Annotated in this window: 49 protein-coding genes; 23 read left to right on the top strand and 26 right to left on the bottom strand. The window is 35.8% G+C overall.

Annotated features, from left to right (window positions below; genetic code table 11):
• Positions 1-94: 94 nt before the first annotated feature.
• The 3 genes from ATE47_RS06495 to ATE47_RS06485 form a co-directional block, all read right to left on the bottom strand.
• Positions 95-994, bottom strand: coding sequence for a leucine-rich repeat domain-containing protein (locus ATE47_RS06495; protein ID WP_062161196.1), 900 nt, complete (start codon positions 992-994; stop codon positions 95-97).
• A gap of 58 nt (positions 995-1052) precedes the next feature.
• Positions 1053-3197: an alkaline phosphatase PhoX gene (locus tag ATE47_RS06490; protein ID WP_062161195.1), complete on the bottom strand. Its 2145-nt coding sequence runs from the start codon at positions 3195-3197 to the stop codon at positions 1053-1055.
• Positions 3198-3438: 241 nt separating this feature from the next.
• The gene (locus ATE47_RS06485; protein ID WP_062161194.1) at positions 3439-5268 is read right to left on the bottom strand and encodes a cytochrome-c peroxidase; all 1830 of its coding nucleotides are present in this window, start codon (positions 5266-5268) and stop codon (positions 3439-3441) included.
• A gap of 188 nt (positions 5269-5456) precedes the next feature.
• Between ATE47_RS06485 and ATE47_RS06480 the strand changes: the two genes are divergently transcribed.
• Positions 5457-6311, top strand: a complete 855-nt coding sequence (locus tag ATE47_RS06480) for a nucleoside phosphorylase (protein ID WP_062161193.1) — start codon at positions 5457-5459, stop codon at positions 6309-6311.
• A gap of 131 nt (positions 6312-6442) precedes the next feature.
• Here the strand turns inward: ATE47_RS06480 and ATE47_RS06475 are convergent, their stop codons facing one another.
• Together ATE47_RS06475 and ATE47_RS06470 are read right to left on the bottom strand one after the other, a co-directional pair.
• Entirely contained in the window at positions 6443-7819 is a 1377-nt protein-coding gene (locus ATE47_RS06475; protein WP_062161192.1) for a hypothetical protein, read from the bottom strand.
• A 271-nt stretch (positions 7820-8090) separates the two neighbouring features.
• Positions 8091-8645 carry a DNA-3-methyladenine glycosylase I gene (locus ATE47_RS06470; RefSeq protein WP_062161191.1) on the bottom strand — a complete coding sequence of 185 codons (555 nt, stop codon included), beginning with the start codon at positions 8643-8645 and terminating at the stop codon, positions 8091-8093.
• 289 nt (positions 8646-8934) lie between these two features.
• Here ATE47_RS06470 and ATE47_RS06465 point away from each other — a divergent pair, with 289 nt between their 5' ends.
• A complete protein-coding gene (locus ATE47_RS06465) occupies positions 8935-9234 on the top strand; it encodes a hypothetical protein (RefSeq protein ID WP_062161190.1) in 300 nt (99 codons plus the stop codon).
• Positions 9235-9353: 119 nt separating this feature from the next.
• A complete protein-coding gene (locus ATE47_RS06460) occupies positions 9354-10169 on the top strand; it encodes an enoyl-ACP reductase FabI (RefSeq protein WP_062161189.1) in 816 nt (271 codons plus the stop codon).
• Between the two features lie 158 nt (positions 10170-10327).
• Here ATE47_RS06460 and ATE47_RS06455 read toward each other — a convergent pair whose 3' ends face one another.
• The 7 genes from ATE47_RS06455 to ATE47_RS06425 form a co-directional block, all read right to left on the bottom strand.
• Entirely contained in the window at positions 10328-11767 is a 1440-nt protein-coding gene (locus ATE47_RS06455) for a glycoside hydrolase family 30 protein (RefSeq protein WP_062161188.1), read from the bottom strand.
• A gap of 71 nt (positions 11768-11838) precedes the next feature.
• Complete coding sequence (locus ATE47_RS06450) at positions 11839-12642, bottom strand: glycoside hydrolase family 16 protein (RefSeq protein ID WP_228376330.1); 804 nt, start codon at positions 12640-12642, stop codon at positions 11839-11841.
• A 304-nt stretch (positions 12643-12946) separates the two neighbouring features.
• The gene (locus ATE47_RS06445; protein ID WP_062161186.1) at positions 12947-15169 is read right to left on the bottom strand and encodes a glycoside hydrolase family 3 N-terminal domain-containing protein; all 2223 of its coding nucleotides are present in this window, start codon (positions 15167-15169) and stop codon (positions 12947-12949) included.
• Positions 15170-15178: 9 nt separating this feature from the next.
• A complete protein-coding gene (locus ATE47_RS06440; RefSeq protein ID WP_062161185.1) occupies positions 15179-16636 on the bottom strand; it encodes a glycoside hydrolase family 30 protein in 1458 nt (485 codons plus the stop codon).
• A gap of 23 nt (positions 16637-16659) precedes the next feature.
• A complete protein-coding gene (locus ATE47_RS06435) occupies positions 16660-17514 on the bottom strand; it encodes a hypothetical protein (protein WP_062161184.1) in 855 nt (284 codons plus the stop codon).
• Positions 17515-17523: 9 nt separating this feature from the next.
• Complete coding sequence (locus tag ATE47_RS06430; RefSeq protein WP_062161183.1) at positions 17524-19044, bottom strand: RagB/SusD family nutrient uptake outer membrane protein; 1521 nt, start codon at positions 19042-19044, stop codon at positions 17524-17526.
• 11 nt (positions 19045-19055) lie between these two features.
• Positions 19056-21956, bottom strand: coding sequence for a SusC/RagA family TonB-linked outer membrane protein (locus ATE47_RS06425; RefSeq protein ID WP_062161182.1), 2901 nt, complete (start codon positions 21954-21956; stop codon positions 19056-19058).
• 177 nt (positions 21957-22133) lie between these two features.
• Here ATE47_RS06425 and ATE47_RS06420 point away from each other — a divergent pair, with 177 nt between their 5' ends.
• The 4 genes from ATE47_RS06420 (at position 22134) to ATE47_RS06405 (ending at position 27541) form a co-directional block, all read left to right on the top strand.
• On the top strand, positions 22134-23327 hold the full coding sequence (locus tag ATE47_RS06420; RefSeq protein WP_062161181.1) for an MFS transporter: 1194 nt from the start codon (positions 22134-22136) through the stop codon (positions 23325-23327).
• A gap of 16 nt (positions 23328-23343) precedes the next feature.
• Positions 23344-24132 carry an NUDIX hydrolase gene (locus ATE47_RS06415; RefSeq protein WP_062163473.1) on the top strand — a complete coding sequence of 263 codons (789 nt, stop codon included), beginning with the start codon at positions 23344-23346 and terminating at the stop codon, positions 24130-24132.
• Between the two features lie 120 nt (positions 24133-24252).
• Entirely contained in the window at positions 24253-25431 is a 1179-nt protein-coding gene (locus ATE47_RS06410; RefSeq protein WP_062161180.1) for an acyl-CoA dehydrogenase family protein, read from the top strand.
• A 163-nt stretch (positions 25432-25594) separates the two neighbouring features.
• The gene (locus ATE47_RS06405) at positions 25595-27541 is read left to right on the top strand and encodes a T9SS type A sorting domain-containing protein (RefSeq protein ID WP_062161179.1); all 1947 of its coding nucleotides are present in this window, start codon (positions 25595-25597) and stop codon (positions 27539-27541) included.
• Between the two features lie 56 nt (positions 27542-27597).
• Here ATE47_RS06405 and ATE47_RS06400 read toward each other — a convergent pair whose 3' ends face one another.
• The 4 genes from ATE47_RS06400 to rsmG form a co-directional block, all read right to left on the bottom strand.
• Positions 27598-30291, bottom strand: coding sequence for a PD-(D/E)XK nuclease family protein (locus tag ATE47_RS06400; protein ID WP_062161178.1), 2694 nt, complete (start codon positions 30289-30291; stop codon positions 27598-27600).
• On the bottom strand, positions 30288-30824 hold the full coding sequence (locus ATE47_RS06395) for a DUF922 domain-containing protein (RefSeq protein WP_062161177.1): 537 nt from the start codon (positions 30822-30824) through the stop codon (positions 30288-30290). The genes ATE47_RS06400 and ATE47_RS06395 overlap by 4 nt, the downstream gene beginning before the upstream one ends.
• A 4-nt stretch (positions 30825-30828) precedes the next feature.
• On the bottom strand, positions 30829-31236 hold the full coding sequence (locus ATE47_RS06390) for a hypothetical protein (RefSeq protein ID WP_062161176.1): 408 nt from the start codon (positions 31234-31236) through the stop codon (positions 30829-30831).
• 61 nt (positions 31237-31297) lie between these two features.
• Positions 31298-31933: a 16S rRNA (guanine(527)-N(7))-methyltransferase RsmG gene (rsmG, locus tag ATE47_RS06385; protein WP_062161175.1), complete on the bottom strand. Its 636-nt coding sequence runs from the start codon at positions 31931-31933 to the stop codon at positions 31298-31300.
• Between the two features lie 199 nt (positions 31934-32132).
• Between rsmG and ATE47_RS06380 the strand changes: the two genes are divergently transcribed.
• The 5 genes from ATE47_RS06380 to ATE47_RS06360 all read left to right on the top strand — a co-directional run bounded on the left by ATE47_RS06380 (position 32133) and on the right by ATE47_RS06360 (position 37797).
• Positions 32133-33326, top strand: coding sequence for a pyridoxal phosphate-dependent aminotransferase (locus ATE47_RS06380; protein WP_062161174.1), 1194 nt, complete (start codon positions 32133-32135; stop codon positions 33324-33326).
• 40 nt (positions 33327-33366) lie between these two features.
• Entirely contained in the window at positions 33367-36306 is a 2940-nt protein-coding gene (locus ATE47_RS06375) for a M16 family metallopeptidase (protein ID WP_062161173.1), read from the top strand.
• Between the two features lie 146 nt (positions 36307-36452).
• Positions 36453-37085 (top strand): peroxiredoxin, encoded by a 633-nt coding sequence (locus tag ATE47_RS06370; protein WP_062161172.1) that lies wholly within the window; start codon positions 36453-36455, stop codon positions 37083-37085.
• A 155-nt stretch (positions 37086-37240) separates the two neighbouring features.
• Entirely contained in the window at positions 37241-37546 is a 306-nt protein-coding gene (locus ATE47_RS06365) for a thioredoxin family protein (protein ID WP_062161171.1), read from the top strand.
• Between the two features lie 2 nt (positions 37547-37548).
• Entirely contained in the window at positions 37549-37797 is a 249-nt protein-coding gene (locus ATE47_RS06360; RefSeq protein ID WP_062161170.1) for a DUF6952 family protein, read from the top strand.
• A 186-nt stretch (positions 37798-37983) separates the two neighbouring features.
• On the opposite strand, the gene ATE47_RS06355 is transcribed toward ATE47_RS06360, so the two are convergent.
• The 3 genes from ATE47_RS06355 to ATE47_RS06345 form a co-directional block, all read right to left on the bottom strand.
• Positions 37984-38670, bottom strand: coding sequence for a Bax inhibitor-1/YccA family protein (locus ATE47_RS06355; RefSeq protein ID WP_062161169.1), 687 nt, complete (start codon positions 38668-38670; stop codon positions 37984-37986).
• A gap of 78 nt (positions 38671-38748) precedes the next feature.
• A complete protein-coding gene (locus ATE47_RS06350; protein WP_062161168.1) occupies positions 38749-39195 on the bottom strand; it encodes a hypothetical protein in 447 nt (148 codons plus the stop codon).
• 38 nt (positions 39196-39233) lie between these two features.
• Positions 39234-40268, bottom strand: coding sequence for an acyl-CoA reductase (locus tag ATE47_RS06345; protein WP_062161167.1), 1035 nt, complete (start codon positions 40266-40268; stop codon positions 39234-39236).
• Between the two features lie 59 nt (positions 40269-40327).
• Here ATE47_RS06345 and ATE47_RS06340 point away from each other — a divergent pair, with 59 nt between their 5' ends.
• The 8 genes from ATE47_RS06340 (at position 40328) to ATE47_RS06305 (ending at position 48170) form a co-directional block, all read left to right on the top strand.
• Complete coding sequence (locus tag ATE47_RS06340) at positions 40328-40678, top strand: 4Fe-4S binding protein (protein ID WP_029292947.1); 351 nt, start codon at positions 40328-40330, stop codon at positions 40676-40678.
• A 122-nt stretch (positions 40679-40800) separates the two neighbouring features.
• Positions 40801-41865 (top strand): 3-phosphoserine/phosphohydroxythreonine transaminase, encoded by a 1065-nt coding sequence (gene serC / locus ATE47_RS06335; protein WP_062161166.1) that lies wholly within the window; start codon positions 40801-40803, stop codon positions 41863-41865.
• Positions 41866-41986: 121 nt separating this feature from the next.
• Positions 41987-42949 carry a D-2-hydroxyacid dehydrogenase gene (locus tag ATE47_RS06330; RefSeq protein WP_062161165.1) on the top strand — a complete coding sequence of 321 codons (963 nt, stop codon included), beginning with the start codon at positions 41987-41989 and terminating at the stop codon, positions 42947-42949.
• A gap of 3 nt (positions 42950-42952) precedes the next feature.
• Positions 42953-44197, top strand: a complete 1245-nt coding sequence (locus tag ATE47_RS06325) for a DUF1015 domain-containing protein (protein WP_062161164.1) — start codon at positions 42953-42955, stop codon at positions 44195-44197.
• 55 nt (positions 44198-44252) lie between these two features.
• Positions 44253-45659, top strand: coding sequence for a M28 family peptidase (locus ATE47_RS06320; protein WP_062161163.1), 1407 nt, complete (start codon positions 44253-44255; stop codon positions 45657-45659).
• 1 nt (position 45660) lies between these two features.
• The gene (locus tag ATE47_RS06315; RefSeq protein WP_062161162.1) at positions 45661-47016 is read left to right on the top strand and encodes a M20/M25/M40 family metallo-hydrolase; all 1356 of its coding nucleotides are present in this window, start codon (positions 45661-45663) and stop codon (positions 47014-47016) included.
• Between the two features lie 150 nt (positions 47017-47166).
• Positions 47167-47904, top strand: coding sequence for a DUF6261 family protein (locus ATE47_RS06310; RefSeq protein WP_062161161.1), 738 nt, complete (start codon positions 47167-47169; stop codon positions 47902-47904).
• Between the two features lie 8 nt (positions 47905-47912).
• Positions 47913-48170: a hypothetical protein gene (locus ATE47_RS06305; RefSeq protein WP_147297002.1), complete on the top strand. Its 258-nt coding sequence runs from the start codon at positions 47913-47915 to the stop codon at positions 48168-48170.
• A 69-nt stretch (positions 48171-48239) separates the two neighbouring features.
• Here the strand turns inward: ATE47_RS06305 and ATE47_RS06300 are convergent, their stop codons facing one another.
• The 6 genes from ATE47_RS06300 to ATE47_RS06275 all read right to left on the bottom strand — a co-directional run bounded on the left by ATE47_RS06300 (position 48240) and on the right by ATE47_RS06275 (position 54438).
• Positions 48240-49400, bottom strand: coding sequence for an aspartyl protease family protein (locus tag ATE47_RS06300; RefSeq protein ID WP_062161159.1), 1161 nt, complete (start codon positions 49398-49400; stop codon positions 48240-48242).
• Positions 49401-49492: 92 nt separating this feature from the next.
• Positions 49493-50269, bottom strand: a complete 777-nt coding sequence (locus ATE47_RS06295) for a hypothetical protein (protein ID WP_062161158.1) — start codon at positions 50267-50269, stop codon at positions 49493-49495.
• 278 nt (positions 50270-50547) lie between these two features.
• Complete coding sequence (locus ATE47_RS06290; RefSeq protein WP_062161157.1) at positions 50548-51123, bottom strand: hypothetical protein; 576 nt, start codon at positions 51121-51123, stop codon at positions 50548-50550.
• A 70-nt stretch (positions 51124-51193) separates the two neighbouring features.
• The gene (locus ATE47_RS06285) at positions 51194-52258 is read right to left on the bottom strand and encodes a peptidylprolyl isomerase (protein WP_150114858.1); all 1065 of its coding nucleotides are present in this window, start codon (positions 52256-52258) and stop codon (positions 51194-51196) included.
• Positions 52259-52312: 54 nt separating this feature from the next.
• Positions 52313-52822 carry an FKBP-type peptidyl-prolyl cis-trans isomerase gene (locus ATE47_RS06280; RefSeq protein WP_062161155.1) on the bottom strand — a complete coding sequence of 170 codons (510 nt, stop codon included), beginning with the start codon at positions 52820-52822 and terminating at the stop codon, positions 52313-52315.
• Positions 52823-53367: 545 nt separating this feature from the next.
• Entirely contained in the window at positions 53368-54438 is a 1071-nt protein-coding gene (locus ATE47_RS06275; RefSeq protein WP_062161154.1) for a branched-chain amino acid aminotransferase, read from the bottom strand.
• Between the two features lie 84 nt (positions 54439-54522).
• On the opposite strand from ATE47_RS06275, the gene mnmD reads away from it, so the two are divergent.
• Together mnmD and ATE47_RS06265 are read left to right on the top strand one after the other, a co-directional pair.
• On the top strand, positions 54523-55197 hold the full coding sequence (gene mnmD, locus ATE47_RS06270; protein WP_062161153.1) for a tRNA (5-methylaminomethyl-2-thiouridine)(34)-methyltransferase MnmD: 675 nt from the start codon (positions 54523-54525) through the stop codon (positions 55195-55197).
• 136 nt (positions 55198-55333) lie between these two features.
• Positions 55334-55750 carry an NUDIX domain-containing protein gene (locus ATE47_RS06265; RefSeq protein WP_062161152.1) on the top strand — a complete coding sequence of 139 codons (417 nt, stop codon included), beginning with the start codon at positions 55334-55336 and terminating at the stop codon, positions 55748-55750.
• A 31-nt stretch (positions 55751-55781) separates the two neighbouring features.
• On the opposite strand, the gene ATE47_RS06260 is transcribed toward ATE47_RS06265, so the two are convergent.
• Complete coding sequence (locus tag ATE47_RS06260; RefSeq protein ID WP_062161151.1) at positions 55782-56486, bottom strand: DUF4294 domain-containing protein; 705 nt, start codon at positions 56484-56486, stop codon at positions 55782-55784.
• Positions 56487-56537: 51 nt separating this feature from the next.
• Here ATE47_RS06260 and chrP point away from each other — a divergent pair, with 51 nt between their 5' ends.
• Complete coding sequence (gene chrP, locus ATE47_RS06255; protein ID WP_062161150.1) at positions 56538-57611, top strand: chryseobasin maturation metalloprotease ChrP; 1074 nt, start codon at positions 56538-56540, stop codon at positions 57609-57611.
• Positions 57612-57671: the final 60 nt, after the last annotated feature.

Raw genomic sequence — 57671 nt, 5'->3', positions numbered from 1 at the left:
TTGAATTCTTTTACAAAAAACTTTTGCTTTCCACAAAAACTAATTTAAAAATCCAATAAGGTCTTTTGTATCTTTGTGGTTGATTAAAAAGCTTTTAAAAATAAATTTGAGTTTCCGGCATCAGCGCTTTCAGTTTTTCAATGGTTGATTTTTCCATTGGATTGCCCGTTAATATTAATGTTTTAAGATTTTTCAATTGTGAAAATTCGGTTGGAAGATCTTTTAAATTGTTGTTCGCCAAATTCATGCTGACAACATTCTTCAAACCTTTTACTTTAGGTGAAATTTCCTTAATATTGTTCTGACTTACATTTAAAAATTCCAGATTTTTTGATTGAAATAATTTTTCAGGAAGTTTTAAGATTGAGTTTTGCTGTAATTCAAGATATTTTAATTGTTTTGGAAATGATAAGTTTCCTAAATCGTTGATCTGATTTGCGGAAAGGTTTAATGATCTTAAATTTTTAATCTCATCCAAATCTTCGGCAATAAAACTGATCTGATTTCCCTGTAAATTAATCTCTTTCAGACTCGGAATCTGTAATAAGGCTTCCGGAAAAACGTTCAGATTATTGGCATCCAGATGGATTACTTTTAACTTTTGAAGTTTTGCCAGGTTTGGATTTATACTTGTTAAACTATTCAGATTAATAGAAAAGCTTTCCAGTTTTTGAAGTTCTCCAATTTCATCTGGGATAAATTTGATGCTATTTACATTTAAGTTTAAAATCGTCAATTCCTTTAATGCAAAAATTGACTCATCCATTTTCTCAAAATTGTTCCCCATTAAATTCAGGAAAAATATTGAGTTTAATTGTGTGATTTGTGGCGGAATATTAAATAACCCCTTATCCCTAAAACTCATGCTGTATATTGTTTGTCGGCTTTTCAGAGCTTCATCAATATTGGTGTAAGTAGGGTATTTCACGGGATCAATCTGAGCTTTAGCCAGAGAAAGAAATACTATAAAAATAGAAAAGAATAGCTTTTTCATAAACAGAAAAAACTACCGGTAATAAAATACTACCGGCAGTAATGTAAATATTAATAGTTTATTTTTTCAATAATTTTACCGTCTGCTGGAATCCACCTTCCGCTTCGATATTTAAAACCAATACTCTTGAAGCCTCAAGCTGTTTTGTGAAATCTAAATCCAAAGATTTGTTCGTTCCTGAGAATTTCTGAGTGAAAACGATTTTACCATCGATGCTGTAAGCCGTTACCATGATGTTTTTCAATCCTTTTGGAGAATTGATCTTCACAATTCCTGAAGTAGGGTTTGGAGCAACTGTCACCGTATTTTCTGTGTGAGTATCAATTGTTCCCAATGAACCTGCAGTTCCTAAGTTATTTTTAAGAGCCATTACAATTGTCGCAGATTTTCCTCTGTAATCAATCGTATTTCCTGTGGCATCAATATCAGTAGAAATCGTAGAATCCGGGTGTTGGATGGAGAAAAACCCGAATTTGTGATCCGGTGTAAAGGTAAGACCAGTTGGCTCAGAACCTGCAGGCATAGAAGCGAACAATCTCACTTTAGGATTGGCCTGAGTATGATCCGGAGCTATTACCCAGATATAGTTTTTACCACCGTCCTGAAGAACCCAAAGGTTACCCAGTTCGTCAAAAGTAAGGTTGTCATTTCCGTCTCCCCAAGCTTCAGTTTTTGTTCCCTGGGCGGTATCGAAAGAATAAGTTGTTGAAGCTCCTCCCACGAAAGTTTCAACCTGAGAAGCTGTAGTTCCGTTGTCCTGAAGTCTGTAGACTTTATTTAAACCTTTTGCTGTAAAGTAAACTTTACCATCAAGCGGGCTGATTTCCACGTCTTCAACCCCATTGAAAGACGTTCCTCCCAATGATTGAGCCAAAGCAGGTGTATTATTTTGATCAGGTTTAGTTTTATTAGGAACCTGAATCCATGTTGCCGTGGTAGCAACCGGATCACCATTACTTAATCCTTGATCCAGTTTTAAAACATATAGATTTCCTGAAGAAAGGTTGTTCGGAGTATCCATCACATATTTGTACATCATGTGAGTTCCGCCGTCTTCACCGTAATAAGCAACTGTTCCTGCATTATTTACCACTACGTTTTCGTGGTTCATGATACCCATCTGCCAAAGTTTTCCTTTAGATCCGTCAGCATTTAAAGAACTAACCTGAGCTGTTGCGGGGTTAATTTCTACAAACCAGCCGTAATCTTTCATTCCGTCGGCGTTCACATCATTGGATGTTACAGATTCTTCGGCTGTAACGATCGTTCCCCAAGGTGTAATACCTCCTGAACAATTTCTAATCGTCTGAACTAAGCTCGGAGCCGAGAAGCTTACCGCTCTTGATTTTGTTAACTGCCAAAGTTTTGTAGTCGCGTTATAGTTGATTTCCGCCATTGTAACGCCTCCAGGATTCGTTTCGTGGTTTACAGAAAGATAACCGTCAACAGCGCTTCCGTTTTTCGGCACATACCCTGTAAAGTCATTCAAACCGCCTACTAATCCTCCTCCTTCTGTATAGCTGTCTCCTTCTTTTAATATTAATTGATATTTGTGTTCAGCAGGAATAATCAGCTTATTCGTCTGAGCTGTCGGTACAATGGATGTAAAACAGCTGATATGGGTTGAGTTACAAGTAACCGGAGTTGTAGGAGTTGTCGTTTTAAGGTAAGCATCAATTCTTAAATCTGAGCTTGAAGCACCTCTGTTGTGCAATTCGATGGAAATTCTGTTGTTTCCGTTTACAAATTTAGATTTTGGAATAGAAAAAACATTATAAACACTTTCTGCTCCGCCATCAATCGTTGTGCTGGATAATGTGCTGAAAGTAATAGTACCGGTCGGCATATTGTCTCTTACCACTTCTTCACCGTTCAGATAAACCACAATTCCGTCATCTCTCATCACTCCCAATTCCATTGTAGTGGAAAGATCATTCAAATTAACTGTAAAATCTTTCGCAAAATAAGCTGTTACAAGACCCGTAGCCGTAGTTGTTGTTACAGGATCACCGTATCCAAGAGGTCCGTTCCCCTGAGACCATGCTGAAACATCATAGGTAGTACTCTTCCATTGATCGGCCAAAGCAGTATTGCTATCATTGTATTTCCATGCGGAATTTTTGTTGAAAATAAAAGTCTGAGCGTTTAAAAACGAACTCGAGATCATTGCAAGAGCTGCAACTGTAAGTAGTTTTCTTTTCATAATTAATTTCGATTTATTAGACACTGCAAAGCTATTTTATTGCTATGAACCCTCTATTAATAAGACTTTAAATAAATCTCCGTCAATATTAATTTATCGGAAACCGAATGTTAAGAAATGAACTGTATGTTAATTGAGTGAATGGTGAATCTTGCTTCGCTTGTCAATTTTTAATGCCGCAAATCGTTGCAAGGATTGTTAGTAATAATCTACATTCACTTGCGAAGCAATTGACAATTCACTATTTACTCCTGCTCACGTCTGTCAGGGAATTCAGGAAGGCGATGATTTGCTTGATTTCCGTTTGTGTTAAATCCAACTTATCAGGAGCCAGTGTCTGGTTTTTCATTTTTAAGCCTAATCCTTCTCCTCCACCTTCGTTGTAGAAATCAAGGACTTCTTCCAATGTATTGAAAGCTCCGTTGTGGAAATAAGGTTTCGTTAAAGCAATATTTCTCACCGTCACCGTTTTGAAAGAATTTTCATAAATCCATGAATTTTCCTTTTTTACCGGGCTGTTTATTCTTCCTTTATCAGAGTCAAGAACAAGAGGTTTTTGATTGATCGGTTTTGTAGTGATTCCTAAGACCTCAGATTCATTTTCGTTAAAAAATGGCGGAACCAGTCCTGAAAAATTAGGGGCAAAATGGCATGTTGCACAATTAGCTTTTCCCATGAATAAATTAAATCCTTTTTTAGCATCAGAAGAAATTTCTTTTTCATTTCTCATGAATTTATCAAAATCACTTTCGAAAGAATATAAAGATGCAACGTAAGAACTTAAGGCTTTGGAAAAGTTTTCCTTACTGATATTTCCGTTTTTGAAAGCTGTTTTAAACGCTTTTCTGTACTCAGGCTTTGTTTTTAATTTTTTAATGATGCTTTCATAGCTTGTATTGAACTCATCTTCGTTATAAATCACGTGTTCCGCCTGTTGTTCAAGGTAAAAAGCTCTTAAATCATAGAAAAATCTTTTCGCAAAAACTGCATTATATAAAGAAGGTGAATTTCTTAGAACCGTTTTTCCTTCCACATTACTCGGGGATTTCGCTTTTAAATCCGTGAAGGCATTTTCCGGTAAATGGCAGGTTGCACAGCTCATTTTGCCATTGTCACTCAGGTTTTGATCGTAGAAAATATCTTTCCCTAATTTTCTAAGCTCTGCATTATCTTCGTTTTGCTTTAACAACGTATAGAAATATGGATCCAGGAAATCGCTGCTGAAAAGGTTTTTATTATTGACATTCCAGCCGGAAAATTCTTTAAGATCATCACTTCTTCCATCCCAATTTCCGAATTCTTCATACAAAGGCTGAATGTATTTTTTGTAGAATTCTATCCTGTCAAAAGCCTCAAAATCGGTATTTTTTGAAAGGTAATCAATCCCTTCCGTTAAAATTGTATTTGCTTTCTGAATATTATAATTTTTAAAATAAGGATCATCATTAATGTATTTTTTCATTCCTAAAAAAGCGTGAGTCGCTTCTTCAGAAGTGTTTAATGAGCCGGGCGTGTCGAAGCCGGTTACACCGAGGCTGTACATCCTGATCAGCTCGATTCTTAAAGGTAAAGTCTTGTTATTTCCTTTGCTTAAGCCATTTTTAACCGAACTTAAATAAAAGCTTGCAAAACTATTGTATAAAAAATCCGTAATAGTCTTTATTTCTTCTTTTTGGTCCGCAGCTTCATCGGAAAATATCAATTCATCCAACACTTGCAAGCCTTCCGGAGGAAGCGTGAAAGCCGATGTTCCCGCCGCTTCAATGTGGAATAATGGCGCTGCGTTGAGATGTGTTTTGGTAAATTCCGGATAATGATAAGCCACATAAAATTCAATTTCTTTGAAGGAATTTCTTGTGCTTTTTAATGATTTTTGCAGCTCTTCAAGAGAGATTTTGTCCTCGGAAAATTGGTAAGCATCTGATTTTAATTGATCTAATTTATTTTTAAAATCTGCCAACCCTTTGTTGATCATCGTATTTTCACTTCCTACTCCTTTATCAACAGGATTAAAAGACATTACAGCACAACCAATCAACAGAACAATAATAACTAAAGGATAAAATCTCATTAAATTTTTTGCACAAAACTATTAATCCGACGTTACCGTAATTTTAATTCAGGATTAAATAATGATTATATTTTGGTTGAGGACTTTTTATTAATTTAATATAGCCGCGTTTTTATTTTCTGAGGAATTTTTGTGTACTTTGTGTTTTAATTTGTTTTAAATTAAGTATTAACTATAAAAATATATGTATGCTCAATAAACTTGCTGCTTCAGAGCTTGTGCTGAACGAAGACGGAAGTGTTTATCACCTCAATCTTCTTCCCGAAGATATTGCCGAAAAAATCATCCTTGTGGGCGATCCGGATCGTGTAGCGAAAGTTTCAAAATATTTTGATACCGTAGAAATTAAGAAAAATAAAAGAGAATTTTATACTCATACAGGAACTTTGCGTGGAGAAAGAATTACAGTAATGTCCACCGGAATTGGTACGGAAAACATTGATATTGTGATGAATGAGCTTGATGCGCTGGTGAATATTGATCTCAAAAATAAAGAGTTTAAAACAAAACATTCTGCGTTGCAACTTTTTAGGATGGGAACCTGCGGAAGTGTAAATCCTGATGTTCAGGTTGATAATATGCTGGTAACTCAAAATGTTGTGGGACTGGATGGCTTGATGCATTTTTATCAGGATTATGAATTTGAAAACGAGTTTTCAAGAAATTTTCTAGAAAAATTCCCATATCAGAAAATTAAGCCGATGCTTTATTTTGCAGACTGGTCGGAGGAATTGGGAGAATTGTACAAAGACGCAAAATATCACGGAAATACAGCCACTTTTCCGGGGTTTTATGCTCCACAGGGTCGACAGCTTCGTTTAAAGGCCATTGATGATAAGTTTTTGGAAACTTTAAATGATCTCGGAGTTACAAATTTTGAAATGGAAACGTCAGCAATTTATGCTTTATCTAAACTTTTAGGTCATCAAGCGATTACCGTAAACAACGTTATTGCCAACAGAAGACGCGGTGAATTTTCTGCAGATCACCATGCTTCTGAAAAGAATTTGATTACCTGGGTTTTGGATAGAATTATTAAATAAAATTATTAATTTAAAACAACAAAAGGCTCTCAAATCGAGAGTCTTTTGTCTAACTAAGAAACCATTAACTTCTAAATCTAAGTTAGAAGCAAAATATTGTGTTTTTGCCCTTGTATTTTTATTTAATTCTATTAAAATTCATTGACAGTTACATAAAAATGTGAGGAGTACAAACTCTCCGCATTCCCTGAAATATTGGTAAGATTTATTACGATATTTGATGTGGAAGTCATTCTTGGGTTTGAAATTGAAAATGTAGAATTTCCTGCAAAATCTCCTGCCGGCGTTACCACAATTGTTGCTCTGGTAGAATTGGGAACCAATGTTGAAGGGATTGTAATGTTCATTGTAGCTGATTTTCCACTTGGAAGGTTGTTGATTGAAACACTTGGCCAAACTTCAAAACTGATTTGGTTTTTGTTGACTGTCCCTTTATCACCCAGCTTATACTGACCGTTGATATCAATTTTTGCATTCACATTCGGTGTAGAAGTCCCGATTCCGATATTCGCATTATTGTCACCCAGAACTATCGCATTATATTGCGAAGTTGAGGCGTGATAACCTATTGCTGTAGAATTCTGTCCTGTCGCCGAAGCACCCGATCCTATTGCTGTAGAATGTTCCCCATTTGTTAGAGAACCGTATCCAATAGCCGTTTCGCTGTTAGAACTTGTTTTTGCATTATAACCTAATGCAATCGACTGGAAACCTGCTGCTAAAGAATTGTTCCCTAAAGCTGAAGATTCATTGGCTGTTGTTTTTGCGTTGTAACCGACCGCGGTAGATTGAAATCCGGAAGCTGTGGCGTTATTTCCGATGGCGGAAGACTCATTTACTGTCACATTTGCATTGTACCCCAAAGCGATTGAACGAAATCCCGAAACCTTCGAAAGTTCCCCCAAAGCCACAGCTTCATTGGCTGTTACACTTGCGTTATTTCCGATCGAAATTCCCTGATAGGCTGTGCTGGACGTTCCCAGTGCAATCCCGTTTTGAAAAGCGCTGGCCCCAGCTCCAAAACTTATGGAATTGTACACTCCTAACCTTCCCATAATATTGGAATTAACTTTAAAAACCAAATCATCCAAAGTATTTGTTCCCAAAGCCAGTGTAGTATTGGCTCCTGCATAGGTTCCGCTATTGGTTCCTGTTGAATTCCAGCCTGTATTGGCAGGGCTTCCTCCTCCATTTATTCCGTTTACACTCACCACAGAAAGCATGTTCCATCTCAGGTTATTCCAGTAATAGAATCCCATTTCTGCTAATCCCCCTTGTCCGTCATTCCAAACTATCAAGCCGTTGGCTGGGGAAGGCACTGTTATATTATCTGTAATTGATGTTAAAGCTATACTTGGAAATAAAACGCCTTTGTTTTTAGAACTAATCTCAAGCATTGCAGAAGGGTTTGGATTAGGTGTACCGATCCCAACTTGAGCATATATAAAAGAAAAATTAATTAATAAGAAAAAAGAAATTCCCCACTTAAGTTTTGATTTTATTTGCATTTCAGGTTTAATAGTTTATTATTTTCGTGGTGCAAATATAGTAAATTTTCAATAAAACAATATTTTTTTTACGAAATCAATAATATAACACACAATAGTGAGTAAATGGTTGATTATTCACTGTTTAATGATCGAAATCATAGAATTAATTCGATACCACAAAATCAGCTATAAGCATGTTTAAGTCATTTTTTAAGTTTTTTTTAAGGTTAAAAATTTTGTGTAATTTTTAAAAAACATCACTTTAAATTGAATAAAATATAATTTATCACTATCTGATGAAACAATTTTCAACATGATCATTCACCATTCCGGTTGCCTGCATATGCGCGTAGACCACAGTTGAGCCCATAAATTTGAAACCTCTCTTTTTTAAATCTTTTGCTAAAGAATCTGATATTTCGGTGGTTGCAGGAACATCTTTTGTCGTTTTCGGATGATTGTCAATAGGTTTCCCGTTTACAAAACTCCAGATATATTTTGAAAAACTTCCGAATTCTTTTTGAACTTCTAAAAATTTTTGTGCATTATTTATTGTTGCTAAAATTTTAAGCCTATTCCGAATAATCCCCGGATTTTGCATCAACTCTTCTACTTTTTCTTCTGAATAATCTGCAATTTTCTTATAATTAAACTGATCAAAAGCTTTCCTGAAATTTTCCCTTTTGGAAAGAATAGTATACCAGCTCAAACCTGCCTGAAAGCTTTCAAGAATTAAAAATTCAAAGATTTTATCGTCCTCATAAACAGGTTTTCCCCACTCTTCATCATGATATTTTCTGTAGAGATCGTCTTTTTCGCACCAGCTGCAACGTATTTTTTCCATGGATTTGATTTTAATGTTGTTTGCTGTTGAGATCCCTTCGACTTTGCTCAGGATTACATTGGTAAATTATATACTTATTATAAAGGTAGTATTAGCAAGGTCATCCTGAGCAAAGTCGAAGCGATCTCAAAGCTTTAATTTAGTAAAAAAAATTGTCTTATTAATTTAACTCAAAATTAAATTGTTTTATAAAATCACAGCAAAAAAGTTTTATGAAAAGTTTAACAGCGAATAAAAATTTTAGGAATGGTTCTTGTTTAATTTATATCAACACACTAAATATTTAATTATGAACAATTCAGAATACAACAAAGCGGAAAATGCAGTTAACAATACTGAAAACTCTCTAAAGAACGCAGCAGACAATGCAAAATGGAAAGTTGATGAGTTAGCTGACAGGGCAAAGGATTATATCAATGAAAAACGAGCCAATGATGAAGAAGCCCAACAGGAAGACTGGTTCGACAGAGTAAAAAACAATGTATCCGATGCCTGGGAAGATGTAAAAGATAAGGCAAACGACGCCTGGGAAAAAACTAAAGATGCGGCAGAGGATGTAAAAGCGGAATGGAACAAGAAAACCAATTAAAATTTCAGTCAGATAAATATTTTCAAGAAAAACGGAGTCTTTTTATATAAGGCTCCGTTTTTATTATGTGTAAACGCAAATTATTGTTACATTTGTATTATTAATAAACATTAAAAAATATGTCATACGGTTTACTTAAAGGCAAAAAGGGAATTATTTTTGGAGCCCTTAATGAACAATCGATCGCTTGGAAAGTTGCAGAAAGATGTCATGAAGAAGGTGCTGAATTTATCTTATCTAATGCTCCTATCGCAATGAGAATGGGAGAACTTAATGCTTTAGCAGAAAAAACAGGCTCTGAAACAGTAGGTGCAGATGCTACTTCTATAGAAGATCTGGAAAAACTTTTTGACGCTGCCATTGCAAAATTTGGTAAAATTGATTTCATCCTTCACTCTATCGGTATGTCCGTGAACGTGAGAAAAGGAAAACATTATACAGAAATGAACTACGACTGGTTGGAAAAAGGCTGGGATGTATCCGCTGTTTCTTTCCACAAAGTAATGCGTGTGGCTTGGGAAAAAAACTGTATGAATGAATGGGGAAGTATCTTAGCGCTTACTTACATCGCCGCTCAGAGAACTTTCGCAGATTACAACGACATGGCCGATAACAAAGCTTATTTGGAAAGTATTACAAGAACTTTCGGATATTATTGGGGCGAGAAAAAAGTGAGGGTAAATACCATTTCACAATCTCCTACTCCTACCACTGCAGGTAGCGGTGTGAAAGGTTTCGGAGGTTTCCTTGGATACGCAGAAGATATGTCGCCACTAGGAAATGCTACAGCCCTTGACTGTGCCAACTATTGTGTAAGCATGTTCTCAGACCTTACTAAAAAAGTAACCATGCAGAATCTTTTCCACGACGGAGGTTTCAGCAGTACGGGGGTTACAGAAAAGGTTGTTAAAAAGTATGACACAGAAAATAAATAGTAAATAATTTATTTTAAAATAAGATAGACCGGAATAAATTAATTTGTTCCGGTTTTTTGTTCCAAATAGGTAAAACTTCTTAATTTAATAACAATTGAAAACAAATTCGCGGCACCTTCGGTGCCGCGAATCCTTAAAAAATAATGTTAATATGAAGTCTATAAAATTATGGTCTGTATAGAATGTGCCGGTGCAGCCAACTTCGCCGACATTCCTTCGATCCACAAATTGGCATCAATGTCATTGTCTGAGTCATTCATAATTACGGTCACTAACTGTCCGTTTTCATTCATGAAAGTGGTTGAGGTTAAAGCCGCTCTATTGGATGAGGTCCCGATTCTCTGCGCTTTTGGCTTGATGAATTTTGAAACGTGTCCCACATAATAATATTCATAGGTATAATGAACTTCTCCGGTTTTTGTATCAGCAATAATGGGTGCAAAACAGAAATTCCCGACGTGGTTTGGTCCGCCAGTTTCGTCAAGAAGAACGTTCCAGTCCGTCCATAAAGCGGTTCCTTTATTGAAATCGTTCAGCATATTTCTTCCGTACAATTCTCCCAAACTTACATCGTAAATTTTAGACATATCAAACTGTTCCTTACAACCTTCCGTAAACGCCAAAAACTTATCTGGAAAAGCCCTTTGCGTTTCCAATAAATTGTCGAACAACTGAGTTTTATTATTCCATGTTTCGTACCAGTGATAGCCGATTCCTGCTGCATATTTTGAAGTTTCGGGATCGCTTAATGTTGTTGTAGCTCTTTGATAAATTAAATCTCTGTTGTGATCCCAGATCATTACTTTTTTATCTTTAAAACCATTTTTCCAAAGCGTGGGTCCCAGGTTATTTTTCAGGAAAGCCCCTTCTTCTTCCGCCGTATAAATACATGATTCCCAGGTTTGTGTAGCCATCGGCTCGTTCTGAACAGTCAGTCCCCAAACATTAATTCCTCTTTTTTCGTATTCTTTGATGAACTTAATATAATAATCTGCCCAAGTCTGGTAATATTGATTTTCCAACCTTCCGCCCTTCAACATACTCTTGTTGGATTTCATCCATGCCGGTGGACTCCACGGCGAAAAATAGAATGTAAAATTATTTCCGATTGCCTTTTGAGCCTCTTTAATCATCGGAATTTTATACTTTTCATCATGAGCAACATTAAAAGATTTCAAGGAAGCATCATTATCCTGAACATAGGTATAAGAATCGCTGGAAAAGTCGCATGAATTCATATTGGTGCGTACAACGGTGTATCCCAATCCGTTTTTTCCATAATAAGCCTCGATAATTTCTTTCTGCTTATTCTTTGGAAGCTTATAAAATGTTTCAGCGGACGCATCTGTGATCGCACCTCCGATTCCTATTAATTTTTGATATTTAAAATCCGGATCCACAAAAATACAGGCATCCGTTTCTTTCGGCTGATCCATTTTCTCGAACTTTACCGTTCCTTTGTCAGCCATTTTTTCATTGGTTTTAGAATTGGTAAGAAAAACTTTCGCCGTTTTTCCTGCATTCTTTTTCCAGTAATGTTGTGCATTTGCATTGAAAGCCATCCCGACTACAAAACAACTTACGATTAGTTTCTTCATTATTTCTTTTCTTCTTTTCTATTTTAATGTATTAACCACCCCTTTAGAGGAGGGGAATTTGGACACGTCTATTATTTGTTTTGATAAACCCTTACGTAGTCTATATAATATTTCTGAGGAAAAATACTGTCATCAATTCCTTCTTTTCCGCCCCAGAATCCTCCGACCGCCAGATTTAAAATGATAAAATAAGGTTGATCAAACGGCCATGCTTCATATGTTTTTTCTTTATTTTCATAAGTGAAAAACTTTTGATCATCAATATAAACATCAATCTTTTCCGGCGTCCAATCTGCTTTGTATACATGGAATTTTTCACTCGCGTCTTTTACAATCAACGTATCGGTTTTCTGGGTTCCGATGATGTGATTGTACTTTTTTGTATGCACCGAAGCATGGATATATCCCTGATTAAAACCAACATGCTCCATGATATCCAATTCACCGTCATCGGGCCATTTTTTCATATTTTCGCTCATCATCCAGATGGCAGGCCAGGTTCCGCGACCTTTTGGAAGCTTAGCTCGCACTTCAACCGTTCCATATTGAAAGGAAAATTTTCCCTTCGTTAAAAGCCTTGCGGAAGTATATTTATTCTTTTCCCAGTTTTCTTTTTTGGCTTCAATCACAAGGTTTCCATTTTCCATTCTTGCGTTTGCCAACCTATTTTTAGTATAAAACTGAGCTTCATTATTTCCGTAACCATCTCCTCCGACATCGTAATTCCATTTTGATGAATCGGGTAAACCTTTTCCGTTAAATTCATCACTCCAGATTAATTTTTTATTGGAATCCGGTTTATTTGAAGCACAATTCGAAAGAGAAAAAAATAAACTTCCTCCAATGATCAGATTAAAAATATGTTGGAATTTCATGTTCAAAGTTTAAAGTTCTTTGTTTTGAGTTTTAATGCTTGATACTGTAGTTTTTTAACGCAAAGATTTAGTATTGAAACTTTAAATTTTATTATTTAATCTTTGCATAAAAAATCTTATTATTCTTTAAATTATTTTCAAAGTTTGTCATTCTGAGGAACGAAGAATCTCTGATAATTAATAATTGAGATTCTTCAATCCGCTTTGCTTCTTTCAGAATGACAAACGTACGCTGTCGTTTAAAGTGTTTAGTCTTCTACCACCAAAAGCGGGTTTTATCCCGCTCTCAGTAAGTAAACTAATATTATTTTGACCAAGTAATTCTTTTTGTCTGAACATGTTGAGAATCGGTTCCGACCATGATGTCGAATTCTCCGCCTTCCCAATCAAAGTTCAGTTCGTCGTCGTAGAATTTCAGATTTTCCGGAGTTAATGTAAAATTGATCGTCTTACTTTCTCCTTTTTTAATGAAAACTTTCTGGAAGTTTTTCAGTTCTTTTACCGGTCTTACAACCTTACCGAAAAGATCTCTAATGTACAGTTGTACCACTTCTTCCCCATCGTAATTTCCGGTGTTGGCAACATTTACACTGATATTCAACGTCTGATTTCCTTTAAGATTTGTCGAACTTAAATTCATATCAGAATATTTAAAAGTTGTATAACTTAAGCCAAATCCAAACGGGAATTTCGGGTCGTTATCCAGGTCGATATAAGCCGAAACATAATTTCTGTCGGTGTTGTTTTTTGCGGGTCTTCCCGTGTTGTAATGATTGTAGTAAACAGGAATCTGTCCTTCCGTTCTTGGGAAAGTCATTGGCAATTTCCCGCCCGGATTTACCGTTCCGAAAAGAACATCTGCGATGGAATTTCCCGCTTCCGTTCCCAGCCACCAAGTGTACATGATCGCCGGAATGTTGTCTGCTGCCCAGTCGAAAACTAAAGGTCTTCCTGCATTAATCATTAAAACAATTGGTTTTCCGGTTTTTGCAATTTCTTTCAATAAATCTTCCTGAACGCCCGAAAAATGGATGTTGCTTCTACTTTTTGCCTCACCACTCATTGCGTGGCCTTCCCCTAAAGTCATGATGACAACGTCTGCTTTTTTTGCAGTTTCCACCGCTTCTGCAAACATGGATTTGTCCTGATCATCAACGTTTGCACCTTTTGCGTAAAGTAATGTTGAGTTTTTGTCTAACTGATTTTTAATTCCGTCAAACTGCGTAACAATTCTTTGGTTATCATCTTTAAAAGCAATCGACCAAAAACCGTGATTGGCCGAAGTTTCTTTCCCGAAAGGTCCAATTAAAGCAACAGTTTTTGTTGATTTTGAAAGTGGAAGAATATTTCCCTTATTTTTAAGCAAAACAATGCTTTTTGAACCAAATTCTCTTCCGAATTTTCTGTGTTCTTTGTTATTTAATTGCTCTTTCTGTCTTTTTTCGCTGCTGAATCTGTAAGGATCATCGAATAATCCCATTTCAAATTTCTTAACTAAAATTCTTCTCGCCGCATCGTCAATCAACTTCGGATCAACTTTTCCTTCCTGAACCAGTTTTGGAAGCTCGGCCATATAAGCCCGGCTTTCCATATCCATATCGGTGCCGGCATTTATTGCTTTTTCGGAAGCTTCTTTATTGTCTTTTGCATATCCGTGAGGAACCATTTCGCCAATACTTCCCCAATCTGAAACTACAAAACCTTTGTAATTCCATTTTCCTTTTAGTAAATCTCTTAAAATGTATTTATTCGCTGTTGCGGGAATTCCGTTAATATCATTAAAAGAATTCATAAAAGTAGCAACACCAGCTTCTGCGGCCGCTTTAAATGGTGGTAAATAAGTTTCGTTTAATTGTCTTAAACTCATATCAACGGAGTTGTAATCTCTTCCGCCAACTGCCGCTCCGTAGGCTGCGAAATGCTTTGCACAAGCCATAATTGCGTCAAGATTTCCAAGGCCTTTTCCCTGAAAACCTCTGATTCTGGCCAAGCCAATCTGAGTTCCCAGATACGTATCTTCACCGGAACCTTCCATTACTCTTCCCCATCTCGGATCTCTTGCGATGTCGACCATTGGGGCGAAAGTCCAGTGAATCCCATAAGCCGAAGCTTCGGTCGCTGCAATTCTTTCTGATTTTTCTATTAATCCTAAATCCCAACTTGCAGCCTGGCCCAGATTCACCGGAAATGTTGTTCTGTATCCATGAATAACGTCCTGACCGAATAGTAAAGGAATTCTTAACCTTGATTTTAATGCTAATTCCTGAAACTTTCTGGTCTCCTCGGCTCCCGCTACATTGAGCATAGAACCTACTTTGCCTTGTTTTATTTCATTTAAAACATTTGCAGAATTGGAATTTTGAGGACCTGTAGCGTATTCAAAACCACTGTATTGAACCAACTGCCCTACTTTTTCTTCTAACGTCATTTTAGACAACAGCTCAGAAACTTTCTGATCGATTGTCTTTTGCCCGAACGCATTCATCCCAAATGCTGTAATTGCTAATAAGAAATAAACTCTCTTCATGATTTTATTTTAAAAAATATATGTCGCTGTTGAGCTTCCTGAAATTGTAACAAGAGCTGTTTTTTGATTATATTTAATAGTAAACGCTTTATCCGTGGAATTACTGTTCTGAACAATCAAAACGGTTTTCCCAGCCGGAGTTTTAAAAGCTACCGTTGATAAGTTATCGCCCTGTGTAGAAGCGATTCTCTGAGAATTTACGGGAACAAATTTTGAAGCGTGGGCGATGATATAATAAGCAACATTTTTTTCGTAACCTGTTGCTCCGTTCACTGTGACTGCACCTTTACATTGTGTACAACCACCCGGTGTGTGAGGCCCAAAAGAGGCGTCATTCGCTACATTCCACTCCAATGCTGTTCTGCTCCAGTTTCTCATTGACCCAATAATAACGTTTTTAACGTGCCAATCCAAATCTCCCCCGAAATTCCCTGTAGAACTCGTCCACTGTTCCGTGAAATACACGTTTTTATTTGGAAATAAATTATGAACTGTACTTAATGCAGAAATATCTCCCGCGTACAGATGAAAGGCCGATCCGTCGACAAAAGGATTGGCAGCAGGATCATTTAAAATAGCCAAAGGATAAGCCGGATTATCGCAATTGTGATCGTAAGCAATGATTTTAGTGGTAATATTGGCAGCTTGGAAAGCCGGACCTAAATGAGTTTTAATAAAAGTTGCCTGATCTGTTGCAGACATATACATACTTGGATTATTTCCCGGATGTAATGGCTCGTTTTGTGGCGTAATGGCGTCGATTTTAATTCCCTGGGACTGCATTGTCTGGATATATTTTACGAAATATTGAGCGTAAACTCCGTAGAATTCCGGTTTTAAGCTTCCTCCGATACTGCTCCCGTTGTCTTTCATCCAAACGGGTGGTGACCAGGGAGTTGCTAAGATTTTAATATTCGGATTAATCACCAAAATATCTTTTAACATCTGGATAACAGCCTGATCTTTATTTAAACTAAATTGAGCAAGCGTAGGATCTGTCTGCCCCGCCGGCATATCGTCATAAGAAAAAACCTCGCTGTTCAAATCTGAAGCTCCGATGCTGATTCTTAAATAGCTGATTCCAATTCCTGAACTGTTGAAAAGATCATTCAACAATTCCTGTTTTTTGCTGGCATTCAGTTGATTAATCACCTGAACACTTCCTCCGGTAAGCGTATATCCAAAGCCATCAACCGTCTGGAAAACCTGTGAAGCATCTACTTCAATGGTTGTTCCTGAGCTTGAAGTCCCTGAGAAATAAGCAGTTCCCTGTTCCTGAAGTTCCACCGACTGATCTCCTTTCGTTAACCACACCTGTACCGGATCTCCTGTATTTCCACCGCCGTTTCCGGGATTTTCATTGTTTGAAAGATCTGAAGATGTACTGCTGCAGTTAAAAAAAGAAAGAAGTGCTACACCGCAAAGTGCAGCACCTCTAACGAAACTATATGAATATTGTGATATCATATTAAAATTATTTATGGCAAAAATTATTGCGCTCTTCTAAGTTCAACTTTATCTATGCTTAAACTGCTTACCATTGTTCCTCCACATTTAATCACCAAATAAACAGTTCCAGTAGCTGTTGCAGTATAAATTCCTCCGTTTTTATCACCATTACAGCCTATTGTTGAAACCCTGCCTTTAAAGGCTGATTTTCCGCAACCGTCCCATGTGTTGATATTTCTGTAAACTGGCCCGCTGATATCCTGTCCTGAAGCCGGTATACTGTTTACCACATAAACTTCAAACCATGTATCTTGTAAAGCCGTATTTGAAGATGCAACCATATCAATAGAATATTTTTGACCTGCGACCACATTTACAGCCTGATAAATAGCCTGCTGACTACCTCCAGACGCCACAATAGTAGCTTTACCATTGGCAAAAACCCATTGTGCCCCGGAAGGGCTGATGGTGTGGATTGTCCATTTAGAAATTTCGTCAGCATTGTCAAACCTTCCGCCCTGGATAATATTTCCGGCAACTGGATCATCAGCGGGAACAGTAATGGTTTGAGTCCCTGTACCTGCCACTACACCACCTTTTCCGATAGCCTGATGTTCGATAATATAAGTTCCTTTATCCGGAAGGAAAATATCCTCTATGTTTTTTCCAATATTAAAACCTTCATCATCAATATTCCATTTTGTGGTAATATAGTTATTTGCATTTGTTGTTAATCTATATCTGTTTTCGGCAGTTTTTGCTACTTTAAAAGAGCCATCCACAGATTCTTGGGAAAGACCGTTTCCGTCGCCGTCAATCGTGTCTGGAGTACAGCTTGCCAAAAAGAAGATTGCTGAGCCTAATAGAAGGCTTTTGTTAATATATTTAGTTATCATGTTATTAGATTAATAGTTAGGATTTTGTTGAAGGATTGTTCCTGTAAGCTCAGTGTAAGGAATTGGCAGAATTTCATTTTTACCAGCCAAGAAGCCTCTTGAGCCTAATTTTGCCGGAGCTTCACCCCATCTTACCAAGTCAAACCATCTGTGGCCTTCACCTGCCAATTCTCTTCTTCTCTCATCTTTCACAGCCTGCATAGAAACCGGGACCGATGCTAATCCAACTCTTGCTCTTACCGCATCCAATAACGCCTGAGCTCTTGCTCCCGTACCATTCAAGGCTTCAGCTTCCATTAAATAAGTGTCTGCTAATCTTATGTAGATATAATTTTGACGGTAATTTAATTCTGAAGGGCCAGGCAAAGTGGTTACTTCATCTTTTGTCGGCATATATTTATTAAGGAAATATCCATTATCCATATAAGCCGGCGAATAGTCTGCTTTTCCTTGCTGTTTTAAAGCTTTTACATTAAGGATGGTTGCATTCATTCTTGGATCTCCCTGCATAAAATTAAATAAATCCTGAGTGATAGGATTAAATGCCCAACCTGCAACCACGTCCGGTGCATCTGTAGCTATTTTGCTATATCCTCTCGGCGCTACCATAATATTGATAGAGTTTCCTTCATCATTACCCTGTCCCCAGAAACCCCAGTCAGAATTTCCTTTATTGGTATGCATTACTTCAAAAATAGATTCTGACGTGAATTTATTATCAGTTACCCAAAGACTTGCAAAATCAGTTACAAGTTTATATCCGTACTGGCTTGTTCCTCCCGGAGTTCCGTTTACTTCAGCAAACTGTGCTGCTGCTTCAGTTTTTTTATTTTGATATAAATAAACTTTTCCCAGCAAAGCTCTTGCGGCTCCTTGTGTAAACCTTCCTCTTTGATCCCCTGAAACAGTCATTGGAAGATCCGGAATAGCTGCAAGTAAGTCTGCTTCTATCTGAGCATATACATCGGCTTTTGGAGCTTGCGGAATGTTATAGTAGTCATCTGTTGCTTTAATTTCCTTAAGAATAAGAGGAATATTTCCGAACATTCTCACCAATTCAAAATAATATAATGCTCTTAAAGACTTGGATTCTGCAGTAAATCTTTTCTTAATGGCATCACTCATGTTCGCCTGAGGAATCTTCTCAACCAAAACATTTGCTCTGGAAACTCCCTGATAATAATCTCTCCAGTAGCTTACAGGCATTGTATTAGGATTCAGCTGATAATTTGATAACCCCTGAATTCCTGCCCCATCTGTTGCACTTCCTCCTCCTGCATAAAAATCATCTGAGCCTGCATTGAAGAATGTAACCATATTTTCAAAGCCTCCGGCATATTTTCTTACAGGATCGTAAGTTCCGACAAGAGCAAAGAAACATTCCTGTTCATTTCTAAAGAAATTACTGGTATCGAATGCACCCAGGTTTTTTACGTCTTCAAGATTATCAGTAGTACAGGCAACATTGGTTACTCCTGTTCCTATGAATAATGATGCTGCAATGCTTATTTTAAATATTTTATTTTTCATTTTTAATCTTATTAGAATGTAAGGTTAGCTCCAAAAAGGAAAGTTTTAGCTTGAGGATAATATGCTCTGTCGATACCGAAACTGTCTCCGGCAGCGATTTCAGGATCATAACCTGTGTACTTCGTAAATGTGAAAAGGTTTTCTGCTGTTACATAAAAACGCAGCTTGCTTACACCGAAATTCTGTGTCATCGCCTGTGGAAGTGTGTATCCTAGCTGAACCAGTTTTACTCTTACATAATCTCCTTTTTGCAGATAATAATCAGACATCCAAGTGTAATTGTGGTTAGTATCATTGGTTGTCACTCTTGGTGTAGTGTTCGAAGTTCCTTCACCTGTCCAACGGTCTAAAATAGCAGTCTGGTAATTTGCATTAATGATATCAAGACGTCTTAGCCCCTGGAAAATTTTGTTTCCGGCTTGGCCTTGAGCAAAAACCATAAAATCCCAGTTTTTATAATTCAAGTTAACTGTCATCCCGAAAGTATACTTTGGAACAGAATTTCCTAAGTTCACTTTATCCATATCACTGATTTTTCCGTCGCCATTTGTATCTGCCCAAATGAAATCCCCTGGTTTAGCATCCGGAAGGATCATTTGTCCGTTTGCATTTCTGTAGGCATTTACCTGCTCTTGATTTTGGAAAATACCTAGCGTTTTATATCCGTAAAAAGATCCGTAAGATTCTCCTACCTGAATTCTGGAAACAGGTCCCATAGATTGGAAGCCAGGTCCATCAATGTATAATCTTCCCGATTCTAAGCTTGTAACCGTATTTTTAAGATAAGCAAAATTACCGTTAACTGAAACTCCGAAATCCGTCCAGTTTTTTCTGTAGCCTAATTCCACTTCTACCCCTTCATTTTCCATATCACCAATATTTGCTGTTGGTGGAACTGTTACCCCAACATAACCAGGGATCTGAACCTGTCTTAAAATATCAGAAGTTTTCTTCTTGTAATAATCAACTGTTAAATTAAAATTGCTTAAGAATTTAATATCTGCTGCAACGTTAAGCTGAGAAGTTGATTCCCATTTCAAATCAGGGTTGGCCAATGTATTTGGAATATATCCTGGCATAATTACATTGTTTCCGTTCGTATAGTTGGCTCCCGGTACATAGAAATTAGCAAAAAGGAAGTCTCCAATACCATCATTTCCTAAAACTCCGTATCCTCCACGTATTTTTAAAGTATTGATGATTTTGTTTTCCGGCCAGAAATTTTCTTTATCTACATTCCATCCTAATGAGAAGGCAGGGAAAGTTCCCCAATGGTTGTTTGCCCCAAATTTGGATGATCCGTCACGTCTTACCGTACCGGTGAACAAATATTTATTAGCATAATCATATACAACTCTACCAAAATAAGAAGCTTTATGAGTGTTGATATAATCCCATGCACTCATATTTTTCTGATCCTGAGGTACATAAAAGTTAAAAGATGCGTCTTCATAGCTGCTAATAGGCAAATTTGTGTGGGTTACAGTCTGCCCGAAACCGATATTATATTCATAATAACCCGTACCTACCAATACGTTCAAATTATGTTCTCCGAATTTCTTTTGCCATGTTAATGTATTTTCTAAACTCCACTCCAGTTTTTGTTGGGTAGTTCTGCTTAAGCTATTGAAATTTAAATTACTGTAATTTGGATTCAAATAGAAAAGCGGTGTAAAGTTCTGGCTTCCCCAATATGCTTTTTTACCGTTAATGGATGATTTAAAAGTGAAATCTTTTGCAAATTTTACTTCCGCAAAAACATTAGCAATGAAATCATCAGACCAACCTTTATTTCCTAATTGTGTGTATCTGAAAGCAAGCGGGTTAGACATTTCCTGACCCACTAATGTGGATATTCCGTAAGGATTTCCATAAGGATCTCTTACAATATTGGGATTAGAATAGGTATTAGAGCCGGCCATTGCAGGATCAGTCACCACTAATGGTGTTGTAGGATCCAAGTTCACGGCAGAGCTTAATGGTCCCCCAAATTCACCGTTAGCATTAATTCCCTGTGATTGTGTATGTGTATAGGCAAAAGTTTGTCCAACTGTTAACCAATTTGTCAATTTATGAGTAGAGTTTAAACGTCCTGTTAATCTTTTATAATAAGATATATCACTCATCACAATACCCGTCTGATCAAAGTATCCGAATGATCCGTAGAAAGTAGATTTTTCATTTCCACCGCTAATGCTGACCTCATGATTGGATCTTTCTCCCGTACTAAAAATTGCGTCCTGCCAATCAGTTCCTGCTCCTAATGATTGTGGATTCTGAAAAACAGGATTTTGCCCGCCGTTTACATATGCTTCATTAAGAATTGTTGCATATTGAGTAGCATTCAATAAGTCCAATTTTCTGGCAGCTCTTGCTGTACCATAAGACCCGTTGTATGAAAGATTTAATCTTCCTTTTTTTCCTTTTTTGGTGGTTACCAAGATTACACCTCTCGCAGCAGAAACACCATAAATTGCAGAAGATGCTCCATCTTTCAGTACTTCCATGCTTTCAATGTCAGACTGGTTTAGCCAGCCAATACCATCAACCACAATACCATCCACTACCCAAAGCGGATCGTTGTTGGAATAATAACTGGTAATACCTCTCACACGAATTGTTGCTGAAGAGCCCGGCTGTCCGGAATTTGTGATTACGTTTACCCCTGCGGCTCTACCCTGCAATACCTGTTCCGGTTTACCCGCCGGAATATTTTCGATATCGCTGGCTTTAATACTTGAGATCGCTCCTGTCACATTACTCTTCTTCTGAGTACCGTAACCGATCATTACCACTTCCTCGATTTTTGTCTCTTTGGAAACGGTATCACTCGCTGTGTTTTGGGCGCTGAAATTTGCAGTAAAATAAAGCACTGCAACCACTCCCAAACTTCTTGATATTTTTACATTCATATACAGTTAGTTTTTTAATTCTCAAATTGAGACAATAAAAATATATTTTTTTTTAAATAATTAACATTTTATTAATAAATATTTTAATATTTCGTTTATTTTTGGGACTTCAAAGGCATAAATTTTAGCTAATAAGCTGTAAATTTTTCTCAAAAAACAATAAAAACTGTCCCCAAAATGACGACCAAGCTCTCCAATATTTCACTACCCTTAAAGCTTACTTTTTTAATATTCTCAATGGTCTTAAACTGCATGGGTATTGTAATTCTTCAACTTTCCGATGCAAAAATAACTTATGAAAAGCTTGGTTTTTTAGAATCATTTAAGGATCTTCCTATTGCGTTTATTTCACTTTTTGCAGTAAATTTTATCAGTAAAATAGGGACAAAAAAAGCATTAATATTAGCGTTAACAATTGTTGGGATTTGTTCACTTATCTTACCGTTTGTTGAAGTTTTTTGGTTTTATAAGCTCTGGTTTGCAATTATCGGGACATGTTTTGCAATTGGAAAAATTTGTGTTTTCGGGATTATCAGAAACAATATTTCAGATGAAAAATCTCTTGCAAAAATAATGAATAGTGTGGAAGCATCATTTATGATTGGTATTTTTGTGGTAAACACGGGTTTTGGATGGCTGATTTCCAGTCAGTTTTCAGAATACTGGAAATTTGGGTTTATATCAATCTCAGTTTTATCTGCCGTTACGATATTTCTGTTCTCAAGGCTTCCGATTTCCGAACCTGTTAAATTAGAAAAAGATAATATTATCAGGGATCTTTCTAAACTTATTAATCCACTGATGATTATATTTTTAGCAGTAATTTTTTCCATTGTTTTTGTTGAGCAGAGCTTTAATTCCTGGCTACCGTCTTTTTATAAAAATCATTTGAAGGTCAATTCCTTTTTTGCCCTTCAGGCTTCATCTTTTCTGGCGCTTTTTTCCTATGTTGGAAGAACAATTACGGCAAATATTATCCAGAGATTTTCACTGTCAAAATATTATACTTTATGCTTGTCATTAATCATTTTGGTCTTAATCGTTATCATCGGGATACAATTTTTTGATGCAGACGATTCAAAGGTGCTGCTATTCTTATTTCCTGTATTAGGGCTATTTTTATCACCGCTCTACCCTGTTATTAATTCAAAAATGATCGCTCAGGTTGATAAGACGAAAGCCAATCTTTTTACCTCATTAATTGTCATTTTTTCATCTCTTGGAAGCTCTGTGAGCTCAATCATCATGTCCGTTTTATTTGGAAACCAGCTTTTAAGCTTTTATTCTTTATATATTTTAATGGCTGTAACTGTGTTATTTACGATAAGTTTAATTTATTTTAAACTTGCTGACAAAACATTTAGAAAATAATTTTATTTTTACTGTCATGAAAATCAGGAACGAAAAAAACAAAGAAACTCTTCGGGAACTCATTGATACAAAAGATTTTGTAGCGCATGTATCTGTTGACTGTACCATATTTGGTTTTCATAATAACATCCTGAAAGTCTTACTTTTGAAGTACCACGACCTCAATTTGTGGTCACTTCCCGGCGGTTTTGTTTTTAATGATGAAGACCTTCGTGAGGCAGCCGAACGTGTTTTACACGAAAGAACGCATCTTAAAGATATTTTCCTGAAACAGTTTCACACATTCGGGAGAATCGACAGAACGGAGAATAATGTTCACCAAATTCTTTTAAATAATAAAGGAATTGAAGTTCCCAAAGATCACTGGATTTTCCAAAGATTCATTACCGTTGGATATTGTAGTTTGATTGATTTTTCGATGGCAAATACGTTTCCTGACGCCTTCAATGAAAGCTGTGAATGGTTTGAAGTAGACAATCTTCCAAAGATGGCCTTCGACCATGACAGAATCATCGAAACCGGCCTTGAATACCTGAGAATGAACATCAATACGGAAGTTGCCGCAAGTAATCTCCTTCCTGAAAAATTTACCATGAAAGATCTGCAGTCATTGTACGAAACTATTTTAGGTCAAAAATTCAGAAGAAATAATTTTCAACGTAAAATATTGAGCTTAAACATTTTAGATCGACTGGAAAAGCTATACGACGGTTCGGCCAATAAAGCTCCTTATTTATATAAATTTAAATCAAAGGTTCATAATTCTACCAGCCAATACCCTATTTCCAACGAAGACGAAAATTAATTAACCTATTTTTTAAATTAAATATCTGATTAAACAATTAATAATCAACTATTCACAGGCGTTTAAAAAAAATTTTCCTGAAATACTGAAAAGTCTTACTTTTAGGGAAATTAAATTACAATGTCATATTATTCCCTTACAAGCATTCCAGATTATTTTGGGATCGATGCTTTACTTACTGAAGAACATAAACTCATCCGTCAATCTGTAAGAGACTGGGTAGAAAGTTTTGTAATGCCACAAATTGATCAGGCTGCACAAAATCATACAGATTTGCCGGGCTTAATGAAAGAATTAGGTAAAATTGGAGCTTTGGGTCCATATATTCCGGTTGAATATGGTGGTTCGGGTCTTGATCAGATTTCTTACGGGTTGATTATGCAGGAGTTGGAAAGAGGCGATTCTGCAGTACGTTCTGCGGCTTCTGTACAGAGTTCTCTGGTAATGTTTCCTATTAATGAATTTGGTTCTGAGGAGCAAAAAAGAAAATATTTACCCAAACTGGCTGCCGGAGAAATGATTGGTTCTTTCGGTCTTACAGAGCCTAATCACGGTTCGGATCCGGGTTCTATGGAAACGAATTTTAAAGATATGGGCGATCATTATCTTCTGAATGGGGCAAAAATGTGGATCACAAACTCTCCTCTTTGCGATATTGCCGTTGTTTGGGCGAAAAATGAAGAAGGAAAAGTTCAGGGATTGATCGTTGAAAGAGGAATGGAAGGTTTTACAACACCGGAAACTCACAATAAATGGAGTCTAAGGGCTTCAAAAACAGGGGAATTGGTATTTAATAATGTAAAAGTTCCGAAGGAAAATCTACTTCCGAATGTTACAGGATTAAAAGGACCTTTATCTTGTTTAAATTCAGCAAGATATGGAATTTCTTGGGGCGTAATTGGTGCAGCGATCGATTGCTATTGTACTGCTGTTCAATATTCTAAGGAAAGAAAGCAGTTCGGAAAACCAATCGGATCTTTCCAGCTTCAACAGAAAAAACTAGCTGAATTTTTAACGGAAATAACTAAGGCTCAGTTACTTTGCTTACAATTAGGAACACTTAAAAATAATCATAAGGCAACTCCTGCACAAATTTCAATGGCCAAAAGAAATAATGTGAAAATGGCTATTGATATCGCAAGAGAATCCCGACAAATTCTTGGCGGAATGGGTATTATGGGTGAATTCCCAATGATGAGACACGCCGCAAACCTTGAATCTGTGATCACTTACGAGGGAACTCATGATGTTCATTTATTAATTACAGGATTGGACATTACAGGAATTAATGCTTTCTGATAATTGATTAAACATTGATAAACAAAAGAGTCTGACGCTGTTCAGGCTCTTTTTCTTTTTAGCAATAATCAAAGAACTTGTATTCAATGAATAGCTATTAATATTCAGAATATCGAAAGTTTTGTTTTAAAAATATAATTTAACAGCACAAAAAAATCAAATTATGAAAAAAATCCTTATTATTTTATCGGGGATCACTGCCCCTTTCTATTTTTCCCAACAAGCAGGAGACGTTTTCAGTGTCGAACAGAAGCTTGATCTTACCCCACAGGGTGTTGTTAATTTTATTTCAAATAATCTTGGAAGTCAGAATACACCGGATTTTGTAAGTTATTTAAATGGCTTTAATGTTGGCTTAAGAGCCTATAAAGTAACATATTATACTAAAAATGAAAAAGACATTTTGGTAAAAGCCACCGGACTTATCATGTATCCTAAAGTGAATTATAAGCTTTCAACAGTAGTTTCCGAACACGGAACAACGGATAACAGAAACAATGTCCCTTCAAATTTAAAAGGCGTATCGACAGTAGGTTTCGCAGTAGAACTTTCTTATGTTTTGAACGGATATATTCTGATGGCTCCCGACTATGTAGGGATGGGAACCGGACAGGGAACTCACCCATACGTGCACTATCCTACCGAGGCCAGCGCAACGGTAGATTTTGTAACGGCAGCCAATAAAATTCTTGTGCAGCAAGGTGTAAAACGTTACGATGAATATTTTATTTCCGGATATTCTCAAGGAGGACATGCTGCGATGTCAACCTTAAAAAAATTAAGCATTTCTAATCCAACCAATTTAAAATTTAAATATGCGTATATGGGAGACGGTCCTTATGACTTTTCCGGTGCTACGATGCAAAAAGGTGTTGTGGAAAAAGAATTCTATCCGTTCTCTTCTTTTCTCGCAAATGTAGTAAATACGTGTAATGATCTGGGTTACAAGAGCTACACCAACAATATTTCAGAGGTAATTTCTCCGGAATATCTTGATAAATACAACTATCATGTGATTCAGGAAAATGGTGGCATGCTTTGGGGACCTGTAATCTGGAGAAAACTATTTACAACGAATTTTATAACGGATGTAACTAATAATCAAAACAGTAAGCTAAGACAATGTCTGCGGGCAAGTGATGTCTATGATTGGTACAACAAAACTCCTACTACTTTAGGGCATTCCACTATTGATCTTGCTATTAATCCGGAAAACACAGCAAAAACCCTGGTAACACAGCAAGGCTATTATCCTTGGTGGGATCTTAATAAATATAAGCTGGAAGCCTTCTATTGGGGACCACTGGATCACGTCGGCGGTATTCTTCCGTTTGTTTTGGCATCAAATGCAAAGTTTAATACGCTGAGAAGCGGTGGACTTTTCAATGAATGGGCAATGTTGACTTCAAAAAATTCTACAAATATTTCTTCTAAGGTTACTGGTATTTACAGTTCTCAAATAAAACCTGAATTGAACGGAAAAGAATTAATTGAAATCACAGATTTTAATAAAGAAAATTCACAAAGCAAAACAGCTGTAAGCAATAATCTTTCTGCATTAAAAGACGGAGTTTACTTATTGAAAGTGGCTGAAAATAATAAAACCCAACTTATTCCTTACATCAAAAATACTCCGAAAACAATTGAAGAAAATGAAATTGTAAAATCTTACAATAAAAATATTCTGGAATTGAAAATAAACACAGAAGAACTGAAAGCAGTTAATATTTTTGATGAAAATAAAAATCTTGTTAAAACAATTTTACAGGAACAATATATTCAGGATGGAGGTGTTAATTTAAATACTCTTAAAAATCAGGATTATACATTTGAAGTTGTAACTCAATTTTACAATCTTCAATTTAATAAAAGAGTTGAAGGCCCTACTCCCGGGGAAAGCATTAATATTTTCACTCAGAATAAACAAATAATTATAAAATCCAGAGAGGAAATAAAAAATATTGTAATCTACAGTATTTCAGGAGCTTTGATTCAAAACTTGGAAGTTAATAAAAATGATTTCAACTCAAATAGTTTAGAGCCAGGAATTTATCTTGTGAATGCAACTTTAAAAAACGGAAAAACTGTTAATAGAAAAGTGAAGTTATAAGGCCTAATAATTTGATTAACAATAATAAAAATGCACTTCAAATTGAGGTGCATTTTTTAGTTTGAGTATGGCTTAATCGTCTCCGTAAAATGAATATCCGGATTCAAAATTTCCTGAATAAGACTTTTAACGGATTTCATGGCATCATCAATATTTCCCTTTTCAAACTGAAGAGAAACAACACCTTTTCTGGCTTCTGCAAAGCTCCAGATTCCTGTCTCAACCGGAAAGCCCCAAAACTCAGGAAGATTCTGTACAACATACTGGTAAATACATAGTTGGAGTGCCTGTTTACGGTCGTTACTGTGGAAATATGCATCCACATTGGTATCATCAATTTTTACCGTAAGATTCTTGATTTTTGCGGTTTTATAATCGATAATTCGTAAGGTTCCATTAAGTCTGTCAATTCTATCAATAAATCCAAAGAAAGAAATTTTATCATTTTCTTCGAGATAAAAATCTACATTTTCAAACCTTCTTTCTATATCAATAATTTCCAGTTTATTTCCTTTTTTCACCAATTCAAGATCGAAATTCAGAATACTTTCAATTACTTTTTTTGCAATCGCTCTATGAATAAAGTTCATTCCTTTTTCATAAAATTCAGGTTGGTGTTTAAGCTTTTCAATAGCAGTTTCAATATATTGATCTATTGCTTTAATTGAATCTCTTAAATCACTTTCTTTTAAAACTTTACCTTTTAATATTTCATAAACTTCTTGAAGTGTGTAGTGAACCAAATTCCCATAATTCTTCACAGATAATTCTTCTTCGATTTCATCAGTTTCTGAGCTGTTCAAAATTTTTGAAAGATAGAAATCAATCGGATTGTAAAGATAGCTTGTCAGGTGTGAAGCCGAAACTTTTTCTTTCCATTTTTGAAGTCTTTCAAGAACGATATCGGTCTTTGAAATTTCGATTGGCTGAGTGATAATAGGCTCTGAAGAATTCTCAATAATCAGGTGTTCGATTTGATGGGAACTTTCCATTTCAATCTGCGTGATAAACCTACTCTTTTCGCCTGTATTTACACCAGAACTTAAAGCGTTGAACAACAGATGCACATTTTTAGAATCCTGGATCAACCTATAAAAATGGTAAGCATAAATACTGTCATTTTCCAAGAAAGTATGGAGATCAAAAAATCTTCTGATATCGAATGGAATATAGGTATTTTGTGAATTTCCTAAAGGTAATTTTCCTTCATTTACGGAAAGCATAATCACGTTTTCAAAATTAAGAAGACGGGTTTCCAAAAGCCCCATAATTTGCAGTCCGCGCAATGGTTCACCTTGAAAATCAATACTTTCAGAATTAATATGCTGATTGATCAAGATTTCCAATGTTTCCATTTTGATCTCAAACTGATAGGGTGACAATTGGTTTTTTATAATCCTAAAGGCATTCTCGAAGTGAGATACGTTTTCATATTGAATATCATCTATTTCCAACCATTTTATTTTCTTGCAAAACGCAATGAGCGCATCTAAATAGCCATTGGTAGAATCTGCTTTTTGAAGTAAATTAAAATATGAAAGCGAACCAAGAAGCTCATTCAATAATTTTTTCGAGATGTAGACAATATTCCTCTCCTCTATTTTCGCTTTGAAATTATTGATAATGACTTCATCCTCAACATCTTTAGGGAGTTCTTCAAGGATTGGAAAAATATCACGGTAATAGTAAGAAGATTTATTTTTCTCTAATTGTTTTTGCAGGTAGAAAAGTTGTTTGATGGCATTAGAAAATGAAAGGTTTTTCAAAGGGAACCCCATTGTAATATTCAGATTCTGAACACTGTACATAACATCTAAACTTGCCGGAAGGAGATTTTCATCTAGTAAAACAACCGCAGTATTAGAATATGTTTTATTTTCTATTTCTTTAAAAATTTCCGGTAAAATTTTCGTTTGGGTAATATTTCCGGAAACTTCGTAAACTTTTATGTTTTTTGGTTGATTAAAATCATCCTCAATCCATTGAAAAGCACGACTGTCATTGAATTCCTTCCAGGTTTTATGATTTCTCAGAAACTTTCCTGCTTCCTGCCTTTCATCATCAAAATAATAATGGTCTGCCTGGAAAAAACATTGTCCTTTATTCCATTGTAAAAGGCTTCTGACCAGCTTTTCTTCAGCCGGAGTAAAAGCATTAAACCCACAAAAAACAAATTGTTCATTCGTGTTTTTTGCAAAATCAACAATTCTTGCTTTTGCTGTCTCATGAATCATTCCGGAAGTCGCCCAGTTTTTTTCCTGTAGTTTTTCTTTTAAAACAGGAAGAAAAACATTCATGTTTTTCCAGAAATTCAAGAATTTTTTTCTTGGAATATTATCATCTTCTCCCAGATCCTGTGCCCAGTCTTTAATTCTTTCCTCATCAAACATATATTGCAAAACAGCCTGGTCATTTTCAGAAAATTTTAGGATATCATCCCAATCCTTTTGTAAAGTAGGAAACCATTTCAAAAAATCCGCAAAATCATCATTCGGAATAAGATTTAGGCTTTTGTAAACATCGAAGGCAAACAACCACAAAGCAATTCCCTGAATAGCCTGTTTATCGGCAATTCTGTTAATCAGTTCTTCAATAGTAAAAAAGTTCGGAAGAAATCCGGAATAGTTATTTTCTTCCAGAATTTGCCGGATAAAAACGATCGGGCGTTTCCCGGGCAAAACAATGTTAAACGCAGATAAATCCGAGTTTTGGGCTAATAATTCATGAATGATTTTGTTGAGAAATTTCAAGGCGTTTTATAGCTTTTATAATTTTCTAATTCTTCAGCAATAATACGATTATATTCTGATTGTTTTTCCTCAACCATTCCATTCTTTGTTTCGCCGTCATAAGCTCTTTGGAAGTCCTGATATTCTTTAAGGATTCTGTTATAAATACCTTTAAAATATTTATCAAAATCTGAAGATGTCCTAATTTTTTCCGAAATCTCTTTTCTTAATTTTCTGGCAAAAACCTCTGCTACATCAAAGTGCTTTTGTTCATGCAATAAGACGTAATCATTGATTCGCTTTACATCTTTCCAGGATTTATCTATATTGAAAACCGTTTCTACTTTTATTTTTACCGGAGCTTTAGGATCTGAAGATTTTTCATAAGAATAAATCCAGCCACAGTTGGTATAAGCAACTACATTGTCTCCCCCTTTACGGTTTATGTTGCTTTTAAAATCATTCCAGGTCAGCTTTCTTCCTTCATTCCAATATATTTTCTGGCCAAATAACATATTGGTAATCAGAAAACAAACTGCAAAAATCCATTTCATTTTTCTATTCAACTACAATTGTTTTTGTGATATAATTATTGGCACCGTTCCAGAATTTAAAAGTGTATGTACCAACATGTTGCGGACTGAAATTAATCTGGCTTGCCGCTGTGTAACTATCCTGCGTACAAGGTCCGTTAGTGATATATTTATAAGCCGTCACTGTTCTTGAAGAGCTGTCATTGTGAATATAATCATATCCGTAAAATCCTTCACAATGAGACGGATATGTGGAAAAAGTCTTGATACTTTGTACGCTGAAAACGTCCATGGTATCATTTACAATTTTCACACTGTCGATTTTAATTTTATCTATAGATTCTATCGTCTGATAGTCATCATCGTCATTACATGAAGTAAAAAATAATCCTAAAATTAAAGTAGAAAACCCAATATGGAAAAATTTTTTCATGACTACAATATTTTGATTATTACTATAAATTTAGCAAAAATTATTCCTCAATTATGTTAAATTAAGAATTAAAATTTCCTTTTGATAGATACACTACTTTCTTGGTATCAAAAAATTCTTCATCAAAATAGCTTTTTAAGTTGAAGATTTCACATTTAAGTCCGGCAAGCTCTTCCGCAAGGTCTCCACCTTTTAAATATAAAATTCCGTTATGCTTGGCATTGAACTGTTCTTTTTCAAATTTGCCTTTCAGCCATCTCAGGAATTCCGGCATTTGCGTAACTGCACGGCTTACTACAAAATGGAATTTTTCCTTTAATTTTTCCGCTCTTCCATGAATTGCAGTTATATTTTTCAATCCAACTCCTTCTGCAACAGCATTCACCACGCTTATTTTTTTTCCTATTGAATCAATTAAGGTAAATTCTGTCTCAGGAAATAAAATAGCCAGTGGAATTCCGGGAAAACCGCCGCCTGTCCCAATATCCAAAACTTTTGTTCCCGGTGCAAACTCCATTACTTTTGCAATTCCTAAGGAATGTAAAATATGCTTTTCATACAGGGATTCCATATCTTTCCGTGAAATTACGTTGATTTTTTCGTTCCATTCTTTGTATAAATCCTCCAATTTGTTGAACTGTTCAATCTGTGTTTCTGTAAGATCCGGAAAGTATTTTAATAGTAACGTTGTAGACATGTGAAATATTATAAAAAGCAAAAATAAGTTTTTATTTCAATTTTTGATGTATAAAGGCTGGAAGATGGAAGTTTGAGGTGTGAGATTAGATGTAAGTAAAAGATTTAAAACATCTAGAATCCAGCAAAAACTAATAAGCTTACAAAAATTTCTCGGAGAACGGTTTTTTTATATATTTGTTTAAAATGGAAATACATATATGAACAAACTTTCAGATAGAGTAAAAAGACTTGGTTACTCTCAGACTTTTGTAATGTCTAATAAGGCTAGAGAGATGAAAGCCAGCGGAATAGACGTTATCAGTTTAACTTTAGGCGAGCCGGATTTTGATGTTCCCGACAATATAAAACAGGCCGCTTTTGATGCAATCAACCAAAATTACAGTCATTACTCTCCTGTTCCCGGATTTTTAGAGCTCCGTGAAGCAATTGCTTATAAATTAAAAAGAGATAATAATTTAGAATACAAACCAACGCAAATCTGTGTTTCAAATGGTGCAAAACAGGCTATTTTAAATGTTTTAGCATCACTTCTTAACGATGGTGACGAAGTGATTCTTCCTAATCCGTATTGGGTAAGCTATGACGAAATGGTAAAAATGATGGGAGGGACTTCTGTGATGCTTCCGACCTCGTATGTTACTGATTTTAAAATCACTGCCGAACAATTGGAAGAAGCAATTACGGATAAAACAAAAGCGGTTTTGTTTAGTTCGCCATGCAACCCTTCTGGTGGATATTATACGTATGACGAATTAAAATCCATAGCCAGAGTTATTGCTAAATATCCTCATGTAACGGTAATTTCAGACGAAATCTACGAATATATCAATTACGAAACTAAAACAACTTCTATCGCTCAATTTCCTGAGGTTTATGAGCAGACAGCTGTAATCAACGGAATGTCAAAGGCTTTTGCAATGACAGGATGGAGAATTGGGTATTCTGCATGTCCGGAATGGCTGGCAAAGGCTTGTGAAAAAATCCAGGGACAGATGACGAGCGGAGCGAATACAATGGCGCAGAGAGCTTCAATCGTAGCTTTAAAAACCGATCCTTCAGAATACAAATACATGATCGATGCCTTCAAAAAAAGAAGAGATCTTGTGTATGATTTAATTAAAGAAATTCCCGGATTTAAAGTTGTTTTGCCAAAGGCTGCATTCTATTTCTTTCCGGATGTTTCGTATTATATAGGAAAAACTTTGGATGGAATTGAAATTAAAGATTCCGATGATTTTGCAATGTTTATCTTAGAAAAAGCCCATGTAGGCTGCGTTGGCGGAGTTTCTTTCGGGAGCCCGGAATGTATCAGATTCTCTTATGCAGCATCAGAAGAAGATTTGATGGAGGCTATGAAAAGAATTAAAAATTTACTAGAGAAATTCAATTAAACAAAATATTAATAATCACTGAACAAAAAATTAGATTAAAATGAATTTTTTAAAAAGAATCACAATTGCAACGAGCATTGCAGCAGCAAGTTACTGCGGATATGCTTACGGACAGGATTTCCAATGGAAAGAAGCGACATCGAACGGATACAATTACAAATATGTTACCAATGACCCGACTTCAGCAAGATATTATACTTTAAAGAACGGACTAACGGTAATTTTAAGTCCGACCAAAAAAGATCCTAGAATCCAGACTTTTATTGCTACAAAAGCGGGAAGTAAAACCGATCCGTCTGATCATACAGGGTTGGCGCATTATCTTGAGCACATGCTTTTCAAAGGGACAGATCAATTCGGGTCTAAGGATTGGGCTAAAGAAAAACCGCTTCTGGATCAGATTGACGCGCTTTATGAAAAGTACAACCAAACGAAAGACGAAGCAAAACGTAAAGAAATTTACAAAGAAATTGATAAAATTTCCGGTGAAGCATCAAAATATGCCATCGCCAATGAATATGATAAAATGATGTCCGGAATGGGCGCCGACGGAACAAATGCCTTCACATCTTTCGAGCAGACCGTTTACACAGAAGATATTCCTGCGAATGTTGCGGATAAATTCCTGGCAGTTCAGGCAGAAAGGTTCAGGCGGCCGGTTCTAAGGCTTTTCCACACCGAGCTGGAGGCTGTTTATGAAGAAAAAAACAGAGGTCTTGATAACGATCCAAGAAAGGTATATGAAGCCATGTTTGCGGCAATTTTCCCTAATAACAATTATGGAAAACAAACTACAATCGGAACTATTGAGCATTTGAAAAACCCTTCATTAAAGGCAATCAGAGAATATTTCAACAATTATTATGTTCCCAACAATATGGGGATAATTATGTCCGGAGATTTCAATCCTGATGAAATGATCGCGAAAATTGACAAGGCGTTTTCTTATATGAAATCAAAGCCGGTTCCTGAATATAAAATTGGTACGGAAAGCCCTATCACCTCTCCTATTATCAGGGAAGTTTACGGCCCGAATCCGGAGAATATTACCATTGGATTCAGATTTCCGGGAGCTTCTACTCAGGACGCTAGAATGCTCAATTTTATCGGAAGTATGCTGACAAACGGACAGGCCGGACTGATTGATCTTGACCTTATTAAAAAACAAAAATTGCTGGCTGCGTATGCTTTTCCTTATGTTTTAAAGGATTATTCGGTTCTTTTGCTACAGGGAAATCCTACGGAAGGACAATCTTTGGATGAAGTAAAAAACCTGTTGCTTCAGGAAATTGAAAAACTGAAAAAAGGAGAATTTTCAGATGATCTCCTTCAGTCAATTATTAATAACGAAAAGAAAAACGTTATTCAGAAATACGAAAAATATTCGTCCAGAGCTGAGTCTTTGATGGATGAATTCACTTCTGAGGTTGACCATAAAACACAATTGGCCTATGTTGATGAGATTTCGAAGCTGACGAAAAAAGACATTATGGATTTTGCGTCGAGATACCTTCAGGCAAATAATTATGTTGCTGTCTACAAGAGAAAAGGTGAAGATAAAAATATTGCAAAGGTTGACAAACCGGCCATCACTCCTGTTTCTGTAAACAGAGAAGACAATTCCCAGTTCCTTAATAAAATCAATCAAATGCCGGAATCTCCGATATCTCCGGTCTGGCTGAATTTTGATAAAGACATTACAAAAAATAAATTAGGAAGTGTAGATGTTCTTTCTGTAAAAAATACAGACAATCCTTTATTCAGATTATATTACTACTTCGATTCCGGAAAATGGAATAATAAAATGCTTCCATTGGCCGCAGAATATCTTCAATATTTAGGTACAAAAAACAAATCTTCGGAAGACATCAGCAAAGAGTTTTACAAACTGGCTTCAAGCTTTAATGTAAGTGCAGGAAATGAAGAAACTTATGTAACGCTCGAAGGGTTGAATGAAAATTTTGATAAAACAGCAGCTTTATTTGAAGATTTGATTAAAAATTGCCAGCCGGACCAGAAAGCACTGGATGCTTACAAAGCAAGATTAAAAAAATCAAGAGATAATGCGAAGCAAAACAAATCGACCATCATGGCCGGACTTAGAAGTTATGCTCAGTATGGTTCGCAAAATCCGTTCAACAATACTTTAAGTGACGCGGAACTGGATGCTTTGAAGGCAGAAGACTTGGTGAATGTGCTTCATGATTTGTTTAATTTTAAACATAAAATATTGTATTACGGTCCGAAATCCGGAAATGAGTTAACGGCTTCCTTAACTCCAATTCATAAAGTTTCGAATTCATTGAAAGATATGCCGAAGTCTAAAACTTTTGCACAAATCCCGACAGACAAGAATAAGGTCTTGTTTGCTCATTATGACATGGTTCAGGCGGAAGTTTTCTGGGTGAGAAACGGTGAAGCCTATAATTCCAGTATCACTCCTACTGTGAGTTTATTCAACAATTATTTCGGTGGCGGAATGGGTTCTGTAGTGTTCCAAACGATCAGAGAATCTAAGGCATTGGCATATTCCACTTATTCTTATTTCTCTCTACCAAGTAAAAAAGAGGATAAGGATATTATTATGGCATACGTTGGAACTCAGGCTGATAAATTCAATGAATCTACAACAGCAATGAATGAGCTTTTAACAACGCTTCCGCAATCTCAACAACTGTTTGAAACAGCTAAAAACGGATTAAAAAAATCTATCGCTGCCGAAAGAATTACGCAGGACGGAATTATTTTCACTTATTTAAGATCTCAAAAGCTTGGAAATAATTCGGATATCAGGAAGAATATCTACGAACAGTCACCAAAATTGACGTTTGCCGATATTAATAATTTCCACGATAAGGAAATGAAAGGTAAGAATTTCACCTATTGTCTTGTGGCTTCTCAGGATAAAGTAAAAGAAGCCGATATGCAGAAACTCGGTGAAGTGAAAAAACTTAGCTTAACCGAAATATTTGGTTACTAAAATAAAGTAAAAGCCCTGGATTCAGGGCTTTTTTATTTTGTACAACATCAAAAACAATTATAGATTTTATTTATCAATATCAACTTGTTCGATAGACGAAATATTTATATATTTGCATCAGAAATTTAAATAAAAACAAGAAAATTATGTCTTTAGTAGGAAAAAAATTCCCAAATGTAACAGTAGATGCAATGTCTGATATGGGTGATGATCTTAGAATCAACATCTTTGAAGAAGCAACGGCTAATCAGCAAAAAGTTCTTTTATTCTGGTATCCAAAAGATTTCACTTTCGTTTGCCCGACTGAGCTTCACGCTTTCCAGGAGGCTTTAGGTGAATTCGAAAAAAGAAACACTAAAGTAATCGGAGCTTCTTGCGATACAAACGAAGTACACTTCGCTTGGCTGAACGTTTCAAAAGACAACGGAGGTATTGAAGGGGTTACTTACCCGCTTTTAGCTGATACTCACAGACAATTGGCTAACCTATTGGGAATTGTTGATCAGGATTTCGAATACAATGAAGAAGGTGAAGAAGTTTTCACAGGTTCTAACGTGACTTACAGAGCAACATATCTTATCGATGAAACAGGAAAAGTATTCCATGAGTCTGTAAATGATATGCCTCTTGGTAGAAACGTAAAAGAATATTTAAGACTAATCGATGCTTATACTCACGTTCAGAAGCATGGTGAGGTTTGCCCTGCAAACTGGGAAGAAGGAAAAGACGCGATGAAAGCTGACAGAAATTCTACAGCTGAATATTTAGCTAAGAACTAATACAATGTGTTGATTGAAAATGAGATAATTTGAAAATCAATCTCAGGATTCTTTTAGAATTATCTCATTTTCTCTTTATTTTTCAAGGCAAAATTCTTCAAAATAACTTTTGCCATTAACACATTCTCAAATTTTCAAATTAAAAAATTACCTTAATGTATACAGAATTAACAGAAGATACGCTGCAGAATATTGTAAGCGATAATGAAAAAGTGGTGGTTCAGTACGGAGCAACATGGTGCGGAAACTGCAGAATTATGAAGCCGAAATTCAAAAAATTAGCTTCTGAAAACGACAGTATCCCTTTCCTATATGTAGATGCAGAAAAATTACCGGAAAGCAGAAAATTGGCTAAAGTTGATAATTTACCTACTTTTGCAATCTTCAGAAACGGTGAATTGGTGAATCAGGTTCAGAGCAATCAGGCTGAAAGTTTAATTAATTTATTTAATGAATTGTAATTATGAAGTTACCTGTAATCAGACAGTTTTATCAAAATCAGACTCCTGAAAACCTTGAAAAAACGTTGGAAGTTTTAGAAAGCTTCTGCGAGTTCAGAGGGACAAGTGATGAAGATCTAAACGTAGCCGGAGAATTAATTACAAACATCTGCGGAGCTTTGGAAGTTCACGCTAATGTACAAAACGGAATGAGCGAAAAGGATGCCTTAAACTCTTTTGCTCAAAAGGTTTTAGGATCAATTGACAAGTAATTTTAACACAAATAAACACTAATTTATCTTTGTATTAATTGGTGAAAAATATTAGCCAAAATTTGTGTTTTGATAAAAATAAAATCCCGATGAAAAACATCAGGATTTTTTTGGGTTTATAAAATGAATTATAAATTTCGCAATGAAAACTCATAACTCAAAACTTATAATTTATAACTCTCAGCATTAACTTCTTCTGCTCATCAAAATGCTCAAAATATACCAGAACAAAAGCATAATTGAAGCAAACAACTGCAAAGACGCCCCTACATACTGATTCGTACTGTAAGCATCCTTAAGCTTGCTTGTCTGATATAAAATAGTTGCAGAAGCAAGAATCACCATTCCCACGGAAAACCAAAGTCCAAGATTGAAGCCGAAAATCATTCCGGCAACGATCAATCCTATAGAAATAAATCCTCCAATAACGATGATATTTCTTAAAAATGAAAAATCTCTTTTAGATGTAAAAGCAACTGCAGAAATCCCTGTAAACATAGCAATCGTCAACATTGCAGCCTGATAAATCACCTGCCCGCCGGAGTAAACAGTAGCAATATAAATCAACGGAAGGAAAATAACAGCCTCAAGCAAAACATAAAATGCAAGCCCGAAATACTGTGTTGATTTACTCTGGGAAAGAGACCATTTTGTAGCCAAAACTGAAGCCAACCAAAATACCCCAATAATCAGCAGCCAGGCAAATCTTTGGGCAAACATGGCGGCAATCAGCCTTTCCGGTACAACATTAAGCAAAACCGCTTCAACCCCGATGAATGCAAGGATTGATAAAGCTACGTGTAAATACGTCTTCTTGTAAAAGCTTTCCTTTTCAACATCTGAAGAGTGCGCGACTAAAACATCTGTCATCATAGTTTTTAATTTATTTTAATTTTATTTTTTTACAATAAGCAGAAACCAACTTCTAACCTCTAATTTCTAACTTCTAAATTATTTACTGTATTCCGGCTTCACACCAAGAATTTTTCCATCATTTTCAAAGATTACTGTAATAATATCCTTTGGCGGAACAGATTGATCTCCAACATATTTATACTGAATTGCAGGATACGTTTCATTATCCAATAATTTCTGATATCCGGACTTATAAACTTCTGTCTGTCTGTCGAAACTTATTCCACCCGATAATTTTTGAATGACATTATCCGTCACTACATCTTTCACTTTATCAGAGATTAACGCGCTGATTACCTGTTTATCAGAAGCTTTCAGAGCGGTTACAAACTTTAGAAACTGTTTGTTATATAATTCAATTTTATCTTTACTTAATTCAGAAGTCAGTTCAATTTTTTTGCTTTCAACAATTTTAATCTGACTGTTTTGTGAAAAGCCCAGTTGAAAGGCTACAACAGCAAGAATAAGCAATAAATTTTTCATAATAATGTAATAATTGGTTGATGGAAAGATACAAAGAATTAAATTAATGATAAAAATTTCATTGTATCAACATTATCGGCATAAGTGTCTAAACCTGGATTTTGTGCGTCTCCTAATTTAACAGAATCCAGACCCAATTCATCTTTAGCAACAACACATTGAATATTTTCTTCATTATCACTGATAAAGTTCTTCACTTCATCCAAAGATGAATATCTGCTGAAATTAATTACAGAAAGCGGACTAAAAAGTTTATCATCTTCTTTCAGCATTACAAAATTATTATCCCAGAATTTTTCCTGATTTAAAAGATAAACTGCCCTATTATATTCATAATTATTGGCATATTTATTATGATTGATAATCTCCTGGTAATCTAAAAAGTTTTCAAACAGTCGGTCAATTAAAAAATCCTGCGGAATCAAGAGTCTGGTTACATTTCTACAACCCAAACCAAAATACTGGAAAATATCTTTCGCTAAAAGCTGTAATTCTTCAGGCGTTTCATCACCTTTTAAAACAGCAATTGACGTTCTGTTTTTTCTGATGATATGAAGGTAATTTTTAAAGTAATATTCTAGATATCTCGCCGTGTTATTACTACCTGTAGCAATTACTGCATCAAAATTCTCCAATCTTTCAACAAACTCATATTCAACCTCATTTTCAGAGAATTCTTTCCATTTTTTCAGTAAAAACGGAATCATATACTTGTCTTTCGAGGATAGTTTAATAACCGGAATATGGTTGCTCAAAACCGTAGAAATCACGTCATGCAAACCAACAAGGGGAATATTTCCCGCCATGATTAATCCTACTTTTTTGGAGATTTTTGAAATGGAATATTCTTTAAGCCAGTTGTTTATATTTTCCTCCGTCAATAAATCTGCCCATTGTTTGAAAGCAAATTTCTGATTTTCAGCAGTAAACCACGGATTTTCTATTTCCGACTTCCTTAACAATAATTCAAAATCCTGATCATTTTCATTATAGTCAGCCGGATTTTTTGCTAAAAAGTCTTTTATATAATCGCTAAGTCTCGTAAGTCCTAAAACTTGATTTTTGATATTCATAATTACTGTAAAATTGGGGAATATTTTGTAATTTTGTGCAAATTTAAAAAAAATTAGCGATGGCTATTAAAATAACTGATGAATGCATTAATTGTGGAGCCTGCGAACCGGAATGCCCAAACAATGCAATTTATGAAGGAGCAGTAGACTGGAAAGCTTCAGAAGGCACTGAATTAAAAGGTACTGTAACATTAACATCGGGGCTTACAGTAGATGCTGATGCACCACAAGAACCCGTAAGTGATGATGTTTATTTTATTGTAACAGATAAATGTACGGAATGTAAAGGTTTTCATGAAGAGCCACAGTGTGCAGCGGTATGTCCGGTAGATTGCTGTGTTCCTGATGAAGACCATGTAGAATCTGAGGAAGCGCTGCTTAATAAAAAAGCATTTTTACACGGTGAATAATATACGCCGTCTCATTAATTATGGGACGGTTTTTTTAGCCAAAAATCTAATTGATTTTAATAAAATTTAAAAAGTGAAACTGTAAACATTAAAATGTTTATAAAAACCAAAAAAATAAAAATATGATCAAAAAGCACAACTTTAGCGCGGGGCCATGCATTTTACCTCAGGAAGTATTCGAAAAGTCTGCACAGGCAATTTTGGATTTCAACGGAATGGGATTGTCACTTCTGGAAATTTCACACAGAAGTAAGGATTTTGTTGCGGTAATGGACGAAGCACGCGCCATTGTAAAAAGATTGATGAATCTTGGTGATGATTACGAAGTTTTATATTTAGGAGGAGGTGCCAGTTTGCAGTTTGCTATGGTTCCTTACAATCTGATGAAAGTTGGCGGAAAAGCCGCATATACAGATACGGGAACCTGGGCGGCAGGAGCTATTAAAGAAGCAAAAAAACTAGGGACAGTGGATGTTGTAGGCTCTTCAAAAGAGGAAAACTACTCTTTCATCCCGAAAGACTATACCATTGGATCAGAGTATGATTATTTCCATTGTACTTCAAATAATACAATTTACGGAACTCAGATGAAATCTTTCCCTGAAGTGGATACTGTAATGGTTTGTGACATGAGTTCTGATATTTTCTCAAGGCAGCTGGATTTTTCAAAATTTGATTTAATCTATGCCGGAGCCCAGAAAAACATGGGACCTGCAGGCGTTACTTTAGTAGTTATTAAAAAAGAAATTTTAGGCAAAACAGGAAGAGAAAATATGCTTTCAATGCTTGATTATTCTCAGCATATCGCTAAAGAATCTATGTACAATACACCGCCGGTTTTCCCTGTTTATGCATCTTTGCTTACATTACAGCATTTGGAAAACAACGGAGGAATTGCAGCCGCTGAAGCTAGAAATGAAGCAAAAGCAAAACTTTTATACGATGAAATAGACAGCAATCCGCTATTTGAAAGCTTCTGCGTGAAAGAAGACCGTTCTTTCATGAATGTTTCATTTAAATTAATGGATGAAAGCAAAAAAGAACAATTCGACAACGCATGGAAAGCAGCAAACATCAGCGGACTGAACGGGCACAGAAGCCTGGGCGGATACAGAGCAAGTCTGTACAATGCTTTACCGATAGAAAGCGTACAGGTTTTGGTGGATGTAATGAGGTCTATTAAATAATTTAAATGTTTAAAATTCAAAGATTTAAGGATTATTTATTATTCATTAAATTTTCTTAATTTGCGCAACTATTTAAATTTTTAAATAATGCCATCTTTAAATTTTTAAATCAAATAAATACATGAAAGTTTTAGCTAACGACGGAATTTCGAAAGCGGGAGAACAGGCATTGAAAAATGCGGGAATTGAAGTGTTGGACAACAGGGTTGCACAAGACCATGTTATCAATTTCATCAACGAAAACAACGTAGACGTGCTCCTGGTAAGAAGTGCTACCAAAGTAAGGCAGGATCTGATTGATGCATGTCCAAATCTGAAAATTATCGGAAGAGGTGGTATCGGGATGGATAATATTGATGTTGAATATGCTAAAAGCAAAGGGATAAACGTAATCAATACCCCAACAGCTTCTTCAAAATCGGTTGCTGAATTGGTATTTGCCCATTTCTTTTCTTTGGCGAGATTCCTTCACGAATCCAACAGGCTGATGCCTTTAGAGGGTGAAACGCATTTCGATGCGATGAAGAAATCCTTCAGCAAAGCTTATGAACTTTCAGGAAAAAATTTAGGGGTTATCGGTTTTGGAAGTATCGGCCAGGAAGTGGTGAAAATGGGTATTTCTTTGGGAATGAACGTTAAAGTTTTAACAAGAAAACCCAGAACGGAAACTCTTAGTCTGAGCTTCTTCGATGGGCAGTCGGTAAACTTTGAAATCACTTCAACCAATGATATGGATGGCTTCCTTAAAGATCTGGATTTCATCAGTATAAACACGCCGAAAACAAACGAATATATCATAGACACGCCGCAGTTTGAAAAAATGAAAGACGGAGTTTATATCGTAAATACGGCAAGAGGCGGTGTGATCAATGAAGTAGCTTTGGTAGACTATATTGATTACGGCAAAGTAGCAGGAGCGGCACTTGATGTTTTTGAAAAGGAGCCAACGCCTGAAGTCATTTTGCTTATGAATCCGGCGCTTTCACTTTCTCCGCACGTGGGAGGAAATACTGTAGATGCACAGGAGAAAATCGGGGTCGAGCTTGCAGACCAAATTATCAAAATAAAAGAAACTATAAAATAAAATATGCCTGTTTTTAAACCTTTTCGTGGAATAAGACCTCATAAAGACTATGAGAGTACTTTCCCTACTCACCCTCTGGATAACTTCACTCAGGAAGAGATAGCGGAAAAAGCTCAAGTTGAAAACACTTACATCAATATGATAAAACCCTATGTTGTAAGTAAATCCAAAGATATTGATAGGAATTTAAGGAAAATCCGGTCAACATTTGAAGAGCTGCTGAGCGAAAACAAACTCGTGCAGGACAATTCGGCGTACTATCTTTATGAGCAGATCTATCCTAACAAACAGGTTTTCAGAGGACTTCTCGGGCTGACAAGCATTGAAGATTTCTGGAATGGTAAAATCAAGAGACACGAAAGTACAATTCCTCAGAAGAAAGAGAAACTGGCTCATTATCTTGAAAAAGTAAACCTTCAGGCTGAACCCGTGCTGCTTACCTACCCTTCCAATTCTAAGATTGAATTACTGATGAACCATGAGGAAAAAAATGTCCCGATTTTTAATCATGTGGATTCAAAAGGGATCAGACATAAAATCTGGAGAATTGACAACCGTTTAAAACTTCAACAGTTCAAGGAAGTTATCGATCAGATCGACTCTTTTTATATTGCAGACGGGCACCACAGAATCGGTTCCACAGCATTGAATGCAAAATATCAGAAAGAAAAAAACAAAAGACACAACGGGACAGAACTTTACAATTTTGTTTACAGCTTTATAGTTTCAAACCAATCAATTAAAATCCATGATTACAACAGGATTGTAAGCGATTTGAACGGACTTTCCAAAGAAGATTTCTTACAACAGCTGGAACAATATTTTTTAATTCACGAAAAAGGAGAAACGGCATATTATCCTTCGCAAAAGTTCCACATCTCGATGTATCTGGATGGTAAATTTTACTCTCTTCACGTAAAGCATGACCTCCGTTCTACGGAAATGTCTCTGGACAACCTTGATCATCATTTATTAGATAAATATATCTTTAAAAGTATTTTAAAAATTGAGGATCCGGACAGCTCTGAGAAAATTTCTTACATAAAGGGAACTTCAAGTCTTGATGGAATCAATCAGATAAAAGAAAAAATTGACAGCGGAGAAGGAAAAGTTGGATTCGGAATTTTTCCTGTGAGTTTTAATGATATGATTAAAATATCGGATTTAAGACTAAGTATGCCTCCAAAATGTACATTTATTGAACCAAAATTGGTTACAGCATTATTAATGTATGATATGAAACCTTAAAAAATTCCTATTTTTTCCCTACTTTTATCAACGGAAAAAGAAAGGTAAATAAAAAATGAAAAAAATATTCATTATAATTCCACTCTTTTTGGGTGGATTTTTATTTTCTCAAAAAAAACCTCAGAAAAAAACGGTTAAAAAGACAACAACCTTAGCCAAATTCAACTATTACGATGAATTTAAAAAGATCTCGGACGAGATCATGACCAACGGAACAGCTTACAATAATCTTGGTGAACTGACGAAAGGCGTTGGCTCACGCTTCAGTGCAACTCCCGGATATACAAAAGCTGTAGAATGGGCAGAAAAAAAGTTCAAAGATATCGGGATTGAAATGATCTGGAGACAGGAAGCAAAAGCCCCGGTTTGGGTAAGAGGAAGAGAATCTCTGCAGATAAAAGCCGGAAATGGAGACTGGAAAAGTATCAGGATGCTTTCTTTCGGGAATTCTGAAGGAACGGGTGGAAAAGATCTTACGGGTGAAATTGTTTTAATCAATTCGACCTCTGAGCTTAATGCAATGTCAATAGGACAACTGAGAGACAAAATTGTTTTCGTCAATCTGCCGATAGACCCGAAAATCATTAATACAAGTGATTCTTATTTAATTACTGCAAAATCAAAATTAATTTCAGCTTCCGTTATTGCAAAAACAGGAGCTAAGGCATTAATCATAAGGTCTTTAACAACAGCAAATGACGACACGCCTCATGCTAAAATGATCTATTACGAGCCGGATGACAAAATAAGAATTCCAGCTTTGTCAATTGGAGTAAGATCTGCCGACGAACTAGAAAAATTATTAAAAAAACAAAAAGTTACAGCCAAAATAAACATGTCCGCCGAATCAAAAGGCGAAACAACCAATCCTAACATCATCGCTGAAATTCCGGGTAAAAAAGACTCTAAAGTAATTGTTCTCGGTGCCCAGCTTGACTCCTGGGACTTTGGAGAAGGCGCCATTGATGACGGAACGGGCGTTGTGCAGTGTATAGAAGTTTTAAGAACCTTAAAAGCGCTTGGCTTTGAAAATAATCATACCATCAGGGTTGTCCTGTACGCCAACAGTGAAAATGGCGGACAAGGAAGAGAAATGTATGCAGCTTATGTTAAGAAAAAAGATGAAAAACATATTTTCGCGCTGGGAACAGACGCGGGAGGCTACTCACCGAGAGGTTTTGCTTTGGATATGTCTCCGCAGAGAAGGAAACTGATTTTTCCATGGAAAGAATATTTTCTTCCTTACGGCGTTTATGACTTTGACCAGACTGATGCCATCCAGGATATTTCTCCTTTGAAAAAATTGGATATTCCTTTGGCAGAGCTTGTTGTAGATACACAAAGATATTTCGACTATCACCACTCGGTAGAAGATACTTTCGATAAAGTGAATAAAAGAGAACTTCTTTTAGGTGCCGTTGCCATGACACAAATGATCTTTATGATTGATAAAAACTGGTAAAATGAAAAAGATATTAGGAGCATCATTATTCCTTCTGAGCATGGCTGTTTTGGGGCAGGCCAAAGAAGACTCCATACAGTTTGCAAGAATTTCAACAGAAATTTTAAATAACGGAAAAGCTTACACCGAATTAAGAGATTTAACTAAAAATATAGGTCACAGACTAAGCGGCTCCGAAGCCTATGAAAAAGCCGTAAAATGGGCAGAACAAAAACTCCGTGATGCCGGAGCAGATAAGGTATGGCTTCAGGAAGTAAAAGTCCCTGTCTGGGTAAGAGGAAAAGAATCATTACAGATCAAAACCTCCAATGGAAAATGGACAAACTTAAAAATGCTTTCACTGGGGAATTCTGAAGGTACCGGCGGAAAAGATGTTTCAGGAGAAATCATTATGGTAAAATCGATGGAAGAATACGAAAAACTTTCACCGGAACAGGTAAAAGGTAAAATAGTTTTCTTCAACTACCCTTTCAGTCAGTCTTATGTTGAAACTTTCCGAGGATATGGTGACGCTGCAAAATATAGAGTGAAAGCTGCTTCTTTAACCGCAAAAAAAGGTGGTAAATTTGCCATCATCCGTTCACTTTCTTCTGCATTTGATGATATTCCGCACACTGGAGCAATGCGTTATGAAAACGAAAATAAAATTCCCGCTGTTGCCATAGGAAATACAACAGCTGATGAGCTGGAAGTGCTTTTAAAATCACAAAAAATCACTGCAAAGCTCAATTCAAACTGCGGAATGAAAGGCGAGAAGCCTTCCCACTCTGTCATCGGTGAAATTACAGGTAAAAAAGATAAAAGCGTTATTGTTGTCGGCGGACATCTAGATTCCTGGGATGTTGGTGAAGGTGCCCATGATGACGGTTCGGGAATTGTTCAGAGCATTGAAGTATTGAGGACTTTCAAAAAGCTTGGAATCCGGAATAATCACACAATTCGTGTTGTCTGTTTTGCCAATGAAGAAAATGGCGTAAAAGGTGGAATCCAATACGGAAAAACAGCAAAAGAAAATAATGAAAAACACCTTTTTGCCATAGAATCTGATGCCGGAGGTTTTGCTCCGAGAGGGATTTCTTTGAATATGGACAATGAGAAAAGAAAGCAGATTCAAAGCTGGGCCAGCCTATTTTTCCCTTACGGAGTTTACAATTTCGAGGGAACATATTCAGGAACAGATATTTACCCGCTTCATGACATGGGCGTTCCTACCTCCGAATTAGTCCCCGACTCTCAAAGATATTTTGACATCCATCACACGGAAGAAGATACTTTTGAAAAAGTCAACCGCAGAGAACTTCTTTTAGGAGCTGTTGCAATGACACAGATTATTTATATGATCGATAAAAACTGGTAAAATATAAAAACCGTCTTTTTAGAGACGGTTTTTTGTTGGAGATATTTCACTTTAAAAATCTTAACTATTTAATAATTAATATAAAAAACAACCATTTGGCACGATAATGGCTGCATAAACTTTGAAAAAAAATAAAAACACACTTTAACGATGAAAAAATTAATTCCGGTGGACCTTTCAAGGTTGCACCCCGCTGAATTCGAACAGCTCATTGTTCGCTTCATTGAAGATTTCAGTAACTCAACTTTAAACACCAGTACGGATGCAGACTTTAAGAGGTTGTATGATAACATCCAGTCTCATATAATGATGTATCATTTTACACTTAATCAGGTACAGGCCATTGAAGAATCAGTAAAAATTACTGAGGCGGATGCTGTACGTGACAGAGATTTACAGGCTTTAAGAAATGCAGTAAAACCTTACAGAAACGCAAAAACTCAAGCCGAAAAAGATGCTTTCTTTACCATAAGATTATTGCTAAACCAATATAAAAATGTACAGAATGCATCTTACAAAGAACATACCGACATGCTGAATACGCTTGTCGAAAAACTACTCTCTTCAGAATACAGCTTCCATGTTTCTGTATTGAGTATCGTGAAGTTTGCCAATCATTTGTCTGACTCTAATGCAGCTTTCAACAGCGTATTGACAGGATGTTCTTACCAAACATCGCAGAAAATGACATTTGATTTAAAGGCTTTAAGGAATATCCTTACTCACGATTATAAACAGATGGCAAATTATATCGTAACCTTAGCCAATGTAAAAGACGATGTTTTTTACAAAGATGTATTAACCATCCTAAATAGCGGAAGAGCCTCTTTCTCCGGGATTATCTCAGCGAAAAGATATGGCAATAAAAAAGAAAGTATAACAATTTAAAAGTAATTATGATGAAGAATTTAATGGAAACTATGTTTAAGAATCACGAGGATTCTTTAAAAATGAAAGTTTGGAGTATTATTTTATTAATTGGTTTTGCACTGTTTTCAGTGCTGATATTTGTTTCGAAGATCAGTTTCAGCAGCCTTCTGGTTTATCTTGTTGCTTTTGTAGCATATATCGGATTTAGCCTGTTGTTCATCAGGTCTTTAAGTGAAAGCAACAGAAGTCTTTATATCAAAAAAAGATTAGACAGACACTCATAACTAATTGTAATTTTACTAAAAAACCGTTCTCAAATTGAGAACGGTTTTATTTTTTGATATACTTAAATATTATAAATAAGCTTTCTTGTCCAATTTAAAATCGAGAACTTTCCCGTCTCTTTTTACTTTGATATCAATCGTTTTCTGATCCTTCTCTATTCTGTTCAACATATAATGACAGGCAGAATCTTTGTCAAGATGGTCAAGATCCACATTATTAATACTGATAATAGAATCTCCTATTTTTAATGGAAAATTTTCATCCTTAAATACAAAAGCTACCACAGGTTTTGCATCTATAAAACGATAGCTGAACCCGAAAGACTCCAATTTTACAGGATTAGTTTTGACTCTTTTCATGTAAATCCTGCTATTTTTCCAATCGAGAATAAAAATAAAATCTTTAAAAAATTCGTTTCCGATAAGATCTGAGCTTCCCGTTGCAATCAATTCATTCTGGAAGTTTTTATTTCCCAATATCATATTTTCGGTCTTGAAAATATATCCTGAGACAGGTTTTCCCGCTCCAAAAGCTCCGACAGTATTAGTCCCGAAGGTTTCTATAGATTGTTTTACTTTTTGAGGATCAAAATTCTTATCAGCAATTCTCAATCTTCCCGAAGCACCAGTATCAAAAGTCAGTTGAATCTTTTTATCTAAAATTTTCGCTTCAATTACCGGAGTTTTCTGCGGTTTTGCTTCAAATGGAATGATAAGATCATAACCACCCAGACCAAATAACGATAAATCTTTCGTCGCTTCCAATGAATTTTCAGAATAATTTACTCTCCAATATAGTTTTGCCATCTGATTGGCTCCAATAATCCCATCAACTTTAAAACACCCCAGTTCTGCCGTGTTAAGATCAAGAACAATGGCTCCGATATTTTTGAAAATTACGTTGTCAACAATCATTTCCGGAAGCTCTGTAAAAATCTGTTCCTGCTTGTTTTTCTGTGAATCTTTTACTTTGCTTTTGTGTTTTTTCTTGAGATTCAACTCATTGTAAATGCTGCTGGAAATAACAGTCGGCGCCCCTGAATCAAATAGAAAATTGTAAGTTTTCCCATTGATAGCTACCGTTACAAAAGGAAGTTCATTAGCATATCGCAGATTGATCTTCTCAACAGGTTTCTGAAGCTGTACTTCCCCATTTTCAAAGAATCTCTTTCCCTGCGCCGATATCAGAATAGTACAAAAGGCAAAAAATGAACAGAAAATTTTCTTCATAAATTATTTTTCCACGAAAGTATCACTATTCATTTTAATATGTAAATTTTCAGGAAAAAAACTGTGATTTTTAAGAACTATTTAACCTATTCCTAATCGATAGGAGTTGAAAAAAAGTAGTTCTCAATCAAGTTAACACCTTTAAAAGACGCTGCATTATTAAAAGTATAAACGCTTCTCGAAATACTATTGCTGTCAGACTGCATGACATAGTATAAAGTCACATTGGAATTGGTAGTATTATTGTAAACAAACGCTTGCGTAATTTCAAAATCCCTTCCCATTAATGGCTGAAAATTCGTACTTCCCAGAATTGGGGTATCTATTGGATTGTTGTTATTTGTTCCGACATTTTTAGTCCCGACATAGGTTCTTACAAAACCCGAATTAGAATTGTTCAAGACATGTATTTTCATATAGATCATGTGCGATCCGGGGGTTATGTTAAGACTTGCAATCCTGTTCCAGTTGGTATTTCCAATAGCAGTATTGTCTGCCCAGCTGAATGTTCCAATAATATTCTGTCCTGTAAAAATTGTTAGTTCTTTCCATGTTCCAACGCCGTTTGCATCACTGTATAAAACCTTATTGAGTGCTTGGTTTCCGTCCGAAAGTTTAAAACCAAATACCGGGGAAGCTTGAGTTCCCGTTGTTTTTATATCCAGTTTTACAGTTGGATTTGTGTGTCCGATGGCCAGATTTCCACTGGGCCTGGAAACGACAACATCATTATCAGGATTGGTATCCGAAGCACTTGCCGCTCCATTAACATGCAGAGTACCGACAGGCACTGATGTATTAATCCCTATCTGTGCAAACGTAAATAATCCTTTACATAAAAAACTTAAAATAATAATTTTCTTTCTCATAGTTTTTTTCCCAAAGGTAAGATATTTTACATAATAAGCAAATAAAAAGCCAATTTTAACATATTACAAACAAAATATATCAAAATTAATATTAATATGATAATTTTACTATAAAAATTAGAAAATGATTTATGGAAATAACTATTTGAAATAATTCACTTGGAAAGATGTTTAAAAAAATAAATGTTAAGTATTTAACTATGGTTTTATTTGATTGATAAAATTGTTATTAAAAAAAGCCATCCTCTCGGACAGCTTTAAAATATCAAAACAAACTTCTAAATTTTATCAAGAATTTTTTGTGGTAGTACTTTTTTCAGTTGAGCCTTATGCTCCTTTTCAAGAATTACAAATTTCCAATATTTTTTGTCTTTAGAAATAGCGCAGGTTTTCATATTGGCATTGATGAGATATGAACCTTCATTTGCTAAATATGTAACATTATTTTTACCATATTTACTCATTAAAGCACTGCTGACTTTCTTTTTCATGTCATCATTCATTGAACTGACATTGCATTTCAGCTTTAAAAAGTAATTAGCAATAGAAAAATATTCACCGCTGAATACTTCAGGCTTTTCAATATTTCCGAACTGTAGACCTTGTATTTCGACGTTCATAAACGGATTATTGTAGGTCATGTTCAAAATCTGGGTCATTTGGTCTTTCGGTATTACGGTAAAGAATTTAGGGTAAATGCAGCTTACGGCCTGGTCTATTTTTTTCGCTTTAATGCTGTTTACAAAATAGGTAAATGATTTTTTTATTGCTGAGTCATCAGGATTTACTTTTGTCTGGGCAAAAGATATGACTGACAATAGCGCAAATAAGAATATTAGTGATTTGATTTTCATTACAATTTGGTTATAGATGAATAAAAGCCATCCTTTCGGACAGCTTTCAATAATATTTTAAGATTTCAATTTATTGTACTTTCACAAGCTCAACATCAAAAATCAACCATGCATTTGGCGGAATTACACCTCCTGCACCTCTTTCTCCATAGCCCATTGCCGGTGGAATCAATAAAGTGGCAGTTTCACCTTCTTTTAACAAAAGGATCCCTTCGTCCCAACCTTTGATTACTCTTCCCATTCCGATAGGAATGTCGATAGGCTCATTTCTTTTGAATGAAGAATCAAACTCGGTTCCATCTACTAGTTTTCCTGCGTAATGTACAGAAACGTTGTCGCCAGCTTTTGGAGCTTTTCCTGTGGAAGTTTTTGTAATTTTATAGTAAAGTCCGGATTCTGTTTTTTGCATTCCAGCCTTTAGGTTTTCAACCATTTTCTGCTGGTTTGCTTTAAACTCTTCTTCTTTTTTCTTCTTATCAGCTTCTTCCTTAGCTAAATAAGCTTTATTATTTTCTGCAATTTTAGCTTTTCCTTCCGTGAAAGTTTTTGCAGCATCATAGTTTTTATATTCATCACCTTTGCTGAAAATAGAAACTTTTTCTAAAACAATGTCAGTTTTAGGTTTGTCTTGAGCTCCTTTTTCTACGTTTGCGATAGCGTCGATTACATCATTACCTTTTACCACTTTTCCGAAAATCGTGTGTTTTCCGTCTAACCATGGAGTAGCAACTTCTGTGATAAAGAACTGAGAACCATTTGAGTTCGGGCCGGAATTAGCCATAGAAAGGATTCCCTTTCCTGTATGCTTAAGGTCATTTTTTTCGTCCTCGAATTTATATCCCGGATCTCCCATTCCCGTTCCCTGAGGATCACCTCCCTGGATCATGAAATCCTTGATTACTCTGTGGAAAATCGTTCCATCATAGAAAGGAACTCCTTTTGCCTTAGCTTTGTTGTCGATTTTTCCTTCTGCAAGACCAATAAAATTAGCTACAGTTACAGGTGCTTTTTTATCCTCAAACTGTACGATAAGGTTACCTTTTGTTGTTTGAAGATTTGCATAAAGTCCGTCATTAAGACCTTCATAAGTTTCTTTGTCTACGTTCATTTTTTTATAAATTGGTGTACAACTCATCAGCGAAATGCTTGCCGCCGCCAGAATTATATTTTTGTTAAACAATTTCATTGATTATAATGCTTTTAATTTTATGATTAGTGGAATATCGTTATCTATTTTCTTCTCATCGCCATAAGTCCCGTACGCAAGAGAAGATGGAACTAAAAGCGTAACTTCCTCACCATCATGTATAAAACGCAAAGCATCTTCTACAGCTTTCAATTCCTCAAAGTGCCCGAATTTAGCGTCTCTTCTTTGTATAGGCTGATCATATATTTTCGTCTGATCGAAGTCGTATAGATCGTAAGAATAGGAAATCAGGGAGTTGTCCTGTCTCCTTTGTCTTTGGTCGAAACCCTGCGTGCTTACCCAATAATTGAGCTGGGTAGGATAAAATTTCACAGGTTGACTATTGATCCATTCCTGAATCTGCATTCTTTCCTGAGCATTAAGGTTTTTCATCCTGTTTTTCGAAATATCAAGATCTTTCTGGTTCAAAACGCCGCCAACAGGGGGATGAGTCTGTGCATTTTTGCTACAGCTCAATAAACCTAATACCGATATGAAGAGTATTTTTTTCATAAACTTTTGCGAAAATACACATTTCAGGAATCAATTACAAAACTTGACGAACTTATTGAAATAAAGTTTTAATAATTTGTTGAAAATAAATTTGATCTTCAAATTATTATGATTTTAAATTCAGTCTAATCAACTTTTATTTTAGACTTCTTGACTCCACTGAATTGGATTTATCGTTTTTGAGAAGCTATTTCCCGCTTTCCGCACTCGCTATTTTTTGGTTTTTGGGTTGCGGCGGCTTCGCCGCCGCAACCCAAAAACCAAAAAATGAGCTCAAACAATCGCTGCAATCGGGGCTAGGTTATAGGAGTGGTAGCTTCGAGAGCCTCAGCTACCAATCACTGGCAGTCGTTTTTATTCAAAGTTGATCATTCTGTTGTCATGCTGAAAGCACCTAGGCCTGAATTCTTCCCTATTAACTTCTAATTCTATATTTAGATCCCTTCGACTGCTTCGCGCTCAGGATGACAGTCGTAAGCAAATCGGTTTTAAAACAAAAAAAGCCGGGAAATACCCGACTTTATATTAATTTTTAAAGTTTAAAATTAAACCGTTTCCATAACATGATCAACCAATACTCTCCATCCGAAAGGATCTTCTGAAAGGTTGGTCTGCAAATCAACTAAGTCGTTTTTTAAAGTAACTGCATAGCTTTCTTCATCGGAAAGTCTTGGTAATTCCAATTTCTCACCGTTATATCCTAAAGCTTGGAAAACTGTAGTAACAACTGCTGTTCCAACGCCCCAAACTTCTTTCAAAGTTCCGTTTCTTTGAGCTTCTACAACATCTTTTACTTTAATAGGCTCTACTTTTACTTCAATTCCTCTTCTTTTTGCCAGTTGGATGAAGCTGTCTCTTGTAACACCGTCCAGGATTTTTTCTGAGGTTGGCGGAGTATAAATCGTATCGTTGATTCTTACAAATACATTCATTGTTCCACTTTCCTCGAAATATTCATGCGTTGCATCGTCTGTCCAGATGATTTGCTCATATCCTTCTTCGATCGCCAATTGCGTTGGATAGAAAGATGCAGCATAGTTTCCGGCAGCTTTAGCAGAACCTACTCCACCACTTGCAGCTCTTGAATAATGATCTGAAATTTTCACAGAAACAGGCTCTGTATAATACATTTTTGCAGGTGTTGCAACGATTGCAAACATATATTTATTGGCAACTCTCGCTTTCAAAGCTTCTTCTGTAGCGAAAATCAATGGTCTGATATACAAAGACATACCTTCCCCCTGAGGAATCCAGTCTCTATCGATGTCAACTAATGCTTTCAATCCTTCTAAAAACATTTCCTCAGTTACTTCAGGCATTGCAAGACGCTTTGCCGACTTGTTGATACGTTCAAAATTCTTTTCGGGCCTGAAAAGGAAAACCTGTCCGTCTTTGTCTTTATAGGCTTTCATACCTTCAAAACAAGCTTGTCCGTAATTTACGCCCATCATAGCTGGAGTAAACATCAAAGGACCGTATGGAACTAATTTTACATCACCCCATTTTCCATTTTCATACTCGCATATTATCATGTGATCAATAAAAGTATTTCCAAATGAAAAATTGTTAGGGTCGAATGTAGAAATTCGGGAGTTTTCAGTTTTTTGAATTATCATTTCTAAAATTATTTATGATGTTCTACAAATTTAACATAATTTTCTAAATATAAAAATTTTGGAGTAAATTTGTGAAAAAATAGCTTGAAAAGAGAAATTAAAACCACAAACGACGGTAGTAAAACATTGTTTATCAACGAATTAAATGAAAACTATCATTCTCACCATGGCGCACTTCAAGAAGCAGAACATGTGTTTATCAAAAATGGATTAAATTTGATAAATGATTACGAAATTAATATTTTAGAACTCGGTTTTGGAACAGGTTTGAATGTTTTGGTAACAATTAATGAATATTTAAAAACTGACAAAAATCATGTTATTAATTATTTTACCCTTGAAAAATATCCCATAAATGAATCCGAAATTAGTGATTTGGCATATTTTGAGCTTTTCGATAACGTAGAATTCAAAAATATTTATCAAAAAATTCATCAAGCAGATTGGGAGAAATCGGTTGAAATTATTAATGGATTTAATCTAAAAAAGATACAATGCGACTTCTTTGACCTGAAAAACATTAATTTATCAAAAATCAATCTTGTTTATTTTGACTGTTTCGGAGCCAGAGTACAGCCGGATCTTTGGGAAAAACCCCTGTTTGAACTTGTATCTGATAAAATGGCAGTCAACGGTTTATTAACTACTTATTCATCAAAAGGTAGCGTAAGAAGGATCCTGCAGGAACTTGATTTTAAAGTGGAAAAGAAACAAGGTCCTCCTGGGAAAAGAGAGATGATTAATGCTGTGAAATTATAGGATGGAAGTCAGGGAGTTTGAAGCTGGAAGTTTTGCATGACCGTAAAACATATAGTAGTAAACCTCCGGCATCCAGCTTCAATCTCCCTGCAATTTTCACAAAATATTCTTACTTTAGCTTTACAAATTATTAAATATGATAGATAAGATCAACGTTAGAGTGTATGCCTGTGCGGTAAAGGATAAAAAAGTACTTACTTTATATGAAGAATATGTTGGCGAACCTTTAATGAAATTTCCGGGTGGCGGGCTGGAATATGGTGAAGGATTAATAGAATGTTTGCATCGTGAATTCGATGAAGAGCTGAATGTAAAAATTGAAGTGGTGGAGCATCTTTATACGCAGGAAAATTTCCTGGTTTCGCGTTTCAGGGAAAATGAACAGCTGCTTACTATATATTATATGGTAAATATTCTAAATGAGGAAGACTTTTTGATTTTAGATCCCTGCATCGAAAAAACAGAATGGATTGATATCGACAGACCTGATAACCCGTTTACTTTACCCATAGATAAAATTGTTTTCGATAAACTGAAAGAAAAATTCCTGTAAAAGCTTTACAGGAATTTTTGATATATAAATATTATTTGGTCACTCTAAAATCACTGGCGCCGGGATAAGGCTGCAGATATCCGGAATTCCAATTAGACTGAAGCAGAGATTCCAGGTATTCATCAGTCCTGTTTTTATGCGGGTCGTATTTGTCTTTAAGGTCGATATCCGCCATTTTTCCTTTTACATTCCACCAGAAAGCACTCCATCCTCCTCTTAATTCTTTGATAATTTCATATACATTCTTACCGGTTGCCCTGTTCATCAGCTTTGCAAAGACCTGGCCTTCAGTAGTGGTAAGATCCCTGAGTTGTTTTTCATACTGATCTGCCAATATATTTTGTCTGTCCTTTATATATTTTCTTTTTGCTTTACTGTCAAGATCTGTCATTTCCTTCTGAATATCCCTGTACTGTTGAAGGGCGGTCAAAAACAAAGGATAGACTCTGTATAGCTTTTTATTAAGGAAAAAATAATAGTTTCTGTCCAGTTGGTTATTAAATCTCGGTTTATTCACTAAAATCAACTCATCCATAACAATTACAGTTTCACCGTTGATCTCATATACCTTCATCTTTTGCCTTTCGTCATAGTAATATTTTTTACCAAATTCATCCGTTTTCAGTAATTCCGGCGGATATTGGCTCAAGGGTCTTGCAAATACAGAATCCTTTTGACCAAAGGCAGTGATCCCAAAAAAGAGAAGAAAAAGACAAATAATCTTACTAAAATTCATTATTTTTACGCGTATTAGAACAAAAATTAAACGCAAAAATCATTCCTTTTTATGAAATTTGAAAAGAAATCTTTGAAATTTTTAGAAAAATATTTAAATACTTCATCACCAACAGGTTACGAACATGAAGGGCAAAAAGTTTGGATGGACTATATTAAGCCATACGTAGACAAGGTAGAAGTAGATCATTACGGAACTTGCTATGGTATAATCAATCCCGAGGCGGAATTTAAAGTAGTAATTGAAGCTCATGCTGATGAAATCTCATGGTATGTAAATTATATTACAGACGAAGGATTGATCTACGTTATCCGAAACGGAGGCTCAGATCAGACCATTGCACCTTCAAAAGTTGTGCACATTCATGGTGAAAAAGGAATTGTTAAAGGTGTTTTCGGATGGCCTGCAATTCACACAAGAAGCAATCAGAATGAACCAACCCCAAAAATCGAAAACATTTTTATCGACTGCGGGGCAACCACCAAAAAAGAAGTTGAAGACATGGGAATTTTTGTTGGCTGCATGATTACTTATCCCGATGAATTTTTTGAAATGAATGACCGTTATTTCGTTTGCCGTGCTCTAGACAACCGAATCGGAGGCTTTATGATTGCAGAAGTAGCAAGACTTTTAAAGGAAAACAAAAAAATGATCCCGTTTGGTCTCTATATTACAAATTCTGTCCAGGAAGAAGTTGGATTGTATGGTGCTGATATGATTGCAGATACGATCAAGCCTAATATTGCTATCGTAACAGATGTTACCCACGACACCACAACGCCAATGATCGAAAAGAAAAAAGAAGGCGATCAGAAATGCGGAGCCGGGCCAGTGGTTTTCTTCGCACCGAGTGTTCACCACACAATCAGAGAATTGATTATTGACACTGCAAAAGCCAAAAAAATTCCGTTCCAAAGAGCAGCAGCTAGCCGTGCAACAGGAACGGATACAGACGCTTTCGCACACTCAAACGGAGGTGTTCCAAGTGCATTAATTTCCCTACCTTTGCGCTACATGCATACAACGGTAGAAATGGTTTCCAAAGAAGACGTAGGCAACGTGATTAAGCTCATCTACGAAACCGTTCTTAGAATCCAGCCGGAAATGAAATTGAAATATCATTAAAAGATACGAGATGTCAGACACCAGATATAAGACTTAATAATTTGCATCAAATTTTAAGTC

Origin of the sequence: Chryseobacterium sp. IHB B 17019, from assembly GCF_001456155.1 — a bacterium.
Lineage (GTDB): Bacteria > Bacteroidota > Bacteroidia > Flavobacteriales > Weeksellaceae > Chryseobacterium.
This window is presented reverse-complemented; position numbering and strand designations above follow the sequence as displayed.

What these genes read in the sequence shown, in the direction of transcription:
- ATE47_RS06260 (WP_062161151.1), bottom strand. Translation starts at nt 56,486, where the DNA reads ATGAATTTTAGTAAGATTATTTGTCTTTTTCTTCTCTTTTTTGGGATC.
- ATE47_RS06380 (WP_062161174.1), top strand. Translation starts at nt 32,133, where the DNA reads ATGAACAAACTTTCAGATAGAGTAAAAAGACTTGGTTACTCTCAGACT.
- ATE47_RS06320 (WP_062161163.1), top strand. Translation starts at nt 44,253, where the DNA reads ATGAAAAAAATATTCATTATAATTCCACTCTTTTTGGGTGGATTTTTA.
- ATE47_RS06485 (WP_062161194.1), bottom strand. Translation starts at nt 5,268, where the DNA reads ATGAGATTTTATCCTTTAGTTATTATTGTTCTGTTGATTGGTTGTGCT.
- ATE47_RS06415 (WP_062163473.1), top strand. Translation starts at nt 23,344, where the DNA reads ATGAAAATCAGGAACGAAAAAAACAAAGAAACTCTTCGGGAACTCATT.
- ATE47_RS06360 (WP_062161170.1), top strand. Translation starts at nt 37,549, where the DNA reads ATGAAGTTACCTGTAATCAGACAGTTTTATCAAAATCAGACTCCTGAA.
- ATE47_RS06455 (WP_062161188.1), bottom strand. Translation starts at nt 11,767, where the DNA reads ATGAAGAAACTAATCGTAAGTTGTTTTGTAGTCGGGATGGCTTTCAAT.
- ATE47_RS06425 (WP_062161182.1), bottom strand. Translation starts at nt 21,956, where the DNA reads ATGAATGTAAAAATATCAAGAAGTTTGGGAGTGGTTGCAGTGCTTTAT.
- ATE47_RS06285 (WP_150114858.1), bottom strand. Translation starts at nt 52,258, where the DNA reads ATGAGTTGTACACCAATTTATAAAAAAATGAACGTAGACAAAGAAACT.
- ATE47_RS06490 (WP_062161195.1), bottom strand. Translation starts at nt 3,197, where the DNA reads ATGAAAAGAAAACTACTTACAGTTGCAGCTCTTGCAATGATCTCGAGT.
- ATE47_RS06410 (WP_062161180.1), top strand. Translation starts at nt 24,253, where the DNA reads ATGTCATATTATTCCCTTACAAGCATTCCAGATTATTTTGGGATCGAT.
- ATE47_RS06325 (WP_062161164.1), top strand. Translation starts at nt 42,953, where the DNA reads ATGCCTGTTTTTAAACCTTTTCGTGGAATAAGACCTCATAAAGACTAT.
- ATE47_RS06495 (WP_062161196.1), bottom strand. Translation starts at nt 994, where the DNA reads ATGAAAAAGCTATTCTTTTCTATTTTTATAGTATTTCTTTCTCTGGCT.
- ATE47_RS06310 (WP_062161161.1), top strand. Translation starts at nt 47,167, where the DNA reads ATGAAAAAATTAATTCCGGTGGACCTTTCAAGGTTGCACCCCGCTGAA.
- ATE47_RS06395 (WP_062161177.1), bottom strand. Translation starts at nt 30,824, where the DNA reads ATGAAATGGATTTTTGCAGTTTGTTTTCTGATTACCAATATGTTATTT.
- ATE47_RS06445 (WP_062161186.1), bottom strand. Translation starts at nt 15,169, where the DNA reads ATGAAGAGAGTTTATTTCTTATTAGCAATTACAGCATTTGGGATGAAT.
- ATE47_RS06460 (WP_062161189.1), top strand. Translation starts at nt 9,354, where the DNA reads ATGTCATACGGTTTACTTAAAGGCAAAAAGGGAATTATTTTTGGAGCC.
- ATE47_RS06365 (WP_062161171.1), top strand. Translation starts at nt 37,241, where the DNA reads ATGTATACAGAATTAACAGAAGATACGCTGCAGAATATTGTAAGCGAT.
- ATE47_RS06345 (WP_062161167.1), bottom strand. Translation starts at nt 40,268, where the DNA reads ATGAATATCAAAAATCAAGTTTTAGGACTTACGAGACTTAGCGATTAT.
- ATE47_RS06450 (WP_228376330.1), bottom strand. Translation starts at nt 12,642, where the DNA reads ATGAAATTCCAACATATTTTTAATCTGATCATTGGAGGAAGTTTATTT.
- ATE47_RS06480 (WP_062161193.1), top strand. Translation starts at nt 5,457, where the DNA reads ATGCTCAATAAACTTGCTGCTTCAGAGCTTGTGCTGAACGAAGACGGA.
- rsmG (WP_062161175.1), bottom strand. Translation starts at nt 31,933, where the DNA reads ATGTCTACAACGTTACTATTAAAATACTTTCCGGATCTTACAGAAACA.
- ATE47_RS06340 (WP_029292947.1), top strand. Translation starts at nt 40,328, where the DNA reads ATGGCTATTAAAATAACTGATGAATGCATTAATTGTGGAGCCTGCGAA.
- ATE47_RS06300 (WP_062161159.1), bottom strand. Translation starts at nt 49,400, where the DNA reads ATGAAGAAAATTTTCTGTTCATTTTTTGCCTTTTGTACTATTCTGATA.
- ATE47_RS06375 (WP_062161173.1), top strand. Translation starts at nt 33,367, where the DNA reads ATGAATTTTTTAAAAAGAATCACAATTGCAACGAGCATTGCAGCAGCA.
- ATE47_RS06265 (WP_062161152.1), top strand. Translation starts at nt 55,334, where the DNA reads ATGATAGATAAGATCAACGTTAGAGTGTATGCCTGTGCGGTAAAGGAT.
- ATE47_RS06290 (WP_062161157.1), bottom strand. Translation starts at nt 51,123, where the DNA reads ATGAAAATCAAATCACTAATATTCTTATTTGCGCTATTGTCAGTCATA.
- ATE47_RS06405 (WP_062161179.1), top strand. Translation starts at nt 25,595, where the DNA reads ATGAAAAAAATCCTTATTATTTTATCGGGGATCACTGCCCCTTTCTAT.
- ATE47_RS06475 (WP_062161192.1), bottom strand. Translation starts at nt 7,819, where the DNA reads ATGCAAATAAAATCAAAACTTAAGTGGGGAATTTCTTTTTTCTTATTA.
- ATE47_RS06315 (WP_062161162.1), top strand. Translation starts at nt 45,661, where the DNA reads ATGAAAAAGATATTAGGAGCATCATTATTCCTTCTGAGCATGGCTGTT.
- ATE47_RS06435 (WP_062161184.1), bottom strand. Translation starts at nt 17,514, where the DNA reads ATGATAACTAAATATATTAACAAAAGCCTTCTATTAGGCTCAGCAATC.
- ATE47_RS06470 (WP_062161191.1), bottom strand. Translation starts at nt 8,645, where the DNA reads ATGGAAAAAATACGTTGCAGCTGGTGCGAAAAAGACGATCTCTACAGA.
- ATE47_RS06305 (WP_147297002.1), top strand. Translation starts at nt 47,913, where the DNA reads ATGATGAAGAATTTAATGGAAACTATGTTTAAGAATCACGAGGATTCT.
- ATE47_RS06330 (WP_062161165.1), top strand. Translation starts at nt 41,987, where the DNA reads ATGAAAGTTTTAGCTAACGACGGAATTTCGAAAGCGGGAGAACAGGCA.
- ATE47_RS06465 (WP_062161190.1), top strand. Translation starts at nt 8,935, where the DNA reads ATGAACAATTCAGAATACAACAAAGCGGAAAATGCAGTTAACAATACT.
- ATE47_RS06350 (WP_062161168.1), bottom strand. Translation starts at nt 39,195, where the DNA reads ATGAAAAATTTATTGCTTATTCTTGCTGTTGTAGCCTTTCAACTGGGC.
- serC (WP_062161166.1), top strand. Translation starts at nt 40,801, where the DNA reads ATGATCAAAAAGCACAACTTTAGCGCGGGGCCATGCATTTTACCTCAG.
- ATE47_RS06280 (WP_062161155.1), bottom strand. Translation starts at nt 52,822, where the DNA reads ATGAAAAAAATACTCTTCATATCGGTATTAGGTTTATTGAGCTGTAGC.
- ATE47_RS06440 (WP_062161185.1), bottom strand. Translation starts at nt 16,636, where the DNA reads ATGATATCACAATATTCATATAGTTTCGTTAGAGGTGCTGCACTTTGC.
- chrP (WP_062161150.1), top strand. Translation starts at nt 56,538, where the DNA reads ATGAAATTTGAAAAGAAATCTTTGAAATTTTTAGAAAAATATTTAAAT.
- ATE47_RS06420 (WP_062161181.1), top strand. Translation starts at nt 22,134, where the DNA reads ATGACGACCAAGCTCTCCAATATTTCACTACCCTTAAAGCTTACTTTT.
- ATE47_RS06355 (WP_062161169.1), bottom strand. Translation starts at nt 38,670, where the DNA reads ATGATGACAGATGTTTTAGTCGCGCACTCTTCAGATGTTGAAAAGGAA.
- ATE47_RS06390 (WP_062161176.1), bottom strand. Translation starts at nt 31,236, where the DNA reads ATGAAAAAATTTTTCCATATTGGGTTTTCTACTTTAATTTTAGGATTA.
- ATE47_RS06275 (WP_062161154.1), bottom strand. Translation starts at nt 54,438, where the DNA reads ATGATAATTCAAAAAACTGAAAACTCCCGAATTTCTACATTCGACCCT.
- ATE47_RS06295 (WP_062161158.1), bottom strand. Translation starts at nt 50,269, where the DNA reads ATGAGAAAGAAAATTATTATTTTAAGTTTTTTATGTAAAGGATTATTT.
- ATE47_RS06370 (WP_062161172.1), top strand. Translation starts at nt 36,453, where the DNA reads ATGTCTTTAGTAGGAAAAAAATTCCCAAATGTAACAGTAGATGCAATG.
- ATE47_RS06430 (WP_062161183.1), bottom strand. Translation starts at nt 19,044, where the DNA reads ATGAAAAATAAAATATTTAAAATAAGCATTGCAGCATCATTATTCATA.